This window comes from Vreelandella salicampi (assembly GCF_013415105.1).
GTDB lineage: Bacteria > Pseudomonadota > Gammaproteobacteria > Pseudomonadales > Halomonadaceae > Vreelandella > Vreelandella salicampi.
The window spans coordinates 400,495-458,165 of the sequence record NZ_JACCDF010000002.1; the positions used below are offsets into that span (position 1 = coordinate 400,495).

The window sequence follows — 57,671 nt, forward strand, 5'->3', positions numbered from 1 at the left end:
AGGCCTCCCAAGAGCAGTTCGACAAGATCATGTCCTACATGGATATCGCCCGTGAAGAGGGTGCCGAGTTCCTCGCGGGGGGCGATAAGGAAACCTTGGATGACTCGATCAATAACGGTTACTACATCCAGCCGACGTTGCTCAAGGGTAACAACAAGATGCGGGTGTTCCAGGAAGAGATCTTCGGCCCGGTCGTAGCGGTCACCACGTTCAAGGACGAAGAAGAAGCGTTGGCGATTGCCAACGATACCGAGTTCGGCCTGGGCGCCGGGGTGTGGAGCCGCGATATGAATGTGGCCTTCCGTATGGGACGTGGCATTCAGGCAGGGCGTGTCTGGACCAACTGCTACCACCAGTACCCAGCGCATGCGGCATTCGGGGGCTACAAGAAATCCGGCGTAGGCCGCGAAACCCACAAAGTGGCGCTTGAACATTACCAGCAGACCAAGAATCTGCTGGTCAGCTACGACATCAATCCGCTCGGCTTTTTCTAAGAGCCATTTTTCAGCCCTATTGTCCAGGGTCACTTTTCCATGACCATACCTCCGCTCAGGCCCAGTGCCTGAGCGGAACTTCGCGAATTTTACCCCTGATACCCTCGACAAGAGCAGTGCCCACACTGCCTAACTCTTAGAATTTGGAGAAACTCAGCATGGATAAAACAATGAAAGCCGCTGTGGTACGCCAGTTCGGTCAACCATTAGCAATGGAAGAAGTCGACGTTCCTCGCCCACAGCGCGGTGAGGTCTTGATGAAAGTCGCAGCCTCTGGGGTGTGTCATACCGACCTTCACGCCGCCCATGGCGATTGGCCGGTAAAACCGGAACCACCCTTTATTCCCGGCCATGAAGGGGTCGGGCACGTGGTAGCAGTAGGTGAAGGTGTTAATCACCTGAAGGAAGGCGACCGTATCGGGGTGCCTTGGTTGTATTCGGCCTGTGGCTATTGCGAGCATTGCCTGGGTGGATGGGAAACGCTGTGTGAGTCGCAGCAGAACACCGGCTATTCGGTCAACGGTGGCTTTGCCGATTACACCTTGGCCGATGCGGGTTATGTAGGCCGGCTTCCGGATGAAGTGGATTTCATGGAAATCGCCCCGGTGCTGTGTGCGGGGGTCACGGTCTACAAAGGACTGAAAATGACCGACACCCGCCCTGGCCAGTGGGTGGTGATTTCCGGGATTGGTGGGCTTGGCCACATGGCCGTGCAATACGCCAAAGCCATGGGGTTGAACGTGGCAGCGGTGGATATCGACGACGGCAAGCTGGCTTTGGCTGAGCGTCTGGGTGCCACGGTGACCGTCAACGCCATGAAGACCGATCCCGCAGCGTATCTTAAGAAGCATATTGGCGGTGCGCATGGTGCACTAGTGACTGCGGTATCGCCAAAGGCCTTCGATCAAGCACAGAACATGCTGCGTCGCGGCGGTACACTGGTGCTTAATGGCTTGCCGCCGGGTGACTTCCCCCTGCCGATCTTCAATACGGTACTTAATGGTATTACGGTGCGTGGCTCTATCGTCGGTACACGCATGGACCTTCAGGAAGCGCTCGATTTTGCCGGGGAAGGCAAAGTCAAGGCAACGATTGCCACCGACAAACTGGAAAACATCAATGACATTTTCCAGCGAATGATCGATGGCAAGATAGAAGGCCGCATCGTGCTGGATATGACTCACTGATCGTAGGCTGCTGGTTTTTTTGGTACTTCCACGTAAAGCCTCGCCTCGAAAGGGCGAGGCTTTTTGCTGATTGTCGCTACCTTGACGTCATACAGGCCTTAGGTGGCATCCGTGCAACGCGCAATCTCATTAGCCAGCTGTTCCAGTAGCGCATCGTAAAGGCCAGCATCCAGCGTCAGGCCCACGCCCAAGGGATCCATGACGCCGATATAAGCCGACGTATCGCCAAACACGTTATTGACCATCTGCGGATTGAACTGGGGTTCACTGAACACGCACTGGACATTATTATCGTTCACCAGCGTTTGCAGTTCCTCGATACGCGCCGGGCTGGGTGCCGATGCATCACCGATGGAAATGGCCCCGGCCGCGTGGACGTTAAAGGCATTCTCGAAGTACTGATAAGCATCATGGAAGACAATAAAGCGGGTGTCGGCGCTGTTGGCTAAACGGTCTTGAATATCCTCCTGAAGGCTGGTCAAGTCTTTCTTGCCTTGGGCGGCGTTGTCGCGATAGTACGCGGCGTTGTCAGGGTCGATCTCACTTAACTGCTCGGCGATGGCATCCAGCCAACGGCGGGCATTGGCAGGATCCAGCCAAGCATGGGGATTCATGCCGGTATGGCTGTGATCGTGACCGTGGTGGTCATGATCGTGCCCACTTTCGCTATGGCTGTCTGCATGGCTGTCTTCATGAGGGTGGTGTTCGTGATCGCCATGATCATGCTCATTGTGGTCGTGGTCGTGGTCGTGGTCGTGGTCGTGGTCGTGGTCGTGGTGCTCGTGACCTTGTTCATCCCCATCGTTGAGCGCAAAGATTGCGCCTTCGCGGTATTCCAATGTCGTCGTTCCGGTCACATCCAATAGCTCAAGGTGGCGTGCATCACCCGCCAGGCTGTCGATGGGGCCGGATAGCCAGGGCGTCAGCGCGTCGCTTACCCATACCACCAGATCCGCATCATCGAGGGATTGTGCTTCAGAAGGGCGTAGCGAATAACCATGCGGCGAAGCACCAGGCTGGATAAACAGCTCAGGATCGCCGCGATCCCCCATCACCTTAGCGACAAGCGAATACACTGGCGGAATATCCACCGCCACATGCGGCACTTCTGCGGCGGCAACCAGCGGGAAAGCCGCTAATAGCGGCCAAGACAAACGAGCTAAATGGTTATTCATTAAGGTTGTCCTCATCATCAAATATGACTTTTCTCGGTTCGACCATCGGCATAGACATTCGCCTAGCCTTTAGCAATATGTTATAACATAACAAATGCAGAAAAGACGACCTTCAATTATGCGGTTTAATCAGCCTCCTGATCGCGATGCGATTCTGAACGTTCGCCACTTGAACGTGCGCTTCGGCGGACAGCATATTCTCGAGAACATCAATCTCGATTTGTATCGAGAGCAGGTGGTAACCCTGATTGGCCCCAATGGCTCGGGGAAATCCACACTGGTGAAAACGCTGATCGGTGCGGTAACGCCCACCTCGGGCCAGGTGACCATCGCCCCGCAGCAGCGTATTGGCTATGTGCCCCAGCGGCTCCACTTAGATCCCACCCTGCCCATGACGGTCAAACGTTTTATCAACCTGCCCCGTCGCCACCCCCATTACACTGTGCAAAAGGCGTTGGAAGATGCCGGTGCCGAGGCTTTGATCAAGGCGGCAATGAGCGAGCTGTCGGGGGGCCAGTTCCAACGCGTGCTGTTAGCCCGGGCGCTGCTGACAAGGCCTGACATTCTGATTCTCGATGAAGCGACACAAGGGCTTGACCACCGGGGCACCGCAGAATTCTACCAGCATATCGAAAGCGTGCGCCGCAGCTACGGCTGCGCTGTATTGATGGTCAGTCACGACCTCCACGTCGTGATGCGTACCGCCGATCATGTGCTGTGCCTGAATCGCGTTATCTGTTGCGAGGGCAAACCCGAACAGGTGGCCTCATCGCCGGACTATCAGGCGCTGTTTGGCGATCAGACCGCCCAGACCTTAGCCCTCTACCGCCATCAGCACGAGGAGGCTGCCAATGCTGGATGATTTTATGTGGCGGGCGATGATCGCCGGTGTATTAGTGGCCATGGCCGCCGCCCCGTTGGGATGCTTCGTGGTGTGGCGGCGTATGGCCTACTTCGGCGATGCGACCGCCCACGCCGCCATTCTGGGGGTGGCGTTAGCGCTGCTATTGAACGTCTCTATCTTCTTAGGCGTGCTGACGGTTGCCTTGGTGATGGCGAGCTGTGTGTCAATGCTCAGTGGGCGGGGCTATGCCATGGATACCCTGCTCGGGGTAATGGCGCACTCGGCCCTGGCCATCGGCCTGGTGGCGGTGTCGTTTCTTTCCGGGGTGCGCATCGACCTAAACGCCTATTTGTTTGGCGATATTCTGGCCGTCGGCAAAACCGATATCTGGATCATCGGCGGCGGCGTGGCGCTGGTGCTGGCGCTGCTTTTCTGGCGCTGGTCATCGTTATTGACCGCCACGTTAAGCGACGAGCTTGCCTATGCCAGCGGCATTCAGCCCCGGCGCGAACAGCTGGTGCTCACCTTGGCGCTCGCGGTGGTCGTCGCCGTGGCGCTGAAAGTGGTGGGCGTGCTGCTGATAGCCGCCTTGTTGATCATCCCGGCGGCCACCGCCCGGCCTTTTTGCCGCACGCCGGAAATTATGGCGATTCTGGCCGCCGGTATTGCCATGCTGGCGGTAACGGCAGGGCTTAGAACCGCTTATGTGATGGACACTCCGACCGGCCCGACGATTGTCACCCTGGCCGCGGTGCTGTTCACCCTGGCGACGGTTGTGACGCAATGCTTTCGTTTCTTTCGTCAGCGCATCCAGCCCGCGTTCTTTCATTCAGGTAAATAGCGCGGTGGAGGCAAGGGCCGCATCCTTTTGCCGTTTGGCCACTGATACCCCGTTAGTTTATTAACATCGCTTATGGAGTCATTGATGTCTTCGCTTATGCCTTCAATATCCGCCGCGCAGTCGACGTTGCCAGACCATGCCGCCGGTGATCACGACATTAGCGTGTTGCCGCGCATCTTTGAAGACGCTATCAATATTGCGATCTTCCAGCGCCCGCTGCCCGCCGATATTGCCTTTAGCGCCCAGGCGCAATGCCAAACGGATCGCGCCTGGCAATATAGCTGGCTTGGTCATCCCGATGAAAGCTTCGTCGCCGATTTGCGTCGTCACCTTCCCGACCCGCAGGCGGCGTCCCCGCTGATGGAGGATATGGCGACGATTGCTGAAGCCATCGCCTTCCTGTTTGACACCCAGACCGTCGGCATTCGCCTGCGCCTGCTCACTAGCGCCATGTGCCCGCGTTTTCACTGCGATAACCTCCCCGTGCGCATGGTGACCAGCTATGTCGGCCCGGGCAGCGAATGGCTGCCCGAGCACGCCATTAACCGCGAAGGCCTGGGCGCGCCGCACCCTGATCGCCCCGACATCGTGACGGACACCCGCGCTATTCAACGCCTTTCGCCGGGCGATATAGCGTTAATCAAAGGCAGTGGCTGGGTAGGCTGCGAAGAGCGGGGTTTGGTGCATAGAAGCCCTGCGCTTGAAAGCGGTAGCAAGCGCTTGCTGATGAGTATTGATCCGGCCTAGTTATAGCTATCACGAGCACTGGAAACGATCTCCGACCAGTGTACCTATGTCTTGATCAGATCAATATCGCAACGCCCGCTGGGAGTAAGTCGTTATGCAAGCGCCATCTTTAATCCCGATCAATGTACTGACTGGGTTCCTCGGCAGCGGCAAAGCCACGCTACTCAACCGCTGGGTTCACCAAACTTCCATGACCAATACCCTGGTGGTCATCAACGAGTTCGGCGCCATTGGCTTGGACCACCAGCTGATTACCCAAAGCGATGAGCAGGCGGTGATCGAAATGAGTAGCGGCTGCTTATGCTGCACGCTACGGGGCGACCTTAGCCGCACCCTGCAACAAGCACTGGAGGATCTGGAGGCCCAGGGCAAAGCCCTGCCAGCCCGAGTGGTGATTGAGACCACTGGGCTCGCGGCACCCACGTCGTTGTTGCGACTGTTGATGACCGATCACTGGCTGGCACACCGCTTTAAGCTGGACAGCGTGGTGTGCTGCGTCGATGCGGCGAATGGCATGGCCACCCTGGACGCCCATCAGGAGCCACAACAGCAGGTCGCGGTGGCTGAAAAGCTATTAATCACCAAAACCGACCTGGCAAGCGAAGAGGTGGTGTCCCAGTTGGCGAATCGGCTGGCCAAGCTCAACCCGGCGGCTGAGCAGTGGCAGGTGATCAACGGGGGACTTTCGGTGGACTTGTTAGTGGGGGCAGGGCTGGCCCGCCATGCCCCTTATGCCGACGCGGGCAACGACGCTCACAAGGACTCCCAGGAGTATCAGGTCGAGAAGTGGCTCAAAGCCGGCAGTTACGCCGTGCATCAAGCAGCTCCGTTAACGCCCAGGCTGCTCACCGGCGCGCCGCTCGGTTCTTATCAGCCCGAAGGCACCCCCCACAGCGACAACATTAAGTCGTTCTGTTTTAGTGTTAACGAGCTTATTGAGCCTGAGGTGCTGGAGAATTGGCTGGATATTTTGATGTCGCTAATGGGCGATAAAATGCTGCGTATTAAAGCCATCGTCCATCTTACTAACCGGGATACGCCTCTCGCACTGCATGGCGTGCAACATATTTTTCATCCACCCGCGCCGTTGCCCAAGAACAGTGTGGGAGACCGTGTATCTCGCTTTGTATTTATTACCCAAAACGTGACGCCGGAAACGGTGGCTGAGTTGTACCGCTTTTTTCACACATCCCAAGAGGTGGCCCAATGACTGTTTTAACCCTGCCTGATGTAGCCAGCCAAACCGCCCGCTCTCCGGCCGCTTTGACCTGGGTGGGCATGGAGGGCATCGCACTCCCCGTCCGACTAGGCAGCCGCAGTGTAACGGCCAAGCTCAATGCAGGGGTTGGCCTGGATGACGCTGATGCACGGGGAATCCATATGTCTCGGCTGTATTTGGCGCTGGCACCGCTTGAAGAAGCACCGCTAACACTTCAAGCGGTTAAGGATGTATTGAATGCATTTTTAACCAGCCAAGATGGCTTATCCCAGCATGCTTATCTCAGCATCGAAGGCGAGCTTCCGCTTAAGCGGCAAGCCTTGATCAGCCCTTTAGCCGGGTGGAAAAGTTACCCCTTCACCTTGCGCTGCCAATTAACGCCCGCTGGCTTTCAGGCTGAACTCGACCTTACAGTGGGCTATTCGTCCACCTGCCCCTGCTCGGCGGCACTGGCAAGGCAGCTGATTCAACAGGCCTTTGAGGAAGATTTTGCGGAAATTCCGTTCACCAAATCTGCGGTATCTGCGTGGCTAGGCAGCGAAGAAGGGATACTCGCAACGCCCCATAGTCAGCGCAGCAGTGTCGAATGCCGTTTGCGCTTGACTGACAACGAAAACGGAGAAGTGTCCATCGCGGATTTAATAACACAATGGATTGATCAAATCGAAAACGCGCTAGGCACCGCGCTGCAAACCGCCGTAAAGCGCATCGATGAGCAAGCCTTTGCCCTCGCCAACGGACAAAACCTGATGTTTTGTGAAGACGCCGCCCGGCGGCTGGATAAAACCCTCCGCCAGGCACCGGGCGTGACAGGGTTTCAGCTCAAGGTCGTGCATGCCGAAAGCCTACACGCCCATGACGCGGTAGCGCGTAGTGAGTGGAATGGGTGGTGACGCCTTGAGAGCGTCGCATAACGATGCTCAGCTGACATATGCACAAATAATAAAAAAGCCTCGCCGCAACGGCGAGGCTTTTCGATGACTCTTTGGGGAGACTCTTGAACGGGTTACGACGTTTCGTTACTCCAAAATCACCAAATGATTGGGCAGCTCGTTGCGCTCGTGGGTAGCCGGCACGTGTTCCTTCAGAAGCTTGCCGCAGGCGGCAATGCAGTCAAGAAAACCCTGCCGGGTCTCGCCCTGGTGCACCTTGGCGGTGAAATCCGCCACGATGTCTTCCCACACCTTGTTGTCCAGAACGTCGGCAATGCCCTGATCCACCAGGATCTCCACATAGCGTTCCGCCTCCGAGACAAAGATCAACATACCGGTACCACCGTCGGTATGGTGTAGACGCTGCTCCAGGAACTGCCGCCGCGCCAGGTTGGAGGCGCGCCAGTAACGCACCTGCTGGGGAATCAGGCGGGTGTTGATGTTGGGCATCCGGAACAGCAGGCTGAGCAGGATGAACGTGCCCCACTGCACCAGCAACAGCACGTCGGCGCTGAACCAGTTGCCGACATAATTGGCAATCCCCGGCACCAGCAACGCCAGGATGCCGGCCCAAAGTAGGGGGATATAGCTGTAGTTATCGGACTGAGCCGTCAGCACGGTGACCAGTTCGGCGTCGGTTTCCCGCTCTGCCTCGTTGATAGCAGCGGTAACGGCTTCCTGATCGCTTTTACTTAGTAATGTCATGGTTGTGTGATTCTCATTGTCAGGTGTGAGGATTCAGCGCGTGCGGATAGCCCTGCGGCGTTACCAGCCACCGGAGGCACCGCCACCGCCAAAGCCGCCACCGCCGCCACCAAAACCGCCGCCGCTGCCACCGCCGCCGCCACGACCGCCCATGGCGGCGCCGAGCAGCGCCGCGCCGACGAGAGCCGCGCCCCCGCGACCGCCACGGCCACCACGACTGCCGATAAAGAACACGACGCCCATCATGATGAAGAAGAAGAGCCCCATCAGGCCGGCATTAGGCTTTTCCTGGGCTGAACGGGTCTGCTGACCCTCGGGAACCGCCATTGGCTCGCCACCGAGCACCTGGATCATCGCCGCAGCGCCGTTGACGATACCGGCCTCAAAATCGCCTTGGCGGAAAGCCGGGCTGATCGACTGATTAATGATCACCGAGGACTGGGCATCGGTGAGACGCCCTTCAAGGCCATAGCCCACTTCGATGCGGATGGCCCGCTCTTCCTCTGCCACGATTAGCAGGGCGCCGTTATCTTCGTCCTCCTGGCCAATCCCCCAGTGCCGACCTAGTTGGTAGCCAAAATCTTCTATCGGATACCCCTGCAGGTCTGGCAAGGTGACCACCACCACCTGTTCGGTGCTGGCCTCTTCGTGGGCCTCAAGCATCTGGGTTAGGCGTGTTTCCACTTCGGGGGAGAGCATCTCTGCCTGGTCGACCACCCGACCGCTCAGTTCGGGAAACTCCGGCGTTGACTGTGCCCAGCCGGTGATCGGAAGTAAAAGTAGGAACGTCAGCAGTAAGCTTTTGCGAATCAAGATAGCCATCAGAAGTCCACCGCTGGTGCGTCGTCGGCATTTTCCGTGGTGGCTTCGAAGTTGGCACGGGGCTCCAGATCGCTATACAACAGGCTGTGCCAGATTTTGCCTGGGAAGGTGCGCAGTTCGGTGTTGTAGCGCTCCACTGCCTGAATGAAATCCCGGCGCGCGACGGCAATCCGGTTCTCTGTGCCCTCAAGCTGAGACTGCAAGGCCAGGAAATTCTGGTTCGACTTGAGATCCGGGTAACGTTCGGACACCGCCATCAGACGGCTCAGGGCACTGCTGAGTTCCCCCTGGGCCTGCTGGAATTGCTGCAGTTTTTCGGGGTTTTCAAGAATGCTCTCGTCCACCTGGATCGACGTGGCCTTGGAGCGCGCTTCGATCACTGCGGTTAGCGTTTCCTGCTCTTGGGCGGCGAAACCTTTTACGGTTTCCACCAGGTTGGGAATCAGGTCGGCACGGCGCTGGTACTGGTTTTCTACCTGGGACCAGGCGGCGGTGACCCTCTCATCGTAAGTGGGGATGTTGTTGATCCCACAGCCACTGAGTAGCAAAACCAGCGCCATCACGGACGTCAACTGCCAGATAGCCCGCTGTTGAAACGGTTTGTAAAGGATTCCCATAGTGCTCTGCCCCGGAGATGGATGCATGAAGAGGGGGTGCGTGGTTTGTGAGCCACGCATTGAACCTTCTCTTAGTATGGTGGCAGAGCGAGTGTTTTCAAGGTGGTCAGCTTTCCGTGTGGTTCACGTCATAGAGACATTTTCCCGCCACGAACGTCTGCTGCGGCTGAAGTTGGCTGTCGAGTAGTGTCACATCGGCATCAAAGCCGATCGCCAAGCGTCCTTTGCTTGCGTGTAAACCGAGTACTCGGGCCACGTTTCCCGAAATCAGGCCCAGTGCCTGCTCCAGGGGCAATACCTCCTCGCGTACCAGTCGCTGCCAGTCAGCGATAAGGGTGGTATTGCCCGCCACCCGCATGCCGATATAGGCGCCCCTATCGTCGAATCCGGGCAGGCTGCCGTTGCAATCAGAACTCATGGTGATGCGCTCGACGGGGACACCGCGGCGGAGCAGTCGCGACACTGCTCCGAAGCCACTCAAATCGTCTTCGTCGGCGTCGTCGAAAGCGGTTACATCCACGTTGGCGTCGAAGGTCAGCGCGTAGTCGGCGGCCTCCTCGAGCAGGTCGCGATGGCGGTTCACGTGAGTGGGAATCACTTGCTCGGCGGGAATCTCAGTCTCGGAGAGCAATCGCCGCAGTGGCTCAAGTCCCCGCTTTCCGTCACCCAGGTGAAAGTGGCAAATACCCAGCTTGCCGGCCAGCATGGCGCCCACCCGGGTATCGCTGACGATCCGTTCGATTTCATCCTGGCGCGGCTGGCTCGAACGATGGTCCGAGATGGCGAGTTCGCCCAGGCCGATGACCTCAGGAATCCAGGCCAGGTCGCGCTGAAGGTCGCCGGTCAGCGTGGGCGGCGGGACACGGTAGGCGCCGGTATACATATAGGCTGATATACCCTCGGCCCTGAGCCCGCGTACCTTGGCCAGTAAATCCGCCGGGGAACGGCTGATGCTGTCGGTGCCCAGCACCCCCACCACCGTGCCGATACCCATCGAGGCGATCTCGTAGGCGGTGATTTCCGGACAGCGGGTACCGCAGCCGCCCTCACCCCCACCGCCGGTCACGTGAACGTGCTGATCGATAAAGGCGGGCACGGCGGTGAGATGTCGCGCCTCCACAACCCGCACCGGCCAGCCCGCGGGGATCTCAAGGTCACGCCCCAGGGCGGCGATGCGGCCGTCGGCGATCAGGATATCGTTCGCCTCAAGAGGCTCCGGCGCATAGATGCGGCCGACCCGCAACAGGGTCAGCAGCCGGTCCTCCTGGGGTTCGGCGGGCCTCATGGCAACTCACCGTCTGGCGTCGTGGCGGCAGCTGACCGGAAACGGCGCCCTCTGATACGCTCAATAGCGCCCTCGACGTCGTCGATCAGCAATACCAGTAAATCGCCTTCGCTTGCCTCATCGAAGGCCCGATCCACGGCCTGCTGCTCTTCCATGATGACCTCAACCCGGCAGGCCTCCGATACTGACTCGGCCCCTTCACGCAATAGGCGAGCGGCGTCACCGGGGGTGCGTCCGCGGGCGTCGGTTTCGTAGATGAAAACCACGTCGTGCATCTTGGCAAGCAGGGTTCCCAGCGTGAACAGATCCTCGTCACGGCGGTTGCCTGGGGCACTGGCGACACTGATCCGTCGGCGGGCCGGAATGCAGCCGACCAGTTCGCTTAAGGCCTCAAGCGCCGGCACATTGTGACCGTAATCGATCAACACCTTCATGCCGTCGGCGTCGATGAGGTTGGTGCGGCCAGGGTTCTGCCCTGGCGTGGGGTGGAAAGTCTGTAAGCCCATCTGGATGTCAGCGATCGACAGCCCCAAGGCATAGGCGGCGGCGCTGGCCGCCAGGGCATTGGCCACATTGAAGCGCGCATGGCCTTCGAAGGTGATCGGCACGTCCACCACCGGGATCACTTCGGCCTCAACATGACCCTGGCGCATCACGATGCGCTCGTTGTTGACGGTAAAGGCGACGCCCTGGTCGCAGACATGCTGACGAACGGGGCGGGAGTTGGGGTCCAGGGTAAAGAAAATGATGTCGCCACGGGCCCACTGTTGGCCTTCCAGCACCCGGGGGTCATCGGCATTGAGCACGGCGGTGCCACTCTTGCTCACGGCATCAATGACCACCGTCTTGCAGCGCGCCAGTTCATCCAGCGTATGTATGTCGTGTTCGCCCAAGTGGTCGCTGGCGATGTTGAGCAGCACGCCCACGTCGCACTCATCGAAGCCTAGTCCGCGGCGCATAATGCCACCGCGAGCGACTTCCAGTACGGCGCACTCAACCGTGGGCTCGCGCAACACGATCGCGGCCGCCTGAGGGCCGCTATAGTCACCGCGCATAATCACGTGGTTGTCGACCTCAATGGCCCCAGTGCAAGCCATGCCGACGTTGCGCCCCGCCTGGCGCAGCACGTGCGAGAGCAGGCGCACCGTGGTGGTCTTGCCGTTGGTACCGGTGACCGCCGCGATGGGAATGCGCCCGGTGGTCTCGCCGTCGGGGTACAGCATATCGATCACCGGGCGACCCACATCGCGACCTTCCCCGTGAGTCGGCGAGAGGTGCATACGAAAACCGGGCCCGGCATTGACCTCGACCACGGCAGCCGATTGCTCTTCCAGCGGCCGGGTCAGCGTCTCGGCGAGCAGATCGATGCCGATGATGTCTAACCCCACTAGCCGCGCGATGCGCTCCGCCGCGTAGCGCACCTCCGGATGGACATCGTCGGTGACGTCCGTGGCCGTGCCCCCAGTGCTGAGGTTCGCGGTCGGCTTGAGGAAGACCATCTCGCCGGCCGGAATCACGCTCTGCAGGGTTAGGTTCTGCTGGCCGATCAGCCGGTGCGATTGTTCGTCCAACTGGATCTGGGTCAGCAGGTTCTCGTGGCCGATGCCGCGACGGGGGTCGCGGTTTTCCGCGTCGACCAGCGCCTGCAGCGTTGCTTGCCCATCGCCGACCACATGCGCCGGACGTCGTCTTGCGGCAGCCACAAGCTTGCCATCGATGACCAACAGGCGGTGGTCTTCGCCGCGAATATACTGCTCGACGATCACCGACGGATTGCGATGAGAGGCAATATCGAAGGCATCATTCAGCGCCTGATCGTCCTCGATGTTGGTGCTCACTCCGCGGCCATGGTTGCCGATGACCGGCTTCACCGCGACGGGATAGCCGATATCGCGGGCGGCCTCCAGCGCCTCGTCGAACGAACTGCACGACCATCCTCGGGGTACCGGAATCCCGGCATCGCCGAGTACCTGCTTGGTCCACTCCTTGTCGTCGGCAATGCCGTAGCCGATCAGATCCGTATGGCCGGTCACCGTCGCTTGGATACGCCGCTGAAGATGGCCGTGACCGAACTGGATATAGCTGTTTTCCTCGCTCAAGCGGGTATGGGGAATGCCACGCCGGGTGGCGGCATCGACAATGGCCGCCGTGGAAGGGCCGAGCATATGGGCATCGCGCACCTCCTTGAGGCGGGTGATGATGGATGAGATATCAATCTCGTCGCCATTAAAGAGCCGGACGACGAGGTCGACTGACTCGACACCGGCCGCCAAACCACAGGCTTCGTCCCTGTAACGGTAAACGACGTTGTAGATGCCGGTTTCGTAGGAGTCGACCGTCTTGCCGTAACCCACCGAAAAGCCGATCAAGTTCTGTAGTTCGATCGCGACGTGCTCTACCACGTGGCCGGCCCAGGTGCCGCGCTCAAGCCGTTCCAGAAAGCCGCCGGGGCGACCTACCGAGCAGCGGTGCTCCTGCAGGGTGGGTAGCAGCGTCGTCAGCCGCTCAACGATACCGGGGACGGTATCGCTCGGCCGCTCTTCGAGCTCACCAATGTCCAGCCGCATGTAGATGGCCGGGTAACGGCTGTAATAGTTCGGACCGCGCAGGGCACGATGATCAAGTATGTTCATTACGCATAGCTCCCCGCCAGGATGGCGTTGAGTTCGTCGGTGACGAGATAACGCCGGGCCTCGACATCGTAGCCGTGGCCGCTAACCAGCGCATGGAAGATCATGTGCTCGACGGCCACCGGTTCCCCCATGGCGAGGTCGGCAATATTCGAACTCGCCAGGTCCCGGCTATCGATGAGGATGACATGCCCCGGCCCGATGGCTTCGAGAATGCCGTGAGGATGGATGATCACGCCGGCATCCTCTCCCAAACCCACGCCGAGGTGTTCCGGGTTGCTGGCGCCAACCTCCATCAGCCGTGTAAAGCGCCCGCGCTCAAGGAAGTGGCTATCGATGATGAGGTCATCGATGAAACCCAGGCCGGAAGTCATGTTGACGGCCCCTTTGCGCAGGGCGTCGGCTGCCGAACCGTTGTAGATCATGGTGCTTGGCATAGCCGCCGCGCCCGCACTGGTGCCCGCTACGACGGCGCCGTCCTGCAGGCGTTGGCGGATGGCCGTCAGAACCGGCGAGCCACCCAGCACATTGGTCAGGCGCAGCTGGTCACCGCCGGTGAAGAAGATGATGCCGCTTTGCTCGATCAGTCGCACCGTTTCGGCATCGGCTGCCTGCTGGCGGTCCTGGATATCCAAACAATGGACCTGGCTTGCGCCAAGACGAGAGAAGGCTGCTTCGTATTCAGGTAGGACCTGGTCAGGGATGCCGCTGGCCGTGGCAATCACCGCGACCTCCTGGTTGCCCTCGGGGGCTAAAACGAAGACCTTCTTGAGGATTTCGAGATCAGAGGTTCTGTCCTCGGCACCGCCGATGGCGACGAGGTGGCCGGATACCGAGAAAATGGGTGGGGTCATATTCCTTTCGTCGCCCAGCGACGCTTTTGAGGTACGCTAAACCATTACCGATACCGGCAATGTCGTATCGTGTGATTTTTAACCCACTCTTTCACTTATAACAGCTGAAAACCACCCTAGCCAGATTAATCATGAACCCTCGGCCTGACGAAATCTCTACTGTGGAGCAGGGGCGTTCCTCATATCTTGTGTATTGGCTTTTGTGTATTGCCCAAGCGCAGGAAAGATAACCCGCTATACTGGGTTTGTTGGTCTTGCTAAGCCCTGACCGAACGTCAGGACAGTTAAGCACCATACTCTGTCGGCGTCCCGCTGCGTCTTTGCGGTGAAGACTGCTGACAGCCGAGCTTACACCAGGAGGTGGTCATGAGCGTTCGGAATATCTTTGTCGTCGGGCTGGATGAAACGAATCGTCAACGGCTTGAGCATTTGCGTGGGGCTGAGAATTATCGGTTTCATGGCGTGATCGAGCCTGCCGAAGTCAATGATACGGAAATCTTTCCTATCGAAGACATGCTGTCCCGAGCTGAAGCCCAGCTCAAAGAGTTTAGTGAGCCTATCGATGCCATCGTTGGCTACATGGATTTCCCCGTCTCGACCATGCTGCCGCTGCTCTGCGAGCGATTGGGTACGCCCTCCACCAGTCTCGAAAGCTTGCTTAAATGCGAGCACAAGTATTGGAGCCGGTGCGTTCAGCAGGAGGTCATTGCTGACTATATTCCCCGCTTTACCGCCTTCGATCCCTTCGACCCTCAGGCGCTTCAGCAGATAGGGGAGGCGGGGCTGTATTTTCCGTTCTTCGTCAAACCCATCAAATCCTCAGGCTCGCGGCTGGGCTTTCGCATCGACAGCCCCGAAGATTTTGCCCATGCCGTAGAGCGCTTGTGTGAAGGTATCGGCACGATTTCAGAGCCTTTCAATTACGTGCTTGATCACGCCAATTTGCCTGACGATGTCCGCGCGGTCGATGGTGGCCACTGCATGGCGGAAGAAATTATCGGCGGATGGCAATGTACGGTCGAGGGTTACGTGTTCCAAGGCGACGTTGTCCCTTACGGCATTGTCGATTCGATTCGCTATCCGCAAGTGCTGAGTTTTTTATCTTATCGCTATCCGTCGCAACTCCCCGCTAATATTCAGGAAAAAATGCAAGAGCTGACGCGTACCATCATGGCCCATATTGGCTATGACAATGCGGCGTTCAACATCGAATATTTTTGGGACGAAATACAAGATCGCATCTGGCTACTTGAGATCAATACCCGCGTAGCCCAATCGCATTGCGATATTTTCGAGAAGGTCGATGGGGTCAGTCATCAGCAAATAACGGTGGACTTGGCACTTGGGCAGCTGCCCGACATGCCTTACCGGCAAGGCGCTTTCAAGGTCGCCGCGAAATACTTCTATCGCGTCTTCTTCGCTGATGCTACCGTCAGTCAAGCCCCCAGCGCCGAGGAGATCGAAAAACTGCAGCAAGCCTTCCCCGGCACTGTGATTAAGTTGCAGGTCGATGTCGGTACGCGATTGTCTTCGCTGCCCGAGCAAGACAGTTACAGTTACGCCTTGGCTTACGTGTGGATGGGCGCAGACGACGACGTCACGTTGGAAGATAACTACGCACGCCTTGCCGAGCAGCTAAATTTTGCGTTCGAAGACATCGTCGGCTGATGTATTCGCGTTACGGAAGAGCATCGAGTTACGACATTAAGGAGCAGGACCATGCATATCGTCAGCGATTTCCCCCGCAACGTGCAGGAGGAGGAAGATTGGATCACGCTGGCCGATGGCTGCCGGCTGGCCATACGTATCTGGCGCCCGGTGGATGCCAACAGTGACCCGGTCCCGGCCATCCTTGAGTACCTGCCTTATCGAAAGCGTGATTTGACCGCGATGCGCGACGCTCAAACGCACACTTACTGGGCTGGCCACGGTTACGCCGGGGTGCGCGTCGATATGCGCGGTAGCGGCGAGTCGGATGGCGTGCTGACCGACGAATACTTGCAACAGGAACTCGACGATGGCGTCGAAATTCTGCAATGGCTGGGTCAACAACCCTGGTGCACAGGTGATGTCGGCATGGTCGGCATTTCCTGGGGCGGGTTCAATGGCCTGCAGATTGCAGCACTGCAACCGCCCGAGCTGAAAGCCGTCATCACGCTGTGCTCGACCGATGATCGCTATGCCGATGACGTCCACCACATGGGCGGCTGCCTACTCGGCGACAATCTTTCATGGGCCTCGACCATGTTCGATGGCAACACCTGTCCACCTGACCCGCAGCTGGTCGGTGAGCGCTGGCGGGATATGTGGATGGAGCGCCTGGAGGGAAGCGGACTGTGGCTGGCTACTTGGCTCCAGCATCAGCGCCGTGACGACTATTGGAAGCATGGCTCGGTGTGCGAGGATTTCTCGCGCATTCGCTGCCCCGTCTATGCCGTTAGCGGCTGGGCGGATGGCTACTGCAATGCCGTGTTCCGTTTGCTTGATGGGCTCGACGTGCCACGCAAAGGCTTAGTTGGCCCCTGGTCGCACAAGTACCCCCACCTGGGGGTGCCGGGACCGGCCATCGGCTTTTTACAGGAGTCGCTGCGCTGGTGGGACTATTGGTTGAAGGGCAAGGAAACGGGCATCATGGACGAGCCGATGCTGCGTGTATGGATGCAGGATTCGGTGCCACCGTCGGCCCGCTACGAGGAACGACCGGGGCGTTGGGTGGCCGAACCTAGCTGGCCGTCGCCGCGGATTGAGCCGACGCACTTTCGCCTCACCAGCGGTCACGATCTGACGCCTGCTCCTCAGGGCCCCGAGGCTTTTGAAGCGGACGATGACGATGTGCCTCTTAGCGTGCGTTCGCCGCTGTCGGTCGGGCTGTATGCCGGCAAGTGGTGTTCTTATAACGCGCCGCCGGATTTGCCTCACGATCAACGCGATGAGGATGGCGGCTCGTTGATCTTCCAGACAGCGCGACTCAATCAAGACATCGAGATTTGCGGGCAGCCCGTTGTTGAACTCGACATCGAAGCCGACCAGCCGGTGGCGATGGTGGCGGTAAGGCTCAGCGATATTGCGGAAGACGACAAGGCGACCCGGATTACCTATGGGCTTTTGAACCTGACCCACCGTGACAGTGACGAATTTCCCGAGCCTTTAGAGCCCGGCAAGCGTTATCGCGTGCGCGTACTGCTTAAACATATCGCGCAACACTTTCCTGTGGGTCACGCCATACGGCTTTCGCTCTCGACCAGCTACTGGCCCCTGGCCTGGCCGTCGCCAGAGCCCGTCAAGCTGACCGTGCATCCTGCCAGTTGCCGACTGATCCTGCCGTGTCGCGAACCCCAGCCTCATGAAGAAGCCGCGCTGCCAGCCTTCGGCCCGCCGGAGGCAGCGCCGCCGCTCGCGGTGACCCTGATCCAGCCGAGCCAGGAAGCCTGGCGCGTGATACGTGACCTGGCCAAGGATCAGACCACGCTCGAAGTCATCAACGACGAAGGGACTTTCCGGATCGACGACATTGATCTGGAGTTATCGTCTCGGGTGACCGAGCGCTACACCTACTCCTACGGCAACTACGATAGCCTGAGCGGCTGGACCGAGTGGGAGCGCAGCTTTCGGCGCGGCGACTGGATGGTGCGCAGCGTGACCCGAACCTTAATGACGTCCAACGCCACGAGCTTTCGCTTGCGCGCGACCATGGATGCCTACGAAGGCGAGAGCCGGGTGTTTTCCAAGAGCTGGGACGAGGAAATTCCCCGCGACCTTGTTTGAGTGTTGATGTTTGAGGCCAGTTTTATCAACGTTCAGCTTAAGTGGTTGTCCCAGCTAAGGTTAAGAGCTTCAAGTTGTTGAGGGGCAGAACCGTCACCTGGCACACGGTAAATAGCACCAAGACCTGATGAGACCCAGAAACCGCCTTGTCTATCGGGCAAAGCACCTGCGGCATCACGCAAAGAGTGGCTTGCGACCAAGCGCCCGTCATCAAGATCAAGAAGGAGCGCGCGATGACCGCGTGGTGCCGTTGCTAGGGCGCGATGGGCATCCGGTGCTATGGCGATACTCGCGATATAGTGACGCAGCTCATCGGTCAGTTCGTCGGGTAAAGAAATTTCGTTGTACGTACCCTGTGGGCTACGGAAAGCCAATAAAGGGCGTCTCTCCCAAGCAGGCCCTTGGAATTGGTAGCCCGCGATCACGCTGCCGTCGGGCGCTATGTCCAGGTGCCGGCAGCTTAGCTGATGGTGACTCGGTGCATGGCGTTCTAGAATCGTGCCGCTCCGGCGGTCGACGAGCAACAACGCCGGGGCCATGTCGTCGAGGTTGAGTTTCACCCGGTCGTAATCCGGGTGAGTCCGGATGCCACCCAGGCCGATCGCCAATGTCTCACCATCGGGCATCAGGCGTAATTCATGGGGTCCGATACCGGCGAGATCAATATCGCCATGTAGAGAGTAACCTTGCTCCGCATCGAAGACGCTAATAAGGCCAGCGCCATCATGGATACGATTAGCCGTTGCATAGAGATAACGGCCATCCGGTGAGTATGTGCCATGGCCGTAAAAGTGATACCCGCTTCTGGCTTCGATACGGGTAATTTCCCGGCGTTCGTTTGCATCCAGCACATGAAAGGAACGCCCTGGACGTCGGGCAAACAGCGCTACCTGGGGGTGCCCCGGGCGGCGGCAACCACTGTGGCAGCGTTCTGATACGCCGATTCTAAAGTGCTCACCGGTGGCCGGCTGATAGCCCAGGATCTGGTGGCCTTGGGCGTCGTCTACGGCGCTCCATAGCCAGGAGCTACTGGAGTCAGAATGCGACCAGCCTAGCGGGTGGAGGCTCAGCGTACTGATGCCGGCGAGCGCCGCTTTGATAAAATCGCGTCGCCTTAGCATGTTAGTCTCCGTCGCTTGAGTTGAATCCTCGGGTGAGACCTAGTGCTGTGACGACCTCGCGACTTAGCCTGTTTAACTGTCCCACATTGATATAGAGGCGTTGAAGGTCAGCAAAGGCATCTGGATCCTCTAAAGCGGGGGCTAGTCCTGCACCCATTTGGTTGGCTTGGCGCCGGGCGTCATCCAGTGCCTCGGCAAATGTGTCGGCCAGGCGTTGCTGACCGGCATCGTTCAGCAGGGTACGCAGGCCTGGCAGGAAGATGTCGTCTAAGCCGACGAGGCTGGCCGCGATTAATTTGATCGAACGCTCACTGCGCCAGGCTTCCGCAAGGTAAGCGTTGGCAGCTGAGCCTGCTAGCCCTATCGGCTGCGCAAGGCGTTTGGTTTCCAGGGTGTCTAGCGTCTGAAAGCCAGCCTCCAGTGTCGCGGCCGTATAACTTTGGGTGTCTCGATAGTGCTCCCCGAAGGTTTGCCAGTCGTGTTGCAATGCTTGGGTTGTAGCGGCTAGATGGGTACTAATGGCCAACAAAAGGTCACAGGCCTTGGGCTCAGCTAAGGCGCCAGGCTCGCTCAGACGCTCGTCGAAAAGCAGGTACTCCATTGCGGGGAAGCCCTGAATGGCGACGCTATCATTGGCGATGGCCTCGATACTTGGCGACGTGTCGGCCTTTAGCCAATTCTCTACCTTGCGTCCTACGAGATTCTTGCGGTCAGGCCAGAACTGTATCTGCCAGGCGCGGCTTTGCTGCTCAATCGGACCGAAGTTAACGAAGCGCACCCGCTGCCAGGATTGGTAGGCGTCTAACCAGCTCGCCTCCAACGTCGCGCGGCTTTCGGAACTGGATGTTTCGCAGTAATTAGACGCATGGGTGGCAAGCGCCTGTGTCTCAGTGGCAAGTTGGGAGTAACCTTCTCCAATCGCTTCATGCCAACGATCCCGGGCCGGCGCTTGCTCAGAGGCGGCCACTAAGGGGGCGGTGGCTAAGAGGATGGCCGCTAGGCCAAAACGCCCCAGATGCTGGCTTACAAATGCGTAATTCATTTACAGCGACTCCAGAAAACGGATCAATGCATCACGACGTGTTTGCGGTAACGCTCGATAACCTGCGGTGGCTGTCTCAGCTTCACCCGCGTGCCAAAGAATGGCTTCTTCCAATGTGCGGGCACGACCGTCGTGCAGGAAACCCGCTTGGGGATTGACTGACTGGGCCAGGCCGATGCCCCATAGAGGCGGAGTGCGCCATTCGCGACCGGTGGCTTCAAACTCTGGGCGACCGTCTGCAAGACCCTCGCCCATATCGTGAAGCAGTAGATCGCTATAAGGCCACAGGGTTTGACCTGCAAGGGCTTGGCGTACACCGTCCTTGGCCGTTTGCTGACGTGGTGTATGGCAAGCCGCACAACCAAGGGCATTGAAGGTTTCGGCGCCGGCGCGTACCGCCGGGTCATTCAGATCACGACGCTTAGGTACTGCCAAGCTGGATGCGTAAAACGTCACGAAATCGGCAATCTTGTCGCTAACCTCGGGTGTTCCGCCATTGGGTAGGGCATCGCATTTTTGGCTCGGCATGCAATCGGTGTTTGGTACCAAGTTCGAGGTTAGGCCCATATCGCCAGCGAAGGCACCAAGGCTTTGCTGTTCAATGGTCGGCTTACCGGCTTTCCAGCCGAATCGACCGAGCACGGTTTCCTCGCGGCGTTGATCCCAGACCTGGTTGGTACGCCCGGAGATACCGTCACCATCAGTGTCATCAGGGTCGGCGGCGGCTTCAATGGCAGCGGCCGGAATCGCTTCGAGGAGCCCCAGGCCTATCATCGGCGGCGCCACCCGAGGTGAAGTCAACAAGTTCTCGGGCAGAGGTCCATAGGCGGGGTTGGCAATGTGATAGTCAGGAACGCGTAGCGATACGACCTCACCATCATCAAGGGTTACCTCGCGCTCGGAATAACTTATCTGCAATTCAGCCTCGGCCTCGGAGCCGGTAATCGCGGCAGTCTGCAGTTGACCGCCATAGTTCGGCACGGGGTTTACCCCCATGCGAGACAGCGTTTCGGGGTCGGCATCCTCGGAAGGTAGCGATAAACGCAGAAAGAGGGAAACGGCGCGCTCATCGCCGCTCGGCGGATGTCCACGCCCATCTTTGATATGACAGCCCTGACAGCTGTTGGTGTTCAGCAGGGGGCCGAGACCGTCACGGGCGGCGGTGCTGGCGGGGGCTTCTACCCAAGGATTGCGGAAGAAGCTGTTACCGACGCTGAAGTCCAACCGCTTGGTCATGGCCATATTGCCAAGCGGCAAGGAATAGGCGTTATGGTCGAATTGGGCCACGGAGCCTTGGCCGCCGCTATCAGGGGTGCTCTGAATAGGCGGTGCTGCATTAGCCTGGCTCGATAGGCTAGCGAGCAGTGCGACGGCGATAAGAGAGGTAGTAGTACAAGAAAAACGAATCATCATGAGGCCTTGTGCTTAACGACACAAGCCGCCACCAGCAGAGCTGATGGCGGCCATAGGAGATGCTGGGCCAGATTTAGAAAGCGTGGCCGGCATCGTCTGGCTGAAGCTGGGTCAACCCAAGCGTATCGGCTGCTTGCTCGATAGAGTTAGTCTGAATCACCAGCGCCATAATGGCGTCGTTGATCAGCGAAGCGCCGGTTTCGTTACTTGGTGCGATCATCATATCGAAAGCCATGGGCGAGCTTTCGGCTTCTGCTGCTAGCTTGATATCGTTCAGCTCGGCCATCGAAGCGTTGAGCTGGTTACGTAGAGTGGCGTCGAGTTCAGGGTCTGTTTCGGCCAACAGATCTGAGAGTGAGGGACCCTCAACGACGCTGCCATCTAGCCGCTTGTATTCGCCAAGATAGACGTTCTGGACGCCCATGCCGTTATAGAAGTGGGAGTTGTGGGTATTGTCGCTGAAGCAGTCGTGTTCGTCCTCATAGGAGTTAGCTTCCAGTGCGACCTTCATGCGCTCACCAGCCAATTCTCCTAGCGATAGCGAGCCCATACCGAAGAGCATGCGGCGCAGGCCTTCCTGAGCCGGTTCGGCGAGGAATGCCTGTCGATAGGTTCCTTCCTGAGCGGGAGCCCACTGGGCGACCATCCACTCCAAATCGTAAACCAATAGATCAGAAACGGCGTCTAGATAGTCGCGGCGACGTTCGCAGCTGCCGCCCGTGCACTCTTCTCCCGCCATATAATCTGTGGCAGGGCGCTCACCATTGCCCGCATCAAAACCATTCAGATCCTGGCCCCAGAGTAAGAATTCGATAGCGTGATAGCCAGTGGCCACGTTGGCTTCGGAACCCCCAATCTCGTTCAGATCAGCAAGCAGATTGGGCGTTATGTTACTGACATCCAGCGTTTCGCCGCCGATTTCAATGGCGGTGTTGGCCACGATATTGGCCGTTGCGCCAGCATTGCCAAGCTCATGCTGATAATCGCTGGAGGCGACGTAATCGATCATACCCTCATCTAGAGGCCAAGCGTTGAGTTGCCCTTCCCAGTTGTCGACCACGGAATTACCGAAGCGAAATACCTCACTCTGCTGGTAGGGCACACGTGCCTGAAGCCAAGCTTGCCGGGCAGCGGCAAGGGTCTCGGCGGAAGGCGCCTCAAGCAAGGCGTCAATGCGTGTATTCAGGGTCTGGGCGCTGGTGCGGGCATCCTCAAAGGTTGCGTGGGCAATATCTGCATAGTGGCTCACCACTGACTCGGGCGTTACCGCCGTGTTAGCTAAGGCACTGACTGGCAGGAGTGAGCCTAGAGCAATGGCAAGGTACAGTGGTTTTCGGGTGAGAGGGGCTAGCATTTCGTCATCCTGTGTTTGTTTTTGGCAAATGAAGTCGCCAATTGAGGGGGCGCAGATAAGATTATGTCTATACGGTAATCTAACTTTTTCGTATCTGCAAACAGGAATTAGTTCCATTGGTGGATTTTACAGTGTGATATCAATGGATAGTAGGGGTATGTCTGACAGCGGATTGAAGAAGTCTCAGCTTACTCGTCTTTAACCGAGATCAATCGTGAGCCGGATGAGGAAGTCAGTGCTGGTTGCCGTGTGATTGACTATCTTAGACGCAGCACAAAGGAAAAGGTGAGTGGGCTAACGCACAGACGATATTTTGCCACAAAACTATGTGGACAACGCTTCGTTCGACGGCATGGACTCCAATCCAAGTAAGCAGCCCAACCAACAAACAGTTGCGCTGACTAATCATTGTTGTCAGTCATACCAAAAGGGTGAAAATTTGCTAGAAATCGTAAAGCCAATGGCAGAGTGGGGCGTAGCAACGATGGAGCTACTTGGTATCTTCATTATTATTGGGTTCGCACTCTATGCTTTGATCATTGAGCCGATTATTTTACTCAAGCAGAATAAAAACGAACCAATTTTTTATCAGGTCCGCCAGCGTCTGGGTAGAGGTATTCTGCTCGGCTTGGAATTCCTTGTCGCAGCCGACATCATTCATACTGTCGCCGTTGAATTGACATTCAAAACGGTCGGTATATTAGCCATTGTCGTACTAATACGTACCTTCCTGAGTTTTTCGTTGGAAGCTGAACTGACTGGCCATTGGCCTTGGCAAAAAAAGTAATGGAAGATAGCGGACAACGTGCTCTCAACGGTAGCTTCCACTTACTGGTGACGCCTTGGAAGGCCGCTCTCGGGGCCAGCATTGAAATGCTGACTCCTTCGGGCGCGGTGAAACGTCAACAGGCCCTAGTTTTTTGTAGATTTTTTCTGAAGAAATGGAGGCTGATGTGCTAGAACGGCTGCAACGCCGACTAGGGTTGCAGACTATTCCCGGGGTGTTTTTTACCTCCGCCGGGGTAGCTGCGCTGTTTGTCGCCCTGGCGATCCCGTTTGACCAGGCTGTGGCCGAGTATTTTGGTCGGCTCACTGGTTGGGTGGCGAAAAATCTGGGCTGGTTCTACATTCTTGCGGTTACCTCTCTTCTGGTATTTCTGCTGGCTCTGGCGGTAAGCCGCTATGGCAACATTCGCCTGGGAACCGACGACAGCCGACCCGACTATTCCAATCTGACTTGGTTTACCATGCTGTTTGCTGCCGGCATTGGCACCATTCTGATGTTCTGGGGCGTGGCAGAGCCGGTTTCCCACTTTGCCAATCCGCCTTTTGACGGCGTGAAGCCGGGATCGGAACGGGCCGCCAGCGATGCCATGACCGTGGCGCTTTATCACTTCGGCCTGCATACCTGGACCATCTTTGCCATGCCGGGGCTGGCGATTGGTTACTTTGCTTACCGTCACAACCTGCCTATGCGTATCAGCAGTTTGTTCTACCCAATTCTCGGGAAGCGGGCGTTCGGACCCTGGGGCTGGGCGGTCGATGTGGTGGCGGTTCTCGGCACCCTGTTTGGTGTGGCCACGTCGCTTGGGCTGGGTGCCCTGCAACTGAACAGTGGCCTGAATTATCTGTTTGGTTTGCCCTCGTCAGGCCCGGTTCAGGTTGTGCTTATCGCCATTATTACCTGTATCGCGGCGACCTCTGTGGCTCTCGGGCTGGACAAGGGGGTCCGTCGGCTGTCCCAGGCCAACATTGTGTTGGCCATGGCGCTGCTGGCATTCGTGCTAACCGCCGGACCCACCGTGTTTATTGCTGAGGGAATGGTCCAGAGTGTGGGTGATTACCTTCATGAATTGCCCTGGCTGGCTTTCTGGACGCAAACCTTCAGTGAAACCGACTGGCAGCGGCAGTGGACCCTGTTCTATTGGGCCTGGACCATTTCCTGGGCGCCCTATGTCGGAATCTTTATCGCCCGGATTTCCCGGGGGCGGACCATCCGCGAGTTTATCGCCGGGGTTCTGTTTGCCCCCACGGCCTTCACGCTGGTGTGGTTTGGCATCTTCGGCTTGTCGGCTATCCAGGCCGAGATGAGCACTCAGGCTGAACTGGCAGAACAAGTGCAGCAAGATCCCTCGGTGGCTATTTTCGCTTTCCTCGACACCTTCCCGCTTGCAGACGTGGCATCGGCCTTGAGTGTGGTCATTATCGTTATCTTCTTCACCACGTCGTCTGATTCCGCCTCCCTTGTGATCGATATGTTGACCCGGCGCGATGATCAACCTTCTTTGGTACGCCAACGTATTTTCTGGGCGGCGGCGCAGGGCATTATTGCTGCCACCCTATTGCTGGCCGGAGGGTTGGATGCATTGCAGAACGTGATTACGTCCCTGGGCCTACCTTTCTGTATTCTTCTGATTTTCATGGCGGTAGCTCTTTTCAGGGCATTGAGCGCGGATTATCGGGGCTACAGTGTGGATGAGCTTGTACGGGGGCGGGCCTTCCCAGAAGTAGAGGCCACCTCTGAAACCCAACAGGAGAACGAGCATGTATCGTAAACTGCTGATCGCCATTGATCCGGACAACGACGGCGAGGGAAAGCGTGCCCTGGAGGCTGCCATGGAACTGCTCGACGAGGACGGTGAGCTTCACCTTGCCAGTGCTTATAGCCCGGGTGGGGGAGGGTTCTTCCCGCACGTAACGGAAGAGGCGCCCGAAGAAAAAGAAGCCGAGGTCCGGGAGGTGCTGGATCTTTTGGCGAGAAAATATCTACCGCTGAACCGCAGTGCGATCTTGCACGTGGTGGCTGGAAATGCTGGCCAAAAGCTAGTGGGCCTTGCTGGCCAGCTTTGTGCTGATCTTATGTTACTGGTCTCCCGTGGCAGCAGCGGACACTGGCCCTTGCGCCGGGCGACGGTGGAGTATGTTTCAGTGAATGCCCCTTGCCCGGTTCTTGTGCTGCCATCACTGGAAAAATCCGGGCAGGGGGAAGGTAGCTAGAGTGTCGTCCCCTATAAGAACGTGACTGCTGCGCTGAATGCGCTCGGTTTTAAAAACTGTTTTTCAGAATTATTTTAAAAATTGTTTTCAGAACACCGGCAAGCATTGCCGATCAGAACCGAGTAACGCATGAAAATCGGTTGCTGAAAGCGGCTTACTGAACAAGAAGCCCTGGGCACCATCACACCCTTGTAATTCGAGATGGTCCAACTGTTCCAAGGTCTCGACGCCCTTGGCGCTAACGCGCAAGGATAAATTCTGACCAAAATTGATAAGTGACTTAACCAACAGGGCATCTTCTCGGTTATCGAGCATGCCATGAGTAAAGCAAGGCGCGATATTGACCGTGTCGATGGGAAAACATTGCAAGTGCTTCGGGCAAAGATTCCCTGCACCGAAGTCGTCGATGGCAATGCGTATCCCCATATGATTCAACTCAAGCAGTGTCGATATTGAGGCGTTGGTATAAAGATGCATGAGGCTGCTTTCAGATACCTCCATTTCTAAGAAATGGGGATCTAGTCCAGTCTTGGACAATATCTCTGCAACACGGGCAGGTAATGTCTTGTCGCGCAGTTGCATGGCCGACATGTTCACCGCGATGGGCACGATATCACCGCCCTCACGACGCCATGCCTGTAACCGTCGGCAGGTTTCACCTAGTACCCAGTAACCAATAGGGACCATAAGGCCGCGGGCTTCTGCAACGGGAAGAAATGCCGAGGGCTGCATAAGGCCATGCGTCGGGTTTTGCCAACGCACCAGCGCTTCTGCACTAACTACATCGCCAGTGGCGATATTTATTCTGGGTTGGAAGTTCAGAAACAGATCGTCAGCTTTTAGCGCCATCTGCAGTTGAGACTCTAAATGACTGTTTTGCACTCTCAAGTCATTCATCTCGGCACTGAACAACTGATAATTGTTGCGACCGCTTTTCTTGGCGTGATACATCGCCGTGTCGGCATTATGCAGTAAAGTATGTTCATCAGTGCCATGATCCGGATAGAGACTGACCCCGATACTGATGGTGACGTGAAGCTCGTTACTGCAGATTTGGTAAGGCTCGGCTAGCGTGCTAAGGATTTTCTTCGCAATCCTGACGGCATCTTGTGGCTTTTCAACTTCACTCAGCAGCACCACGAACTCATCGCCCCCTTGGCGGCATACGGTGTCCGTGTCACGAACACTTTCGCTGAGGCGTCCTGCTACCGACTGTAATAAAAAATCGCCTACCGCATGGCCAAGCGAGTCGTTGATGGTTTTAAAATTATCAAGGTCTAAGTAGAGCAAAGCGACTTGATGTGTGTGGCGTTTGGCCAGACCAATGGCCTGAGAAAGGCGTTCTGAGAGCAGAATGCGGTTGGGCAACTCGGTGAGTGCATCATGCTGTGCCTGGTAAGCCAGTTTTGTCGCATGGGTGGGCGAGTGGCAGGCATCATGAAACACGATCACAGCCCCCTTAAGGCAACCTTCTCGATCATGGATAGGCGCGGCCGAGTCCTCTATCTGCAATTGGCTACCATCCTGGCGAATCAATACGCAATCCATGGCGAGGCCGACGGTGCGGTTTTCTTCCATGGCTCGCTGCGCCGGATTGGTGGCCGGCTGGAACGTCTGGCCATGGATGAGCGTCAAGACTTGAGCCAAAGGTTTACCCAACGCATCAGCACTCGACCAACCCGTCAGCGTTTCGGCGACTCGGTTCAAATAGGTGACCCGACACTCAAGGTCAGTCGTCACCACGGCATCGCCGATCGAATTTAGTGTCACTTGGGCCCATTCCGTCGTGGCTTGCAAGGCGGCCTCAGCCTCACGCAACCGCGCGTCAGCATGCTTCTGCTCGGCGGTATCGTCGAACGCACAAATTTGTCCTATCGCTTCCTGTTTCATAAACCTCCCCCCCTTTTTTGAAACGACAGCCACCCTTCGTTGTGAGCCAAAGAAGAACGTAAGGGTCGGCTCTGGAGAAGTTACCGTCGTTTCATCGACCTTAAGGGAGTCACATGCCTCATCTCTGTGCGCTGACGAACATGGGGTGGTGAAATAACCGTGATCGACAGGCCCGGTGAAGCCAAAGCAGCAAACCGTAGCGAAAAAGACATGACTGAGTTGTGTGCGCTAGCGTGCCGACGCCAGTTTTATCCACTGATAACGTGCAGAAGTACCGTCAAATAAACTAATGACGGTGTCTTAACCTGCAGCCGACATCGAAATGATACAAACCCTCATTGTGCCGTTTGCCAGGATCTAATAACCGGAGAGGCACATGACGTCTATTTTGCACGTTCCCGCTGCCAATCAACTACTTGCTGCGCTACCAAGCGTCGAGCGGCAGGCTTTTATGGCTGACTGCGAAACCGTGGAGCTTACTTTTGGCGAAGTACTGTTTCAGCCCGCCGAGACCGTCACCCACGTCTATTTCCCCCTCGATAGCTTCATTTCCCTTATTGTCGTCATTGATGGTGAGAACCGGCTGGAAGTCGCGATGGCGGGACAAGAGGGAATGTTGGGCACCTCCCTGGTGCTGGGCATCGAAGAGGCGCCCTTGCTCGCTTTGGTTCAAGGAGCGGGAACGGCCCTACGCATGACCGCTGCAAACTTTCAGCAGCGACTCTTGGATAGTCCCGTATTACATCAGCGACTGAAGCGGTATCTCTATGTCGTGATGCATCAGCTAGCGAAGTCATCGGCCTGTAACCATTTTCACCAAATTGAGGGGCGCCTCGCCCGATGGTTACTGATGACTCAGGATCGCGCCGGGACGGATCAACTGCAGCTGACACATGAATTTCTGGCCATGATGCTCGGTGTCAGGCGTTCGGGCGTGACGATATCAGCGAGAGCCCTGCAAACGCGTGGCTTGATTCGTTATCACCGTGGCGCCATCGAAGTGCTTGATCGACAGGGGCTGATCGAAGCTTCCTGCGAATGCTATAACGAAGATCGTGAGCTATACGCCAAAGTGTTGTCGGACTTATAAGGCGGCCCTATGCCAAACAACCAGACTGACAAAGAGCGCTATTTCATCAACGTTTGTCTGACTTTTTAATTTTGGGAGGGGTACTGGAGATATCCTTTTCCTTGGTGCGCCACTTAATCTTCACTTCCACTTCCTGCTTATCGCCTTCATCGCTGGCACGCAAGGATACTTGCAGGAGCTGTTGGGGGGAGAGCACTATGTCCTCTTCGCTTTCCTGAAAAGCTAAGTGCCCCTCTTTTATGGCGTTTGCCAGCGTCACCAATAGTTCCTGGGTTGATTCACGGTCCAGCAGCGAATCGTGACTAAATTTTGTTTTAGACTTCATTTAAATTAGCACCCACAAGTTTTCCTTTATGATTGGGTTTAAACACCTTTGCTTTGGGGTAGTCGCAGCTAAGGCCGATAACACCGCGTTTTTTGTCAATTAACGTCACTCCTATACCGTAGCCGTCAAGTCCCTCGTTTTTTCGGGAGTGGGTGTCCAGCGTGATATCCGCTTCAATATGGATAAGCCCGTTTTTTAGCGTTACCCGTTGACCAAAATGCTGATTAATATGCCCGTGAACCAGCACCTGGATGCCCGCTTGCCGTGCAATTTTGGCGCCATATTGAGTTAAAGGAAGGTCGGCCTTACGGTATTTTGTCCTGAAGGTATTGGCGAGAGAACCATAATAGAAACTGAACAGGTTCTGGCTCATCAGGTTTTTTTTGAACGCTTTATTGGCATGTTTCACGCTGTGATTGGCGAGTAGCTCGGCCATATGGTCATCGAGACCGGCATGCAGAAACAAAAATGAACCACGCTTTTTAACCAGCTGCATCTGGCGGAAAAACCAGCCAAATTCCCCCGAATTTTTGAGAAACAGCGAACGACACTTCATTGCGGCGGCGTAAACTTGGGAGAGCGACAGGCCGTTTTTGGCACAGTGCGCCTCAAAGCTCTGTGTCTTGGACGTCATCTTGCTGATTTCACGCTCGATACCCTCAGGGGTGAGAAACCCCGCGGCATAGAAAGGGAAGTTCTCGAACCAATCATCACCCGGAAACAGCGCCTGTCGGCACGCCTCTTCGGACGGTAACCCCTTGTCCCACTGGGTATTGGCCAAGTATTGATCGAATACCTCTTTGAACAGCGGAATCACTTTCTTGCCCATGCGCACAAACAGATGTTGGCTTCCAGCGTCTGTCTCCCGTTCCAGCGATAGCAGGCCCATCAGCAAGCGAAGGTCATGGTTACCGGCCAGAAGAGTGATATCCGCTTTGAGGCGATATAAGTGGGCCAAGCTGCGCAGCATCGTCAGATTGCTGGGCCCTTTATCCAGGCAGTCTCCGCCCACTACGATTTCGGCATTTTTGCCGAATTTGGTCAGCTTATAGGCACATAAATGGGAATCGTCACGTTCGATAACACCAGCAGCAATCAAGGATGCCTCAAATGCCTCGGCATCCGCATGGGGGTCGGAGATGAACACCACTGGCTTTTTGGGCCAGGCGAAGCTCTTTTTCTGCGAGCGCTTAATGAAGGTGCTCAGCGCTGCATCATGATTGACCGAGGTGGGGTCATCGGGCCAGGGGCCCCACTCCGACGGTAAGCGGGCCAAGATGGCATCGTGATACGGTTGCTTACTTACCTTTGGAATAACATTGAACGCGGTCATAGTCGCCATTTTATCCGTCGCTATCGTTTAATCGAGTGGGTCTGTCGATTGGCGCTGTTTCCAGTTTCCGTACAGCCGGCTCCAGCCTTGGTTATGCCGCTCGAAAATGACCGGATGACCGTGATACATACTCAACCGCTTAATATCGTGGAAGTATATGACATTTAAATGATAGCAAGCATGGCGAATAGAGGCGCCGTGGCCCACTACGAGCTGTAGGCGCTTAGCTGTCTCAGGTCGCGGCGGTGTATCTAAAAGTGCTTTTAAATGTATGGCGACTCGTTTGCCAGCTTCTAACAGGGATTCCGCGCCATCGAAGGGCAATCTGAAATCGCTGGCTGATTTCCAGCCCTTGGGCAAGGGCTCAAGGCGAGGGTCGAGGGCAACGATCCGTTCTATTTCCCGAACGCTAAGATTGGCTAGCGCCCCAACGCTGCGTTCGCAAAGCGACGAAAAGCTGCGCGAGCAGGGTGTCTCAGCAAACAGCGGTGCTAGCTCTTCGCGGTAGATTTCGGCCGTTTGCCACGCTCTTAACAGCGTCGAGCAGTGTATTTCGGCATTTAGCTGATAGCCTGACGTGGCTAACCACTCGCCTAATCGCCGTGCCTGCTCTCGCACGTCTGCTGCACCCTTTTCCGTGAGGGGGTAAGGCTGCAAGGCGCTGGGGGTATCCGTCCGTTGTGAATACTCACCGTGCCGAATCAGCGCCAGTGCCACCATCAAAGAATCCCTTTGGCTTGGAGTAGCTCAATGGCACGCTCAAAGTCGACGGCGCCGGTCAGGCGGAGTACTTGAACCCCATTGAGGTTCTCTGCATACATCTCGTTAGATTGAGCCCGCTCGGCGGGAAAGCTGCCGTCCGCGCGCTGAAAAAACGGCCCCGGGCCTTTGCGTAAGCCCTCAAGTGCTTCTGGCGTTGTAGCGATATCCACGCTGCTTAACGCTGTGGGTTCTGCGGCGTCTAATGCCCAGTCCAGCAGTATCAGGTGTTTGAGCGTACCGGATAGGGCAGTTTTATCCTCGCCGTAAGCGCTGGGAATCAGCACATCGTACTTGTGCTCAATATCCCATAGCTGGCTTTTGGGCATGCGCTCAAATCGGTTGCGCTCCTCAGCGGGCAGTATGTCGATCAAGCGCTCAGAGTTGACCAGCGTGCCCGGATTCACGCGGGGGTGCTTGGCGATACCGAGAATGTTTACCTGCCCATTTTCGGGCTTAAATAGAATCCGGTCATTGGAGAGAAAGCGTGCCTCTGTGGTTTCCAAAGCTTTCAGCATCAGGGTAGATTTGCCGCCACCGGAACTAGCAGCAATGGCCGTGGTGTTGCCGTTGATATCAAAGGCCGAGGCGTGGCCGAGCAGGAAGCCGCCGCGTTGATGATGATTGAGAAACTGGTTGTTAATAAAGTTGATGACTTGCGATGGGTGCTTGTTCAATTCGCCCATCGCGAGCGGCTCCGTTAACGACTGAAACAGCACCATCTCCGTGCGTACTTTATGAATCCAGCGCCCTTGAGGCGTATCCACGTAGGCTTCTTTTAAACCCAGAGGAGTGGTTTTGGCCCGCTTAACCGGTGTCCATTCGCGGCCGCTGATATCCGAGTGCTTATTCAGCAACAACACTCGCTGCTCAGGTTGGTCAGTTTTATGGACACCTTTTTTGCTCAGACTTGATACAGTTAAGTCTGAATAGTACGCCTCAAGTTGGTCAAGAATGGCCGGCTGGTCAGCCAGTACGCGCAGTGTTAAACCATTGAAGGTAAGCGGTAGCGCGTAGGTACAAGCGGCTTTGGCCCGCACGATTTGGTCATCGTCAAAAAGGTTGATCATTCACTGGCCTCTGCTGTCTCTGCCGCTAATTGGCTAAGCACATAATCACACAGCTTTTCTGCTGCCTCGATGCCACAGCCTTTTAGTGCGCCGCTGAATCCGCCAAAGGCGGAGACCTCAAAGACCACCGGGCCTTCATCGGTCAATGCGATATCTACCGTGGTGAAGCTTAGATCGAAGCATGACTGGGCGTTCCGGCCAAGCTCAATCAGTTCGGGGCTGGCATCAAAAGCCTGATACTTACCCCCACTGCGTATCGTGGTGTTCCAGGCATTGGCATCGCCAACCCGGGCATAGGTGCACAGGTATTCGCCGCCCAGAAATACCATGCCCAGATCCTGACCGCCCAAGTTGACGAATTTCTGAAGATAAAACAGGCCATGCTCAGACTTAAACGCATTGAGCTTTTGTGTATTAACCGTGTCACCGTCTGTTGCATCCAACACCACCATTCCCCGAGCTTTGGTTGAATAGAGTGGTTTAAGGATCGCTTTGCCAAACGCCTTGATGGCGTTCAATGCCTCATCTGTGTTTTCCGTTACCCGGGTTGGAGGCAGTGGCACACTGCCTGAAGCCAGCGCGGCGGTGCCTTCAAGACGGTTGATCAAGCGGCTTATCTGCGATGGGCTACTGAAGCAGCGCACCCCATCCGCTTCAAGGCTTTGCAGCATACGGAGACGATCATCGGCGGCTGGGGAGTAAGTTTCGCTTATTTTTTTAATGACGACCCCGTCAAGCTCGTTGAGTAACACATCACCATAACGTAATTTGCCTGTTTCTAGTTCCAACACGACGTCAGACATATCGATAACGCAGCGGAAGCCGGTGTGCTGTTCTAAGTGATTCGCCAAGACGTCGGTTGACCATTTGCCAGGTGTGCCGATGACGGCAATCCGCTTATTAATCATTAAAAATATCCTCAAGGGGAAGGGTATACTTCTCAAGCGCTTGGGGTGCCAGAAGCGTTATCGCTTCCAATAGGTAGCTTGCTCTAAGTGCCAGCGCGCGGGCAAAATATTTGTCATAAATAAAGCGTGTGGACGTCGCAAAGGAACGGCCTAATGCAATGGCCAGGCGCGCATCAAAGCTTGCATCTTTAGTGTCTTTGGCGAATCGGCGAGCAAACTGATAGAGCTGGCGAATCAAACACATTAATTCCGCTCTGGGGGCAGCATCCATAATCGGTAACCGATAAACCGACACCATCAGTACGGATAGATCCTGAACATAGTCGGAATAAGAGGCACGGTGCAGATCGATAAAGTAAATGCGATCCTTGATTTCGTCGTAGATCACATTGTCGACGTTAAAATCGCCGTGGATCAGCACTGAAAACGGCGCACGCACCTGTTGCTCAAGGGTGTCGACGCGATCAATGAGTTGATCAAAACTTGGGCGTGCTAGCCCGCAAATCGTCTGCTCCACATTAAAAAGCGTCGGGTGAGTGTGGTGGGTTTCTGGCATCCGTTTACGCAGCTGCTGCATATAACGAGGCTGAGCCGGTTCATTGGTACGTGAACTCTTCCAAATTTTTCTCAGCGTTCTGCATAGTTTATCAACAAGCTGATTGGCTTCTTCCCACTGGCTGTTTAATAGCAGCGATTCGAGCGTCCGTCCGGGAAGATGCTCGATCACCATTGAGCCCAGTTCGACCCCCTTTTCAACATGATGGGAAAGCACGGAGGGGGCCACCTTGGGGTAGACCTGCTGCCATTGATGAACCCCGGAGAGCTCTTCAATGACTTTTGCGCTTTGCCCCTCCTTGTAGACCGCCATGACCTCGCCGGAGGCTGCGTGTTCGGCTTTTAATGTCGCAATGGTGCTGCCGCTTCGGGTGAGGGCGAGGCGCTCAACCGTAAAGCCGCCATCGTGATCTGCCATGGTGTGCGCCGCATTTTTTAACTGCTTGTAGTTCTGCAGCCGCACGGCGGGGCCAAAATTGGCGGCCAGGAGCGCGTCTGCGAGTTCCGACAGCAGATGCACCATCCGATGAACCTGAAAGTCCAAGACGGCGCTGTAGCCGGCGTTAGAGGTATCGGGTAAGCGGGCAAGTATTTTGGGGATCCGGCGCCCTATCTTAAGGCCTTGGCGGGTATTGGAATTGTCCACATTAACAATCACCAGCTTGAGTGATTTGCCGACCGAGCGAAGCAGCTTGGCATATTCCTTGAGGTTCTTGTCCGGCACCTGATCAAGATACTTGATATCGGTAAATTCCAGGCAGGCCTGCCCTAAGTGATCAAGCAAATTGGCTAATCGCTCAATGGATTTGGATTGCTGAAAACCTGCGCCATCAATTTTTCGGCGTTGCACGTCAACCGCGACGGCTAGTTGGACTTTTTCCAGCAAGGTGCTTCTGTAACCCTTACGATTCATCAAGCGTTGCGCAGTAGGCCCTTTTGGCTGAGTCACATAAACTTCAACTAACGCAAAGTGATTTTCGATTTCAAATCGTAGAAAATAGAAATGCTCCAGAATTGATGCGTTGATAGCTTGCCCCCACCGTAGGAAGTGCGATTGGATAGGGGGATACTATAAGCACCCCGGCCGTTTTTTGTGTTACATTTTTCTTAAACTTCAAAGAGTTGCATGAATAGAAAACGCGTTACCCACGCCTATATCGATATGCCGAGAGCGCTTGTCAGGGGGCAGGATCTGCGCCTGGCCAGATACCGTAAAGCACCGGAACTAGGGCCGAAAATTCTTTTTTTTAGTGGTGGCACGGCCCTGAGGCGTTTTTCCGAAGTGCTGGCGAACTACACCCATAACTCCATTCATCTTGTTACCCCTTTCGATTCAGGGGGCAGTTCCGCGGAGCTACGCCGCGCCTTTTCCATGCCAGCGGTTGGAGACCTGCGAGCCCGGTTACTTTCCTTAGCTGACGACTCCGTTACAGGCCACCCAGAAGTTGCCGCCCTTTTTTCACATCGGTTGGCGGCCCCAACTCTTGTGCAAGATCTGAAGGCACTCGTGAGCGCTAGGCATTCACTGCTTAAGGCGATTGCTGAACCCATGCGTTCACTGATCCAAAGTTATATTGCCGCCTTTTACAAACACATGCCGGCAGACTTCGACCTGGCTGGGGCGAGCGTGGGTAATTTGATTTTGACGGGTGGCTATCTTATTCACAACCGCTCTCTTGACCCGATTGCTTTTCTGTTTGGCCAATTGATCAAAACACGCGGTACCGTTCGGACGACGACCGACGCTGACCTGCAGTTGGAGGTATTGTTGAAGAATGGTCGGACGATTACCGGGCAACACCGTTTTACCGGCAAGGAAACGGCAAGTATTGATTCTCCCATCCAGTCGATCAAATTAACGGGTGAAGCAGATGATATCGATACCCGAGATGCATCCAAGGTGTGCAAAGAAACCCGTACGCTAATCGATTCCGCTGAGCTGCTGGTTTTTCCGCCGGGGAGTTTTTACAGCAGCGTTATTGCCAATCTGTTGCCTAATGGAATTACCAAGGCATTGAATAAAAACCCGGTGCCCAAGGTGTACGTGCCAAGTTTGGGCACCGATCTTGAAACGCTAGGTATGAACCTGGTTGACCAGATTCAAGTGCTCAATGCGCATTTATCAGGCAAACCTCAAACAAAAGACTCTGCGCCAAAAACGGCGCGATGTTCCATTGATTTTCTACTGTTTGACTCGCAGTTGCTGAGCGTTTCGACCGAACAGCTTGATAGCATCTGTAACAAAATGGGGGTTCAAATTATCGATATAGATTTGGCCCCCGATAATGCTGATCTCGACCGTTACGATGACGTTAAGTTGGCCGAAGCGCTACTTGGGCTTACCTAATCCTGAACCCGTGCCGCCTACGCTAGCGTTTCTTCTTGGCGGGCGTTTTGTCCGCACTTTTTTCAGACCCATTGGTTTCAGATCCATTGGCTTTACCAGGAAAATGGGCGCGCACCAGCTCCAGCAGGCCTTGCGTCGAGGTGTCAAAGTCGGCGGCGTTGGTATCGATGCGTTCGCTGATTTCACCGGCGATGCGTTTACCCAGCTGTACGCCCCATTGGTCAAAGGAGTTAATGTTCCAGATGACTCCTTGCACGAACACCTTGTGCTCGTAGAGCGCAATCAACGCACCCAGGTTTTTCGGCGTTAACTCGTCAAGCAAAAGGGTGCTGGAAGGGCGGTTGCCGGGGCAGCTGTAGGGGTCGTGCTGGCTGAGTTCTTTGCTGTCTCCCTGGCTGCCTTCCATAAAGGCATTGGCCTGGGCGAGCATATTGGTGAGCAGGGCGAAGTGGTGGTCTTCCACGCCGGGTTCGGGTTTGAGCGAGGCAATAAAGTCGATAGGTACGTAGCGTGTGCCTTGGTGCAGTAGCTGGAAGAAGGCGTGCTGGCCGTTGGAGCCGGTTTGGCCCCAGACTATTGGGCCGGTTTTGTAATTCACCGGGTGGCCGAAAATATCCACCGACTTGCCGTTAGACTCCATATCCAGCTGCTGCAGGAACGAGGGCAGCTGATTAAGTGCCTGATCGTAAGGCACGATAGCCTGGGTTTCGGAGCCGATAAAGTTGATGTACCAAATACCGATCAAGGCCATCAGTACCGGCATGTTTTCCGAGAAGGGCGCTTCGATAAAGTGGCGGTCCATCTCGTGGGCGCCTTCGAGCAGCTCGATAAAACCCTCGAAACCGATGGAAAGTGCAATCGGCAGACCGATGGACGACCACATCGAGTAGCGCCCACCTACCCAGGCCCAGAACTCGAACACGTTCTCTTCGCGAATGCCGAACTCCATCGCCGCTTTGCGGTTGGTGGAGGCGGCAATAAAGTGTGCGCCCACGTCGGCGTCTTCACCGGCGTTTTCCAGAAACCAGCGCCGTGCGGTTTTGGCGTTGAGCAAGGTCTCCTGGGTAGAGAAGGTTTTGGTGGAGACGATAAACAGCGTGGTGGCCGGGTTGAGCCGCGAAAGCACCTTCTGGATATGGGTGCCGTCCACGTTGGAAACGAAGTGGAAGTGCAGCTCCGGGTGGCGGTATTTCAGTAGCGCCCGCACCGCCATATTAGGGCCTAGATCCGAGCCGCCAATGCCAATATTCACCACGTCTTTGATGCGCTGGCCGTTATAGCCTTTCCACTCGCCGCTGCGAACCGCCTCGGAAAACTGCTTGATCTGCTCGCGGGTGCGGGTGATCTCCGGCATCACGTCTTTACCGTCCACGTGTACCGGTTCATCGCCCAAATTGCGCAGCGCAGTATGCAGTACCGGGCGGTTTTCGGTGACGTTGATGATATCGCCCGAGAACATCTGCGCCCGGCGCTGAACCAGCGCGGAGTGGTCGGCTAGCTCAATCAGCTTGGCAAGCACTTCATCGGAGACGTGGTGCTTGGAGTAATCTAAGAACAGACCACCTACCCGTAGACTCATCTTCTCAAAGCGCTGCGGATCATTGGTGAAGTAATCACGAATGCGGTCGTTGGCCGTTTTTTCGCGCAGGCGTTCGAGTGCCTGCCAGGTAACGCTGCGGGTAAGTTGAAACATAGAAGGCGGTCCTGTTGTTTTACCATCGTGGTTAGACTGAAAAGCTTAGCTGGCGATCGCCACTTGGGCAGCATCACGTTTAATGAACGCGTAGCCCAGGCCGGTGATCAGCGAGCCCACGACAATCGCGCCAAGATAAAACAGTGCCGGCGTAATGGCATTGGGGATTAGCAGCACGAAGATACCACCGTGGGGAGCCATCAGCTGGGCGCCGGCCAGCATGGAGAGCGCGCCGGTGACAGCGCCACCGATCATACAGGCGGGAATAACGCGCAGCGGGTCTTTGGCGGCGAAAGGAATCGCGCCTTCACTGATAAAGCAAAAGCCCAGCACAAAAGATGCCTTGCCTGCTTCACGTTCTGGGGCAGAGAACTTATTGCGCGCTACAAAACTGGCGATGCCCATGCCAATGGGCGGTACCATACCCGCTGCCATAATGGCGGCCATCGGGCCATAGGTTTCTGAAGCCAGCAAGCCCACGCCGAAGGTGTAAGCGGCCTTGTTTACCGGCCCGCCTAGGTCGAAGCACATCATCGCGCCCAGCAAAATACCCAACAGCACCGCGTTGGTGGAGCCCATGGATTCCAGGAAACTGGTCAGGGCGTTCAGCAGCGCCGCTACCGGTTCGCCAATCACGTAGATCATGGTCAGGCCGGTGACTAAGCTTGCCACCAGTGGAATAATCAGAATCGGCTTTAAAGATTCAACGCTGGAGGGCAGTTTCACATAGCGAGTCACTGCAAGTGCCACATAGCCAGCTAGGAACCCCGCCAAAATACCACCGATAAACCCGGAGCCGATATTAGCCGCCAGCATGCCGCCAATCATACCGGGTGCGATGCCGGGGCGGTCGGCAATGGAGTAAGCAATATAACCGGCCAATACCGGAATCATCAGGGCAAAAGCCGTGCCGCCGCCAATTTGCATCAGCGCGGCAGCCAAGGTGCCCTCTTGCTCGAAGGCTTCAATACCAAATACGAAGGAAAGCGCAATCAGCAGGCCGCCAGCGACCACCATCGGCAACATAAACGACACGCCGGTCAGCAGGTGCTTATAAACGCCTTTTTCTTTAACGCTTTTCTTCGCAGTTGCGGTGCTGCTATTGCCATCCTCTACATCGGCTTCCTTGAGCGCGGCTTCCAGCGTGGGGCGAGGCTTTTTCAAGGCATTGCCGGTAGAGGTGCGATAAATGCGCTTGCCGGCAAAGCGCGTTGGGTCCACGTCGATATCGCAGGCCAATACCACGATGTCGGCTTCGGCGATCTCTTCTTCGGTGAGCTGGTCCTGGGCACCCACCGAGCCTTGGGTTTCCACGCGAATGGCGTGGCCCATGGCTTTACCGGCCTCGGCCAGCGCTTCTGCCGCCATAAAGGTGTGGGCAACGCCCGTGGGGCAGGCGGTGACGGCAACGATTTTCTTGCCGCCTGCGGCACTGTCGGCAGCCGGGGTAGCGGCCGCTGCCGGGGTCGCAGGAGCGCGGTAAATCGGCGCGTCACGCTTGGCTTGGGTTAAAAAAGCGCTGGGGTCGGGCAGGGCATTGGCAATCGGGGCTTGGAAAAGCCGCTTGCCTTCGAAACGCTCGGGGGCGGGCACATGGTCGGCAGCCACCACAATTAAGTCGGCGTTATCGATTTGCTCGGCGTTGGCGGCCTGCAGCGGCGCAATTTCACCGTGCATTTCGACATGAACGCTCCAGCCCATACGCTCGGCGGCTTGCTCTAAGCGTTTGGCGGCAAGAAACGTGGTGGCCATGCCGCTGGGGCAGGCGGTAATTAGGATCAGGTTCATCGCGTGGCTCCCTCGGTGATGGTGTCATCAAGACGCCGTACCCAAGTCTGTTGTTGGAGTGAGTCAAAGTCGTCGGCGTGGGCACTTCCCACGCCGACATGGCGAACCGCCTCGGCAGAGAGCGCCGTGGCGAAGCGAAGCGTATCTTGCGGCGCTAGATGGCTAAGCAGCCCGTGCAGCATGCCGGCGACAAAGGTGTCACCCGCGCAGACCGTGTTGGTGGCCGTCACACTTGGCGGAGTGGATTGCCAAACGCCTTGGCGGCTAACCCATAAAACGCCTTCAGCCCCGGCAGAAATGAGCGCGTTTTCAATGCCGCTGGCGTGCAGGCGCTCGGCCGCAGTTTGACGTTGTGCGTCGGTTTTAAGCGCGCTGCCTGCCCAATCGGCAAGCTCGGTTTCGTTAGGTTTAACGGCGGCAGGCTTTGCTGCAATAGCGGTGAGTAGCGACGGGCCGCTGGTATCGACCCAAAGCGGTGCGTCGTAGTGTTTAAGCGTGGTTAGCAGCTCGCCAAAGGTGTGTTGGTCAATACCGGGTGGCAGGCTGCCCGCCACGACCACCGCTTGTGGTGGCGTGGCGCTTTGAAACAGGCCATCGAGAGTTTCCAGCAGGGTATTGAGGTGCGTTGATTCAATCGGCATGCCGGGGCCATTGATATCCGTCACCCGGCCACTCTGCTCGGCAAGCTTGGCATTAATGCGCGTATTACCCGGTACCCGCACAAAGGCATCTTTCACGCCGTAGTGGGGGAAAGCTAGGCTAAACGGGGCATCGTTATCCTGACCCAAAAAACCGCTAACCGTGACGTCATGCCCCAGGCTTGCTAATACCCGGGCCACGTTCACGCCTTTCCCGGCCGCTTCCAGTTGGGCGCTGGTCGGGCGATTGACGTGGCCAAGCGAGAGCGCCTCCAAGTTGAAGGCTAAATCCAGCGCAGGGTTTAGCGTAATGCATATCACCCGTGCCATTAGCCTTCCTCCAGGGCGTCGCGCACCTCATCGCTAGTGGCTTTGCTAAGCGCCAGTTGGGCGCTGGCTTGGGCATCGGCAAGGTCGAATTCCCGCAGGCGGGCTTTGACCAGCGGAATTTGCCGTGCACTAACGGAAAGTTCGTCAACACCTAAGCCTACGAGCACTGGGACAGCCATCGCATCGGAGGCTAACTCGCCGCACACGCCTACCCATTTACCGTTGGCGTGGGCGGCATCCACGGTCATTTGGATTAAGCGCAGTACCGCCGGGTGCAGGCCGTCGGCTTGGGCAGAGAGCTCCGGGTGGCCGCGGTCAATGGCCAGGGTGTATTGGGTTAAGTCATTGGTGCCTACCGAGAAGAAGTCCACCTCAGCCGCCAGCGTGGGCGCCAACAGTGCGCTGGAAGGTACTTCGATCATGACGCCAAGCTGTACATCGGTAGCGCGCTCTTGCGGCGCAATCTCGTTGAGTAGGCGGTCGTAAATAGCTTTGGCGGCGCGGAACTCGGCCACGTCCTTGACCATTGGCAGCATGATCCGCAGCGGATGGTCAACGGCCGCCATTAGTAGTGCGCGCAGCTGGGTTTCCAAAACGTGGGGTTGGGTCAGTGCTAAGCGAATACCGCGCAGGCCGAGGAAGGGGTTGTCTTCCTGAGGAACCGGCCAGTATGGCAGCGGCTTGTCACCGCCGACATCCAGAGTGCGCGCCACCAACGGGCGACCATCCAGGGCATCGGTGGCTTCGCGGTATTCGGCAATCTGGGTGCTTAAATCCGGCGCACTTGAGTAGGCCATAAACAGGAACTCGGTGCGCAGCAGGCCAACGCCTTCAGCGCCGCGCTCAACGGCATCGGCAGCGTGGGCCGTGTTGCCTAGGTTGGCAGCCACTTCGACCCGGTGCTCATCGCGGGTCTTGGCTTGTTCAAAGCGAGACTCCCAGGCATCGGCTTCCCGCTGCTGCTGATCAAGTAGCTGCTGTTCGGCGCGCTGCAGGCGCGCTTCAGAAGGCTGCGATGTCACGCGGCCACGCTCGCCGTCCAGAATCATCATGCCACCGTTATGCAGCGCCATGACCGTTTCGCCGGCACCGACCACGGCTGGAATACCCAACGCACGGGCCAGAATGGCGCTGTGAGCGGTGGCGCCACCGCGCACGGTCAGCAGGCCGCGAACGCGGGACGTATCCAGGCGGGCAACATCGGATGGGCCGATATCGTCCATCACCAAAATATACGGATGGTCGGGCGGTTCGGGCAGTTGCACATCGCACAGCACGCCCAATACGCGACGGCCGACATCGCGCAGGTCGGCGGCGCGCTCCGCCAATAGCCGGTCGGCCAGCATTTCCTGGGCATGAGCCGCGGTTTCAATCGCTTCCCACCAGCCTGCTTCCGCCGAGCGGCCTTCATGAATGGCATCAATCGCGGCCTGACGCAGTTCGGGGTCGTCGAGCATCTCTTCGTGCATGGAGAGAATGTCAGCCACCTCGCCGCCGGGGGCGTTATGTACCAACGTTTGCAGCTGGGTCGCTCCCTCTTTTAGCGCTGCGTTCAAACGGCTGATTTCACGCTCGGGGTCGCTTGCGTACTCGGGGTAATCAAACTGCATCGGACGAATGACAAACACCGGCGCGATGGCCAACCCCGGGGAGGCGGCGACGCCTGTGTGGGGCGTGTCGGCGGCCAGCGGTTCCGCCGTCGGTTGGGGTGTGTTGGCAACCTGCACGGTTTCGCGGCCACCGTCAAAGGGCGTCACTTTCTCGCCCAGGCCTGTTTCAATGGCTTCAGCCACTGTTTCTAGCGCGGCACTGGCGTTTTCACCCTCTGCGGAAAGCACTAGCCACTGGCCGCGCCGGGCGCCCAAGCCAATGACTTTGGTCAGGCTCGCGGCAGAAACGGCGGTGGCGCTACCTTCTTCCAGGCGAACGTTGATCGGCATTGCCTGAGCGCGGGCAATTTGTACCAGCTGCTTTACCGGGCGGGCGTGCAACCCGTGGGGATTAAGTACCCGCACTCGGCGAGTTTGCGTGTTGGCGGTTTCGCCAGCCAGGGTGGCTAACAGTTGGGTGCTGTTTTTACCTACCAACTTTTCGCTTTCGCCGTTTTCCAGCACGGCTATTAGCTGATCGAGCAGTGGGCGGTGGGTATCGCCGCTGGCCGCCAGGCAAAACAGCGCGTGTACCGGGTGGCCGCCATGGGCAAGCGTTGTATCGGTGGGGGTGGCAACGCCCAGGGCTGGCTGATTAACCCCCTGAGCGTGGCTGGCGAGCCACAGGCCTTTACCCAGCCACAGCGGCGGTTCGCTGGCAACGGCGCTGATAAAGGTGTTATCAACACAGCCGCTTTGGCGTAAACGGGCTGCCGCAGCGAGCGCCAGTTCTTGCGGGTCACGGGCGGGGAAGTTAACGCACAGCGTGTCGGCGTCCAAGCGCGGCGCCAGCACGGGTTTAGATAATAGGCGGGCGACATCAGCGGCAGAGCTGGCGTTGGCCAGCAAATCAGCGACGCCATCGCGGTCTAGTACGTGGGTCAGCTGGCGCAGAATGTCCAGGTGCTCGTCGTTTTGCGCGGCAATGGTGACTAATACGTGCACTCGCTGGCCGTCGTGCCACTCGACGCCGTTAGGGAATTGCAGCACCCGAACCCCGGTGTGCTTCACATACTGGCGGCTTTCTGGCGTGCCGTGGGGAATGGCGATCGCATTGCCAAGATAGGTTGACGATTGTGCCTCGCGGGCATGAAGGCCTTCACGATACTCGGCCTCAACCAATCCAGCATCTGCAAGGGCATTGGCGGCACTGTCGAGAGCTGCGTGCCAGTTCTCCGCATGGCGGTCGAGCAAGATGTCATCTGGGCCGAGTGTCAACATAGGGGTCTCCTGTAAACGCGGTCAGGCAACGGCAACGTCTGCGATTGGCGGCGCAGGGGGCGCTTAAACGTTAGTCGTAGAGTTGTTGTGGTTAGCTGGATGAATCGTGTCACCTGTGTATAGTTGGCTATGCTGAATCGATTCACTTTGGGACACAAGCGTTGTCTTTTTGAACTTTAGTCTAGGCAAGGTGAGGCGGCTGCTAAACTCCCGCCTTAATCTAAGGAGAAGCCAGCATGACACTTGCCGACATTGCCCGGCTCGCCGGTGTTTCGCGTACCACGGCAAGCTATGTAGTTAATGGCCAAGCCGAACAGCGGCGCATTAGTACGGCGACCATTGAAAAAGTGATGGCTGTCGTTCGTCAGCACCGCTATCACATTGACCCACAGGCGGCAGCGCTTCGCCGCGGTGCGAGTCGGCTGATCGGCTTAATCGTGCCGGACCTTGAAAATATTAGTTACGCGCGCCTGGCCAAGCGCTTAGAGCGTGGTGCACGGGAACGGGGTTATCAACTGTTGGTGGTCAGCTCTGATGACTGTGCTGATAGCGAGCGTACCTTGGCACTGGCGCTGCGTGCTCAGCGCTGCGAAGTGCTGATTACCGCCAGCTGCTTGGCGGAAGACGACACTTTTTATGCCGACTTGGTAGACGAGGGTTGGTGCGTGGTGGGGATGGACCGTGGGCTTGCGCCATATCAGTTTGCCAGCGTGGTAAGTAATGACCAAGAAGCGGCTTATGCGCTGACTCGCTCGGTGATGACGGGCAGGACCCGTCGAGTGGCGTGGTTAGAGGCAATGCCGAGCCTCTCGATCAGCCGCGAGCGGCGGGCGGGCTTTCAGGCGGCGCTGCAAGACACCTCTGTCGAGCCAATTTTGCTTAGCGGTACGCACTATGAGCGTAGCGAAGGCGCACACCTGGCAGCGCAATTGCTGGATGAAAAAGGAGGGGCTGATGCGCTGGTTACCGCGTCTTATGTGCTTCTGGAAGGGGTGTTTGATGTGTTTTTGGAGCGGGGCGGGTTACCCGAGAAGATGCGCTTAGCCACCTTTGGTGATCACCGGCTGCTGGACTTCCTGCCGCAACCGGTGAATTCAGCGCTGCAGGATTATGACCGCATCGCCGAATTGACCCTGAATTGTGCGCTGGATGCCATGAACGGCGATTACCAGTGTGGGCAGCAGGTGGTGGCGCGCCATTTGCGTACCCGCTAGTTTGTTCTTTGCGCTTTAAACCGTTCGGGCTTGAGCCCACGACTCTGCATCGGGAATCGCCATATCGTAGCGTTCGCTTAGGTAGGGCGATGACAGCAGAAAATCAGCGCTGGCCGTGTTGCAGGCCACGGGGACGTTCCATAGTGCCGCCAAGCGCAGTAGGGCTTTAACATCCGGGTCGTGGGGCTGTGGAGCAAACGGGTCCCAGAGGAAAATCAGTACGTCGAGCTGTTGCTCAGCAATACGTGCGCCAATCTGCTGGTCGCCACCTAACGGCCCGCTCATTAAACCTTCTACTTCAAGACCCAGCGCGTTTTTAAGCCGCTTGGACGTGGTGCCTGTGCCAATCAGCGTGTGCTGGCTGAGTGTTTCCTTCCAGCGTGTTGCCCACTCCAACATTTCAGCTTTTTTGCCGTCGTGGGCAATCAGCGCAATGCGCTTGCGCGCCTGCAGCGTGCGAACGGCTTGGCGGGGTGGGCGTGCGTCGGTCATGGCATGGCTCTCCAGGTCACAGTTGCAATTATTCTGCGTCAACGGCGATTACTTTCATGGTGTTGGTGCCGCCGTGAGCGTTCATATGGTCTCCGCGGGTAAGAATGACATGCTCGCCTGGGCGTGCCAATCCGTGGGCTTGCAGCAGCGTTAGGGCTTCTTTATTGAGATCCTTAGGGTCCATGTGGGAAGTGTCGAAGGGTAACGACACGACGCCGCGGTAAAGCGCCATGCGCCGCTGAGCGATAGGGCTGTGGGCGAGGCCGACAATGGGCAGGCCGGAGCGAATGCGCGACGCGATTAGCGGCGTGTAGCCTGTCGAGGTCATGCAGGCGATGGCACGAACGCCGGTCAAGTGGTTAGCGGCGTACATGGCGGACAGTGCAATGGTTTCATCAATACGCTCAAAGCCTTCATGGATACGGTGGCCAGATTCTTGAGCTATGCGTTCCCGCTCAGCACCCATGCACACCCGGTCCATCGCTTCGATGGTTTCTACCGGGTAATCGCCGGCGGCGGTTTCAGCGGAAAGCATGACCGCGTCAGTCGCATCAAGCACAGCGTTAGCCACGTCGAACACTTCGGCGCGGGTAGGTAGCGGCGACTCAATCATCGATTCCATCATTTGAGTTGCGGTAATCACGGCACGGTTCAGCGTGCGCGCATGCTTGATAATCCGCTTTTGGGTGCCGATCAACGCAGCATCGCCAATTTCTACCCCGAGATCACCACGGGCCACCATGACCGCTTCTGAGGCTTCGATAATGCCATCTAGGGTGGCGCCATCGGCAACGGCCTCGGCGCGCTCCAATTTCGCCACTAAGCCAATTTCTTTGCCTACGTCGCCGAGCAATTCGCGGGCTTCTTGCATATCGGCAGCGCTGCGAGGGAAAGAAACGGCTAGATAATCAACGCCGATGTCGACAGCGGTTTTTAAATCGTCTTTATCTTTGTCGGTCAACGCCGGGGCTGAAAGTCCGCCGCCTTGTTTGTTGATGCCTTTATTGTTGGAAAGTTTGCCGCCCACGTGAACGCGCGTGTGAACCTCTTGCCCAACGATTGACGTGACATCCAATACCAGGCGACCGTCATCCAGCAACAAGCGGTCGCCTGCGGCGACGTCATCAACCAATGACTTGTAATCACAACCGACACGCTCTTCGGTGCCGCTGTTGGCATCTAATGCCATATCGAGCACAAAGGCCTGGCCGACCTTCAGATGAACCGCCCCTTCGGCAAAGCGCGAAATACGAATTTTTGGACCTTGAAGGTCACCCAGGGCAGCAACACTTCGGCCAAGGCGTTGGGCAATGTCGCGAACGTCGCTCAAGCGGCGGCGGTGGTCGTCTGCTGCGCCGTGGGAGAAATTGAGCCGCACCACGTCAACGCCCGCTTTTAGCATGGCTTCTAACACTCCGGGGCGGTCGCTGGCGGGGCCAAGTGTGGCGACAATTTTGGTACGGCGAAGGGGAGTGGTGGACGTTGAGGGTGTCATATCGATAACTCCTGATGAGCAGCGTTGGCTGCCCCTTGTGGGTTGTGCAAAGCCATAACGAATGAGTGATTGTATCGGCAATTAAGTGTTGGACTACGATAGCCTTAATATAGTAATTTTACTACATATTGGAGAGATACTAGCCTATAGCGGCGGTTATGGCAGGTTTTAATCGGCCTATTGGTGATTAAATACGTATTTTTAGTAATTTTTTACTGGATACGCCATCTACGACCACTGTTTAAAAGAGGTGCCATCATGACCATAAGAGTTGCCATTAACGGGTTCGGACGGATTGGCCGCAACGTACTGCGCGCGCTATACGAAAACAGCTACCGTGATCGTGTTAAGGTCGTTGCAATTAATGATTTGGGCGACCCTTCTCTTAACTCGCATCTGCTGCGCCACGACACGGTTCATGGTCACTTCCCTTTCAAAGTAGAACACGATGCGAAAAGCATCAGTGTCGATGGTGATCGTATTGCGATCTCATCAGAGCGCGACCCAGCTAAACTGCCCTGGGCGTCCATGAGCATTGATTTGGTTATGGAGTGCACAGGTCTGTTCACCAAGCGCGACGCAGCTGCCAAGCACATTGAAGCGGGCGCTAAGCGTGTGCTGATCTCGGCCCCCAGCCCCGATGCCGACGCAACCATTGTTTATGGCGTTAATGACAACGTGCTGACCGCGGACCACACCGTTGTCTCCAATGCCTCTTGCACGACTAACTGCCTTGCGCCGGTAGCGAAAGCGCTGAATGACGTTGTGGGCATTGAAAACGGCTTAATGACCACCGTTCACGCCTACACCAACGATCAGAACCTGTCGGATGTTTACCATTCTGACCCGTACCGCGCGCGTAGTGCCACGCATTCGATGATTCCGACTAAGACCGGCGCGGCCGCTGCTGTGGGGCTGGTATTGCCGGAGCTAGCGGGCAAGTTTGATGGTTTGGCGATACGCGTACCCGTGATCAACGTTTCTTTAGTGGACCTGACCTTTACCGCTGGGCGTGATACCACTAAAGATGAGATTAACGCGATTGTTGAAAAAGCGGCGGCTAGCTCGCCGGTACTTGCCGTTAACGCCGAACCGCTGGTCTCTATCGACTTTAACCATGATGCGAATTCGTCGACGTTTGATGCCAACCACACTCGAGTGAATGGCCGTCTGGTGAAAATCATGGCGTGGTACGACAATGAGTGGGGCTTCTCCAACCGCATGTTGGATACCGCCGAAGCCATGCATTCGGCAGCCGAGTAACGCCCTCCCTCTTAAGGGCAGGTATCGCCGGGCAGCAGTTCTGTCTTGAGCAACTGCTGCTCGGCGGGCAGGTGACCCAAAATCATCTGCGCGGCGACCCTGCCCTTGCCCACGCTATCCTGGCGCACCGTGGTCAGTCGTGGCGCCCGGTACTGGCCTTCGGCAATGCCATCGAACCCGGTAATGCGTAACTCTTCCGGTACCCGAATACCGCGCTGCTCAGCGAGAGTCAGCGCTGTCAGCGCAATGCGGTCAGACATGCATAGCAGCAGGTCTGGCCGCTGTTCTATGGGCTGGTCGAGAATTTCGGCAATCACCGGCGAGCACACCTCAAAGATATTCTCTTCGATATTCCACAGTGGCACCGCGCCTAGCGTTATGGCGTGTTCTTCCAGCGCCTCATAAAAGCCCGCCAGTCGTGCGCGGCTGATGGTGCTGGTGCTGGGCAGCATGGTATGGGCCGCCGTCACGCGGCCATTGCAGGGCTCGACGGTCAGCCTCAGGTTGATGATCGCCGGGCGCTCAGGGCGTTGCTTGAGCGCATGGCAGGCAATGTGGTAGCTGGCCTCGGTGTCATCAATGTGCACCGTCGGGCAACCCTCCACGTCAAAATCTACCGACACCAGCGGGCGCTGGAACGGCAACCGTTGCAGCAACTGATTGTTGGGCATCAGACCGTAGACGATAAAGCCGTCGGCGATGTTGGCCGAGCCTGCGGGTTGCGAGTCGTGGCCGCGTCCCGGCAGTAACAGGAGCGTATGGCCATGGGCGTCCAGTACTTCGGCGACGCCGGATAAAAACTCGCTGGCAACCGCGTCATTCAGGCTATAGGTGAGGCTTTCCGCCAGCACCACGGCCACGATGCGTGAGCGCCCGGTACGCAGGCTGCGGGCCTTGGCGTCGGGGCCGCTGTAGCCCAGGCGGGCAGCCTCGCTGAGGATGCGTTCGCGAAGCGTGGGGGAGAGCTGGTCCGGCCGGTTGAACGCGTTGGAAATAGTGGCAGTCGAGACGCCGAGTTCACGGGCAAGGTCCTTGAGCGTCATTCGGCGGGGTGGTGTCACGGGGTTTCCTATGCAGGCTAATGTCAGGCGTCCATCCGCAAGAATACCGACCCCCGCAGCCACCCGACAAGCCCTTCATCATACGGCTCGTCGCGATCTGCGCGGGTCAGTGGATAATCGTGGTCAAAGTACGCCAGTCAGGCGGCTTGCCGTTGAGCAGGCAAATCCAGCGCGGCACCGCGGTCGTCGAACAGATGTACGTGTTGCGTGTCCGGTACTAGCGCGACGTGTTGCCCCTCTTCCCATTGACTAGGCGCTTCGCTGCGATGGATTAGCAGTGTATCCCCTTCTTTTGGATCCAGATAAACGTAGACTTCGTTACCCAGGTATTCAACGTTGACGATCTCGAAACGGTTATCTCCAGACGGCTCTGCCAGGCGGAGGTGCTCCGGGCGCACGCCAATATTGAGCACGGCGCTTTGCGGCTGCGCACTTGCATCCTGTGGCAAGGCAAGTTCGCCCACGCCTGGAGCGAGTACCCGGCAGCCATGGTCATCGTTTGCCAGCAGTTGGGCAGGCATGAAATTCATGGTGGGTGAGCCGATAAACCCGGCAACGAACTTGGTGGCAGGGCGCTGATAAAGCTCTTGAGGGCTGCCCACCTGTTCGACATGGCCGCCGTTGAGCACCACGATCTTGTCGGCAAGCGTCATGGCCTCTACCTGATCATGGGTCACGTAGATCATGGTGGAGCCGAGACGATTATGCAGCCGGGCGATTTCGTTGCGCATCTGTACGCGCAGTGAGGCGTCCAGGTTGGAGAGCGGTTCGTCAAACAGCAGAATGCGCGGTTCCCGTGCCATGGCGCGGCCCATGGCCACCCGCTGGCGCTGGCCACCGGAAAGTGCCTTGGGCTTGCGGTGCAGCAACCCTTCCAACTGAAGAATCCTGGCTGTGCTCATCACCCGATCATTGATCGTCTCATCCGACTGTTTGGCCAGCTTAAGACCAAACGCCATGTTGTCGTATACGGTCATGTGCGGGTAGAGCGCATAGGACTGGAACACCATGCCGACACCGCGTTCGCGTGGCGGGAGGTCGTTGACCACAGTGTCATCAATACGCAAATCGCCATCGGTGATGGATTCTAGACCGGCAATCAGGCGTAGCAGGGTCGACTTACCGCAGCCCGATGGGCCGACGAACACCACGAATTGACCATCGCCGATTTCAAGATCGACGTCGTCGATGATGTGGTCGCGGCCAAACACCTTGTTAATTTTTTCAAGCTTGACACTTGCCATGGGTGACTCCTTGCCAGCCTCAGAAGCAAAACCTCTGGACCGGCCTGTTGTTGTATTAAAACGATGCCCCTAAATGCTTAGGCAACGCGCATAAAAGCCGCTTGATAGGCTGGGAGCATTAAGCTGTCGCCATCGCGCTGAAACGTAAAGCCATGGCCGTCCAGGTCGCTGTTGACCGGCACCGGTAGCGCCACCTGATGTTGCTCGTCGGTCAGGTTGAACACACAGAGCAACGTTTCCTCATCGTGCTGACGGGTAAAGCCGAGCAGGTCGTCGCCCACATCCACTAGCGTTAAGTCGCCATCGAACAGCGCGGGGTGCTGGCGACGGAAGGTCAGCATGTTGCGCAGTGCATTTAAGGTTGAGTTGGCATCATCCTGCTGGCGGCTTACCGCTAGGTCGCGGTGACTGGCTTCCATGGGTAACCAAGGCTCAACGCTGGAAAAACCGCCATGTTCGCTGTCGTTCCAGGGCATTGGCGTGCGGCAGCCGTCGCGGCCTTTGAATTCCGGCCACAGGACTTTGCCATAAGGGTCTTGGATGCGTTCAAACGGCACGTCGGCTTCCGGCAGGCCCAGCTCTTCGCCTTGATACAGGCAGACACTACCCCGCAGCGATAGCAGCATGGCTAGGGCGATTTTCGGATAAGCATTGGGATCTTCGTCTGCCCCCCAGCGCGAAGCACTGCGTTCGACATCATGATTCGAAGTGGCCCAGCATGGCCACGCATCTCCTGCCAGCCGCTGGAAGCGCTCAATTACCTCGCGCAAATAAGCAGCGGAGTGCGGCTTGTTCAGCAGGTCGAAGGTGTAAGCCATGTGCAGTTTGTCGCCACCGGCGGTGTACTCGGCCATACGCGCTAGCGGGTTGTCATCGCCAATTTCACCCACCGTGGTGGTTCCTGGGTATTCGTCCATTAGCGCGCGCAGGTCTTTCAGGAAGTCGAGATTTTCCGGGCGGCTAAGGTCGTAGACGTGGCGCTGCCAGGTATAGGGATTGCTATCTGGCGCGCCCAGGGTTTTGGCTTCGCCTTTGGGCACCGGCGGGTTATCGCGCAGCTCGGCATCGTGGAAGTAGAAATTGACGGTATCAAGGCGGAAACCGTCGACGCCCAAGTCGAGCCAGAAGCGCATGTTGTCCAGTTGGGCCTGACGAGCCTCCGGGTGGTGGAAGTTAATATCCGGCTGGCTGGTTAGGAAATTATGCATATAGTACTGCTTGCGGCGGGGTTCAAAGGTCCACGCTGGCCCCCCAAAGATCGACAGCCAGTTATTAGGCGGCGTGCCATCGGGCTTGGGGTCGGCCCATACAAACCAGTCGGCCTTGGGGTTAGTGCGGCTCTGGCGGCTTTCCTGAAACCAGGGGTGCTGATCCGAGGTGTGGCTGATCACCTGGTCGATCATCACTTTCAAACCGAGCTGGTGGGCCTGCGCAAGGAGCGTTTTGAAGTCGTCCAAAGTGCCGAACATCGGGTCGACATCGCAGTAGTCGCTAATGTCGTAGCCGAAATCGAGCATTGGCGAGGTGAAAAACGGCGATAGCCAGATGCCGTCGACGTTGAGCGAGGCTACGTAGTCAAGCTTTTCGGTAATGCCGCGTAAATCGCCGACGCCGTCACCGCGGCTATCCATAAAGCTGCGCGGGTAGATTTGATAGATAACGCCGCCGCGCCACCAAGCTTTCGTGTCGTGCATAGTTAAGTCCGTTGATAACATTTAAAAGTCCTCAGCCTTTAACCGCGCCGGCGGTCAGTCCAGAAACGATGCGGCGTTGGAAGATAATCACCAGCACCACAAGGGGAACGGTGACGATGACCGACGCGGCCATGATCGGCCCCCAAGGAAGCTCGTAGGCGCTACCACCCGATAACAGCGCGATAGCTACCGGTACGGTGCGCTGGGCATCGGTGAGCGTAAACGTGAGCGCGAACAAAAATTCGTTCCACGCAGCGATAAAGGCGAGCAACCCGGTGGTGGCCATGGCAGGCCACATGAGCGGGAGAAATACTTTGGTGATCGTCACCCAGGGTGTGGCGCCGTCCATGATCGCGGCTTCTTCAAGCTCCATCGGCAACTGCTTCATAAAGGTGGTCAAAACCCACACCGTGAAAGGCAGCGTGAAGATGGTGTAGCTTAAAATCAGTCCGGCCGGGTTGTTGTAAAGGTTTAGCGTGCGAATGACCTCAAACAGACCTGAAAGCACCGCTACCTGGGGGAACATCGACACCCCAAGAATTACCAGTAACACCGTCGAGCGGCCACGAAAGCGCACGCGCCCCAGGGCGTAAGACGCGGTAATGCCCAACAGTAGAGCGATGAACACCACGCTAACCGCGACCACAATGGAGTTGAAGATTGCCCGCAAGAAGCTTGCCTGGGTCAAAATCTGCGCGTAGTTGCTCAAATCCCAAGTAGACGGCCATAGCTCCACGCGGAATAGGTCACTGGAAGGCTTGAGCGAGGTGATGACGGCGTAATAAAACGGGAACACCGCGTATACCATGATCAACACGATTAGCGCCCAGAAGCCTACCCGCTTGGCTATTTTGCTTAACTGACGTGCGGTCATGCGTCACCTCCCAATTGAAGCTGCTTGCGCCCGACGTAAAGGTAGGCAACCGTCGCCAAGGCAATAATCAAAAAGAGTAGGGTGGAGGCTGCGCTGCCATAGCCAACGTCCTGGAATTCAACAAGTTGCTGGCGCGCGTATACCGACATCGACATCGTGCTGGTGGAGTTTGAGGTCAATACGTAGATAACATCGAAGACGCGCAGCGCATCGAGCAGGCGGAAAATTACCGCGACCAAGAGGGCGGGAGTGATCAGCGGCAGGGTTACTTTGAAAAACACCCGCACCGGGTGAATGCCGTCGACCTCAGCGGCTTCATAGCAATCCTTGGGCAGCATTTGTAGGGCGGCGAGTACCAGTAGCGCGACAAAGGGAATGGTCTTCCACACGTCGACCATTATGACCGCCCACATTGAATAGGTGGCGCTGGCGGTCCAGGCAATGGGATTGTCGATCACCCCGATCCCCATCAGCATGTGGTTGATAATGCCGAACTGGTCGTTGAGCATCCACGCCCACATCTGCGCCGAAACAATAGTGGGTATGGCCCAGGGAATCAGCACCGCTGCGCGGACAATCGTGCGGCCTTTAAATTCCGCGTTAAGAATCAGCGCCACGATCACCCCGAAAATCACCTCAAGCGATACCGATACCACCGAGAAATACACGGTGTTCCAGACTGATTGCCACCAGGTGGGGTCGGCCATGATGCCGAACCAGCGGCCGTTCTCCTGAACAAGGTAATTTTCGAAGCCGATGAAATTCGCCGCTCCCAGATCGGACAGCGAAGCATCGGTAAAACTTAAAAAAAACGTTCGAAATAAAGGCCAACCGGCCACTAACGTCAGTGCGACCAGCATAGGGGCTAAAAACAACCAAGCCGCTTTGACCCGTTGGCGACGCACCTTGGTGCCGCGAGAGCGTCGCGCCGGTAAAGGGTTGGCACGCGCCCCTTCGGGCGCGCTGTGGTGAGAGGAAGTCGTCATGAAACTCTCCAGTGTTACCAGTTACGACGCTTCAAACGAATAAGCTCGTTTTCAAGGTCTTCAACAGCCTGCGCGCCCTCTAGGGTGCCCGACAGCACATCGTGGGTGGCGCTGAAGAAGGCGTTGCTTACCCGGCCATAGGCATCGCCGGTCGGCGCAGAGGGGCGTGCCACCGCGTTGGTGAAGGTGTCATAAAGCGTGCCGAAGAACGGTACGGCGTCTAACACCTCTTCATCCTGGTAGAGCGAGTCGATGGTGGGATTGTAAGAGGCCTCAATCGCGCGACGCTTTTGCTCTTCTTCGCCGGTGAGGAAGGCCACCAGGTCAGCCGCCAGTTCAGGGTTTTCGCTATAGCGTGATACGGCCAAGTTCCAGCCCCCTAGCCCGGCGGCGCTTTGTCCTTCGTCACCGCCCGCCGGCAACTGAGTCACGCCGACTTTGTCGCGGACATCGCTGTTGTCGCTCTGTGCCAGCGCCCAGGCGTAAGGCCAGTTGCGCATGAAGACCGCGTTACCGCCTTGGAAAACGCCGCGTGCTTCTTCCTCGGTATAGTTCAGCACGCCTTTGGGTGATATATCGCCAATCCACGAGGCGGCTAGGTCAAGCGCTTCGGCAGCCTGTTCGTTGTTAATGGTGATTTCGCCGTTAGCCTCGACGATATTGCCGCCACCGTGGCTCGCCACCCATTCGAGGGCATTTACCGTCAAGCCTTCGTAGGCACGCCCCTGGAAGACATAACCTTGCATGCGATCGTTACCTGCGTCGCGCTCGGCCTGTTTGATCTTCCGGGCGGTCTCGGTCAGTTCTTGCCAGGTGGTCGGCACGTCAAAGCCGTGTTTTTCGAGCAGGTCTTCGCGGTAATACAGCACGCCCGCGTCGGTAAACCACGGCATGGCCACCAGGCGGTCGTCGATAGTGTTGTTGGTCACGATGGTCTCGAAATGGCCCTCGGCGACGTCTTCCCCCAGCACTTCACGCAGGTCGAGTAGGTGATTGGCGAGAAGCCCCGGCCAGACGACGTCAATTTGCATGACGTCGATATCGCCTGAGTTGGCAGACAAAATTTGCTGGTAGAGCGAGAGCCGCTCGGTGGACGAATTAGGTGTCGACACCACATCGACGTCGTGGCCGGTTTTGTCCTCCCAGGCGGCGACACCTTCTTCGCAAAGCGTTAGCTCGGCACCCACGGCACCGCATGAAATGGTTAATTCAGCCGCTTGGGCTTGGCTTATGCCACCGGCAGCGCTGGCGAGGGCGATGGCAGTTGTCAACAGTGTCTTTTTCATGGTGATTCCTCGATGGTTGTTGTTGTCGGGGCAAGCATCGTTGAAGGGCGGAAAAAACGCTCACTTAAACGATTAAGTTCGTGCGCTCAGTTAGCCGCCTCTGGCCGACAAGTTCAATAGCGACTTTTGTCTAATTATTGATTCGGTTTTTGCCAGCGCCACGCTTGGAGTTTAGACAATGGTCGATAATTAGTGATTGTTGGTTGGTTTACTTACCCTTAATCGATTAAGTTTTGCCTATTCCGCTAATCAGGTAAGCAATGTTGGTTGCTTTACCAAACTGCGGAATGAGCACGTTCAACAATAATCGATTCAAGCGCTACCGCTTTCATGCATACCGACTCGACGGCAGTGATAGCAGGGCGTCTAACAACAACAGGGTTTACAACAATGGATAAAATGACTTTCAAGACACCGCTGGCGATTGCCATTGCCGCCGCCAGCCTGGGCGCAAGCGGTGCGGCCATGGCGGATGCGACCATGGAAGAGCGGCTTGCCGAGCTCGAGGCGCGGATTGTAGCGGCCGAGCAGCGCGCCGAGGCCGCTGAACAACGTGCTGCACAGGCCGAGCAGCAGCGTAACGCCACCGCCGATATTGAAAGCGATGCCGAGATCGAAGAGCGTCTGGCCCGCGTCGAGCGCTATGCCGACGGCGAAGAAGGTTTCTCGTTCAACGTCTATGCGCGTTCAGGTCTGTTGATCGGTGAAGACGGTAAAAGCGCCGAAGGCGGCCCCTACGTGACGCCTGCCGGACCGGAAGGCGGTGCCGTGGGTCGTTTGGGTAACGAGCCGGACACCTACGCCGAAGCGATTCTTAACTACCGCATGCGCTTTGATAACGGCGCCAAGGCGCTGTACCGCACCATGATTGCCGATGGCACCACCTCGAGCAACGACTGGACCGGCGGCGAGTCTGATATTAACGTCCGTCAGGTGTTTGCTGAATTCAGCGACCTACCGAGCTTTACCGGCGCGTTTGAAAACGCCTCTATCTGGGCCGGTAAGCGCTTTGACCGCGACAACTTTGATATCCACTGGTTGGACAGCGATGTGGTCTTCCTCGCCGGTACCGGCGGTGGTATCTACGATATGCAGCTGGCCGACAACTGGAAATCTAACCTTTCTATCTACGGGCGTAGTTTCGCCGACTTTGACGTTGTTAGCAGCGAAGACCCAGGCCTTGAAGGCGATACCGATAACTTGATCCTCACCTCCAACAATTACTTCGGTAACTGGCAGTGGATGGTGAACGGCATGTCCGCCGCCGATAATGATGACAGGGTCAATGATTTGGTTCTGGATGATAATGATGATGTAGTACGGACAGGAGAAGCAGGGGCTGATAATGGTTTCCATACCATGGTGGCCTACCACGGCGGCAGCTTCTTCGGCATGGGTGAGGGCAGCTATAAAGCGGCGGTGCTGCACGGCCAGGGCCTGGGTGCCGAGACCAAGAACATCGGCGCCAACGGTAATCTGACCGACGACGCCACTTCAACACGTCTAGCGCTTTACGGTACGACCTATATCGCTCCCAAGTGGCGTGTGGCACCTGCTGTATTGGCGGAAACCAGCGAAGACCGCTTCGCCTCGGGTGATCAATACGACTGGGCAACGCTTAACGTTCGTTTAGCCAACGAACTGACGGAAAACTTTGAGATGCAATACGAAGCCAGCTATCAGATGATCGATATTGATCCTCAGGGCTATTCCGACCGCAACGAGGTAGACGGCGACTATACAAAGTTTACTATCGCGCCTACTTTCAAGCCGGAGGTTGGTGGTTTCTGGCAGCGTCCTGAAATCCGCCTGTTTGCCAGCTGGAGCGATTGGGATGACGAGCTGAACGATTACTCGGCCACCGATTCTTTCGGCGCCGATGAGTTTACCGGCAGCCAGTGGACCTTCGGGGTACAAAGCGAAGTGTGGTTCTAAGCTGAAAGGCCTGCTTAAGGACCAGGCCGCTTGCTGTTTCTGCGTTTCTGCTTGCCCGCGATGCCTCGCGGGCTTTTTTTGTTAGCGGCTTTTGTCATAGAAAGCCAGGGCAAGCATTGTCGCCCTAGGAAGTAGGCTGTCGGTTAATAAAGGCGTAAACCCTGGTTGATGTATTGCCATCATAGTGAATACTTTAATCGTGCTTACCCTCGGCACACCGATACCAATAACGTCAGAGGTATTTTTGTAGTAAAATTACACGTAATATTGCGTATAATGTCCTTTTTCAGATAGATTTTAGGTAATCTAACTACAATAGGAGCTGAGATGAGCCTGTCACCCGCTTCACAAGCTGCCCCGTTGGGCGATCCCAATCACGCGATTGATTTAGCGCTTTTTGGAGCGCTTGGCGATCTTGCCATGCGCAAGCTATTTCCTGCGCTTTATCATCTTGACCGTGAAGGTTTAATGCCTGAAAACACACGGA

General features: G+C 56.8%; 48 protein-coding genes (2 of these 48 only partly in view). 18 read left to right on the forward strand and 30 right to left on the reverse strand.

The features are described from left to right. Together exaC and adhP are read left to right on the forward strand one after the other, a co-directional pair. A protein-coding gene (gene exaC, locus HZS81_RS04660; RefSeq protein WP_179929368.1) for an acetaldehyde dehydrogenase ExaC crosses the window boundary here: on the forward strand, positions 1-494 show its final stretch. The gene continues 1,027 nt to the left of window position 1, outside the view; only the last 494 of its 1,521 coding nucleotides appear in the window; its start codon lies off the left edge, out of view; its stop codon occupies positions 492-494. Between the two features lie 158 nt (positions 495-652). After that, the gene (gene adhP / locus HZS81_RS04665; protein WP_179929369.1) at positions 653-1,681 is read left to right on the forward strand and encodes an alcohol dehydrogenase AdhP; all 1,029 of its coding nucleotides are present in this window, start codon (positions 653-655) and stop codon (positions 1,679-1,681) included. A gap of 98 nt (positions 1,682-1,779) precedes the next feature. Here adhP and HZS81_RS04670 read toward each other — a convergent pair whose 3' ends face one another. After that, complete coding sequence (locus HZS81_RS04670; protein WP_179929370.1) at positions 1,780-2,856, reverse strand: zinc ABC transporter substrate-binding protein; 1,077 nt, start codon at positions 2,854-2,856, stop codon at positions 1,780-1,782. 118 nt (positions 2,857-2,974) lie between these two features. Here HZS81_RS04670 and HZS81_RS04675 point away from each other — a divergent pair, with 118 nt between their 5' ends. From HZS81_RS04675 to folE2, 5 genes are all read left to right on the forward strand, one after another. Then, a complete protein-coding gene (locus HZS81_RS04675) occupies positions 2,975-3,718 on the forward strand; it encodes a metal ABC transporter ATP-binding protein (RefSeq protein ID WP_179929371.1) in 744 nt (247 codons plus the stop codon). Beyond that, positions 3,708-4,541, forward strand: a complete 834-nt coding sequence (locus HZS81_RS04680; protein ID WP_179929372.1) for a metal ABC transporter permease — start codon at positions 3,708-3,710, stop codon at positions 4,539-4,541. The genes HZS81_RS04675 and HZS81_RS04680 overlap by 11 nt, the downstream gene beginning before the upstream one ends. Positions 4,542-4,625: 84 nt before the next feature. After that, positions 4,626-5,288: a DUF1826 domain-containing protein gene (locus HZS81_RS04685; RefSeq protein ID WP_241697364.1), complete on the forward strand. Its 663-nt coding sequence runs from the start codon at positions 4,626-4,628 to the stop codon at positions 5,286-5,288. A 94-nt stretch (positions 5,289-5,382) separates the two neighbouring features. Next, positions 5,383-6,498 (forward strand): CobW family GTP-binding protein, encoded by a 1,116-nt coding sequence (locus HZS81_RS04690; protein ID WP_179929373.1) that lies wholly within the window; start codon positions 5,383-5,385, stop codon positions 6,496-6,498. Beyond that, entirely contained in the window at positions 6,495-7,400 is a 906-nt protein-coding gene (gene folE2 / locus HZS81_RS04695) for a GTP cyclohydrolase FolE2 (protein ID WP_179929374.1), read from the forward strand. Before HZS81_RS04690 ends, folE2 begins: the two co-directional genes overlap by 4 nt. A 126-nt stretch (positions 7,401-7,526) precedes the next feature. On the opposite strand, the gene HZS81_RS04700 is transcribed toward folE2, so the two are convergent. The 6 genes from HZS81_RS04700 to HZS81_RS04725 form a co-directional block, all read right to left on the reverse strand. After that, positions 7,527-8,144, reverse strand: coding sequence for a TPM domain-containing protein (locus tag HZS81_RS04700; RefSeq protein ID WP_179929375.1), 618 nt, complete (start codon positions 8,142-8,144; stop codon positions 7,527-7,529). Positions 8,145-8,204: 60 nt separating this feature from the next. Beyond that, positions 8,205-8,966, reverse strand: a complete 762-nt coding sequence (locus HZS81_RS04705) for a TPM domain-containing protein (RefSeq protein ID WP_179929376.1) — start codon at positions 8,964-8,966, stop codon at positions 8,205-8,207. Further along, positions 8,966-9,526 carry a LemA family protein gene (locus HZS81_RS04710; protein ID WP_422141491.1) on the reverse strand — a complete coding sequence of 187 codons (561 nt, stop codon included), beginning with the start codon at positions 9,524-9,526 and terminating at the stop codon, positions 8,966-8,968. The genes HZS81_RS04705 and HZS81_RS04710 overlap by 1 nt, the downstream gene beginning before the upstream one ends. Before the next feature lie 163 nt (positions 9,527-9,689). Continuing rightward, positions 9,690-10,868, reverse strand: coding sequence for a beta-aspartyl-peptidase (iadA, locus tag HZS81_RS04715; RefSeq protein WP_179929378.1), 1,179 nt, complete (start codon positions 10,866-10,868; stop codon positions 9,690-9,692). Further along, positions 10,865-13,501, reverse strand: a complete 2,637-nt coding sequence (gene cphA, locus HZS81_RS04720; protein ID WP_179929379.1) for a cyanophycin synthetase — start codon at positions 13,499-13,501, stop codon at positions 10,865-10,867. Before cphA ends, iadA begins: the two co-directional genes overlap by 4 nt. Next, positions 13,501-14,352, reverse strand: a complete 852-nt coding sequence (locus HZS81_RS04725; protein ID WP_179929380.1) for a cyanophycinase — start codon at positions 14,350-14,352, stop codon at positions 13,501-13,503. Before HZS81_RS04725 ends, cphA begins: the two co-directional genes overlap by 1 nt. Before the next feature lie 366 nt (positions 14,353-14,718). Here HZS81_RS04725 and HZS81_RS04730 point away from each other — a divergent pair, with 366 nt between their 5' ends. Both HZS81_RS04730 and HZS81_RS04735 read left to right on the forward strand, forming a co-directional pair. Next, a complete protein-coding gene (locus HZS81_RS04730) occupies positions 14,719-16,020 on the forward strand; it encodes an ATP-grasp domain-containing protein (protein ID WP_179929381.1) in 1,302 nt (433 codons plus the stop codon). 51 nt (positions 16,021-16,071) lie between these two features. Continuing rightward, positions 16,072-18,117, forward strand: coding sequence for a CocE/NonD family hydrolase (locus HZS81_RS04735; RefSeq protein WP_179929382.1), 2,046 nt, complete (start codon positions 16,072-16,074; stop codon positions 18,115-18,117). Between the two features lie 32 nt (positions 18,118-18,149). On the opposite strand, the gene HZS81_RS04740 is transcribed toward HZS81_RS04735, so the two are convergent. From HZS81_RS04740 to HZS81_RS04755, 4 genes are all read right to left on the reverse strand, one after another. Continuing rightward, positions 18,150-19,238, reverse strand: a complete 1,089-nt coding sequence (locus HZS81_RS04740; RefSeq protein ID WP_179929383.1) for a DUF1513 domain-containing protein — start codon at positions 19,236-19,238, stop codon at positions 18,150-18,152. A 1-nt stretch (position 19,239) separates the two neighbouring features. Beyond that, entirely contained in the window at positions 19,240-20,280 is a 1,041-nt protein-coding gene (locus HZS81_RS04745; protein ID WP_179929384.1) for an imelysin family protein, read from the reverse strand. Beyond that, complete coding sequence (locus HZS81_RS04750; protein WP_241697365.1) at positions 20,281-21,693, reverse strand: di-heme oxidoreductase family protein; 1,413 nt, start codon at positions 21,691-21,693, stop codon at positions 20,281-20,283. 73 nt (positions 21,694-21,766) lie between these two features. Then, the gene (locus tag HZS81_RS04755; RefSeq protein WP_179929385.1) at positions 21,767-23,047 is read right to left on the reverse strand and encodes an imelysin family protein; all 1,281 of its coding nucleotides are present in this window, start codon (positions 23,045-23,047) and stop codon (positions 21,767-21,769) included. A gap of 313 nt (positions 23,048-23,360) precedes the next feature. Here HZS81_RS04755 and HZS81_RS04760 point away from each other — a divergent pair, with 313 nt between their 5' ends. From HZS81_RS04760 to HZS81_RS04770, 3 genes are all read left to right on the forward strand, one after another. Continuing rightward, a complete protein-coding gene (locus HZS81_RS04760) occupies positions 23,361-23,834 on the forward strand; it encodes a DUF1622 domain-containing protein (RefSeq protein ID WP_241697366.1) in 474 nt (157 codons plus the stop codon). 166 nt (positions 23,835-24,000) lie between these two features. Continuing rightward, on the forward strand, positions 24,001-25,602 hold the full coding sequence (locus tag HZS81_RS04765; RefSeq protein ID WP_179929386.1) for a BCCT family transporter: 1,602 nt from the start codon (positions 24,001-24,003) through the stop codon (positions 25,600-25,602). Then, positions 25,592-26,044, forward strand: coding sequence for a universal stress protein (locus HZS81_RS04770; RefSeq protein ID WP_179929387.1), 453 nt, complete (start codon positions 25,592-25,594; stop codon positions 26,042-26,044). Before HZS81_RS04765 ends, HZS81_RS04770 begins: the two co-directional genes overlap by 11 nt. 87 nt (positions 26,045-26,131) lie before the next feature. On the opposite strand, the gene HZS81_RS04775 is transcribed toward HZS81_RS04770, so the two are convergent. After that, complete coding sequence (locus HZS81_RS04775) at positions 26,132-27,934, reverse strand: putative bifunctional diguanylate cyclase/phosphodiesterase (RefSeq protein ID WP_179929388.1); 1,803 nt, start codon at positions 27,932-27,934, stop codon at positions 26,132-26,134. 376 nt (positions 27,935-28,310) lie between these two features. On the opposite strand from HZS81_RS04775, the gene HZS81_RS04780 reads away from it, so the two are divergent. After that, positions 28,311-29,024 (forward strand): Crp/Fnr family transcriptional regulator, encoded by a 714-nt coding sequence (locus HZS81_RS04780; protein WP_179929389.1) that lies wholly within the window; start codon positions 28,311-28,313, stop codon positions 29,022-29,024. Positions 29,025-29,070: 46 nt separating this feature from the next. On the opposite strand, the gene HZS81_RS04785 is transcribed toward HZS81_RS04780, so the two are convergent. Genes HZS81_RS04785 through HZS81_RS04810 form a run of 6 tightly spaced genes read right to left on the reverse strand, consistent with a single transcriptional unit; the run spans position 29,071 to position 34,860 of the window. Further along, complete coding sequence (locus HZS81_RS04785) at positions 29,071-29,349, reverse strand: amphi-Trp domain-containing protein (RefSeq protein ID WP_179929390.1); 279 nt, start codon at positions 29,347-29,349, stop codon at positions 29,071-29,073. Further along, positions 29,339-30,691 (reverse strand): metallophosphoesterase, encoded by a 1,353-nt coding sequence (locus HZS81_RS04790; RefSeq protein WP_241697367.1) that lies wholly within the window; start codon positions 30,689-30,691, stop codon positions 29,339-29,341. The genes HZS81_RS04785 and HZS81_RS04790 overlap by 11 nt, the downstream gene beginning before the upstream one ends. An 18-nt stretch (positions 30,692-30,709) precedes the next feature. Next, the gene (locus HZS81_RS04795; protein ID WP_179929391.1) at positions 30,710-31,402 is read right to left on the reverse strand and encodes a histidine phosphatase family protein; all 693 of its coding nucleotides are present in this window, start codon (positions 31,400-31,402) and stop codon (positions 30,710-30,712) included. After that, complete coding sequence (locus tag HZS81_RS04800; protein WP_179929392.1) at positions 31,402-32,511, reverse strand: HprK-related kinase B; 1,110 nt, start codon at positions 32,509-32,511, stop codon at positions 31,402-31,404. The genes HZS81_RS04795 and HZS81_RS04800 overlap by 1 nt, the downstream gene beginning before the upstream one ends. Then, complete coding sequence (locus HZS81_RS04805; RefSeq protein ID WP_179929393.1) at positions 32,508-33,419, reverse strand: GAK system ATP-grasp enzyme; 912 nt, start codon at positions 33,417-33,419, stop codon at positions 32,508-32,510. The genes HZS81_RS04800 and HZS81_RS04805 overlap by 4 nt, the downstream gene beginning before the upstream one ends. Next, positions 33,412-34,860 (reverse strand): aminoglycoside phosphotransferase family protein, encoded by a 1,449-nt coding sequence (locus HZS81_RS04810; protein ID WP_179929394.1) that lies wholly within the window; start codon positions 34,858-34,860, stop codon positions 33,412-33,414. Before HZS81_RS04810 ends, HZS81_RS04805 begins: the two co-directional genes overlap by 8 nt. Positions 34,861-35,100: 240 nt before the next feature. Between HZS81_RS04810 and HZS81_RS04815 the strand changes: the two genes are divergently transcribed. Next, positions 35,101-36,321 carry a GAK system CofD-like protein gene (locus tag HZS81_RS04815; RefSeq protein WP_241697368.1) on the forward strand — a complete coding sequence of 407 codons (1,221 nt, stop codon included), beginning with the start codon at positions 35,101-35,103 and terminating at the stop codon, positions 36,319-36,321. Positions 36,322-36,343: 22 nt separating this feature from the next. Here the strand turns inward: HZS81_RS04815 and pgi are convergent, their stop codons facing one another. From pgi to ptsP, 4 genes are read right to left on the reverse strand one after another with little or no spacing between them, the layout of a single operon-like run. Further along, positions 36,344-38,014, reverse strand: a complete 1,671-nt coding sequence (gene pgi, locus HZS81_RS04820; protein WP_179929395.1) for a glucose-6-phosphate isomerase — start codon at positions 38,012-38,014, stop codon at positions 36,344-36,346. A gap of 45 nt (positions 38,015-38,059) precedes the next feature. Further along, positions 38,060-39,802, reverse strand: a complete 1,743-nt coding sequence (locus HZS81_RS04825) for a PTS fructose-like transporter subunit IIB (protein ID WP_179929396.1) — start codon at positions 39,800-39,802, stop codon at positions 38,060-38,062. Further along, complete coding sequence (gene pfkB, locus HZS81_RS04830) at positions 39,799-40,770, reverse strand: 1-phosphofructokinase (protein WP_179929397.1); 972 nt, start codon at positions 40,768-40,770, stop codon at positions 39,799-39,801. Before pfkB ends, HZS81_RS04825 begins: the two co-directional genes overlap by 4 nt. Beyond that, a complete protein-coding gene (gene ptsP / locus HZS81_RS04835; RefSeq protein ID WP_179929398.1) occupies positions 40,770-43,640 on the reverse strand; it encodes a phosphoenolpyruvate--protein phosphotransferase in 2,871 nt (956 codons plus the stop codon). The genes pfkB and ptsP overlap by 1 nt, the downstream gene beginning before the upstream one ends. Positions 43,641-43,876: 236 nt before the next feature. Here ptsP and cra point away from each other — a divergent pair, with 236 nt between their 5' ends. Further along, a complete protein-coding gene (gene cra / locus HZS81_RS04840; RefSeq protein ID WP_179929399.1) occupies positions 43,877-44,854 on the forward strand; it encodes a catabolite repressor/activator in 978 nt (325 codons plus the stop codon). Positions 44,855-44,869: 15 nt separating this feature from the next. Here cra and HZS81_RS04845 read toward each other — a convergent pair whose 3' ends face one another. Together HZS81_RS04845 and pyk are read right to left on the reverse strand one after the other, a co-directional pair. Further along, a complete protein-coding gene (locus HZS81_RS04845) occupies positions 44,870-45,346 on the reverse strand; it encodes a methylglyoxal synthase (protein ID WP_179929400.1) in 477 nt (158 codons plus the stop codon). A 28-nt stretch (positions 45,347-45,374) separates the two neighbouring features. Continuing rightward, positions 45,375-46,841 carry a pyruvate kinase gene (gene pyk / locus HZS81_RS04850; RefSeq protein WP_179929401.1) on the reverse strand — a complete coding sequence of 489 codons (1,467 nt, stop codon included), beginning with the start codon at positions 46,839-46,841 and terminating at the stop codon, positions 45,375-45,377. Positions 46,842-47,099: 258 nt separating this feature from the next. Here pyk and gap point away from each other — a divergent pair, with 258 nt between their 5' ends. Beyond that, positions 47,100-48,104 (forward strand): type I glyceraldehyde-3-phosphate dehydrogenase, encoded by a 1,005-nt coding sequence (gene gap / locus HZS81_RS04855; RefSeq protein WP_179929402.1) that lies wholly within the window; start codon positions 47,100-47,102, stop codon positions 48,102-48,104. A gap of 11 nt (positions 48,105-48,115) precedes the next feature. Here the strand turns inward: gap and HZS81_RS04860 are convergent, their stop codons facing one another. The 6 genes from HZS81_RS04860 to HZS81_RS04885 form a co-directional block, all read right to left on the reverse strand. Beyond that, the gene (locus HZS81_RS04860; protein ID WP_338401810.1) at positions 48,116-49,165 is read right to left on the reverse strand and encodes a LacI family DNA-binding transcriptional regulator; all 1,050 of its coding nucleotides are present in this window, start codon (positions 49,163-49,165) and stop codon (positions 48,116-48,118) included. A gap of 137 nt (positions 49,166-49,302) precedes the next feature. Then, entirely contained in the window at positions 49,303-50,409 is a 1,107-nt protein-coding gene (locus HZS81_RS04865; RefSeq protein ID WP_179929403.1) for an ABC transporter ATP-binding protein, read from the reverse strand. A gap of 77 nt (positions 50,410-50,486) precedes the next feature. Next, positions 50,487-52,103 (reverse strand): alpha-glucosidase family protein, encoded by a 1,617-nt coding sequence (locus HZS81_RS04870; protein ID WP_179929404.1) that lies wholly within the window; start codon positions 52,101-52,103, stop codon positions 50,487-50,489. 31 nt (positions 52,104-52,134) lie between these two features. Next, the gene (locus tag HZS81_RS04875) at positions 52,135-52,977 is read right to left on the reverse strand and encodes a carbohydrate ABC transporter permease (RefSeq protein ID WP_089707238.1); all 843 of its coding nucleotides are present in this window, start codon (positions 52,975-52,977) and stop codon (positions 52,135-52,137) included. Next, positions 52,974-53,963 carry a carbohydrate ABC transporter permease gene (locus HZS81_RS04880; RefSeq protein WP_179929405.1) on the reverse strand — a complete coding sequence of 330 codons (990 nt, stop codon included), beginning with the start codon at positions 53,961-53,963 and terminating at the stop codon, positions 52,974-52,976. The genes HZS81_RS04875 and HZS81_RS04880 overlap by 4 nt, the downstream gene beginning before the upstream one ends. 14 nt (positions 53,964-53,977) lie before the next feature. Beyond that, a complete protein-coding gene (locus HZS81_RS04885; protein WP_179929406.1) occupies positions 53,978-55,249 on the reverse strand; it encodes an ABC transporter substrate-binding protein in 1,272 nt (423 codons plus the stop codon). Between the two features lie 390 nt (positions 55,250-55,639). Between HZS81_RS04885 and HZS81_RS04890 the strand changes: the two genes are divergently transcribed. Both HZS81_RS04890 and zwf read left to right on the forward strand, forming a co-directional pair. After that, a complete protein-coding gene (locus tag HZS81_RS04890; protein ID WP_179929407.1) occupies positions 55,640-57,184 on the forward strand; it encodes a carbohydrate porin in 1,545 nt (514 codons plus the stop codon). A 327-nt stretch (positions 57,185-57,511) separates the two neighbouring features. Next, positions 57,512-57,671 carry the 5' end (the start) of a glucose-6-phosphate dehydrogenase gene (gene zwf, locus HZS81_RS04895; protein WP_179929408.1) on the forward strand. It continues 1,346 nt past the right edge of the window, so 160 of the gene's 1,506 nt are visible here — the first part of the coding sequence; the start codon lies at positions 57,512-57,514; its stop codon lies off the right edge, out of view.

Excerpts from the sequence above, each read along its gene's own strand:
- adhP (WP_179929369.1), top strand. The coding sequence starts at position 653 with ATGGATAAAACAATGAAAGCCGCTGTGGTACGCCAGTTCGGTCAACCA.
- HZS81_RS04670 (WP_179929370.1), bottom strand. The coding sequence starts at position 2,856 with ATGAATAACCATTTAGCTCGTTTGTCTTGGCCGCTATTAGCGGCTTTC.
- HZS81_RS04675 (WP_179929371.1), top strand. The coding sequence starts at position 2,975 with ATGCGGTTTAATCAGCCTCCTGATCGCGATGCGATTCTGAACGTTCGC.
- HZS81_RS04680 (WP_179929372.1), top strand. The coding sequence starts at position 3,708 with ATGCTGGATGATTTTATGTGGCGGGCGATGATCGCCGGTGTATTAGTG.
- HZS81_RS04685 (WP_241697364.1), top strand. The coding sequence starts at position 4,626 with ATGTCTTCGCTTATGCCTTCAATATCCGCCGCGCAGTCGACGTTGCCA.
- HZS81_RS04690 (WP_179929373.1), top strand. The coding sequence starts at position 5,383 with ATGCAAGCGCCATCTTTAATCCCGATCAATGTACTGACTGGGTTCCTC.
- folE2 (WP_179929374.1), top strand. The coding sequence starts at position 6,495 with ATGACTGTTTTAACCCTGCCTGATGTAGCCAGCCAAACCGCCCGCTCT.
- HZS81_RS04700 (WP_179929375.1), bottom strand. The coding sequence starts at position 8,144 with ATGACATTACTAAGTAAAAGCGATCAGGAAGCCGTTACCGCTGCTATC.
- HZS81_RS04705 (WP_179929376.1), bottom strand. The coding sequence starts at position 8,966 with ATGGCTATCTTGATTCGCAAAAGCTTACTGCTGACGTTCCTACTTTTA.
- HZS81_RS04710 (WP_422141491.1), bottom strand. The coding sequence starts at position 9,526 with ATGGCGCTGGTTTTGCTACTCAGTGGCTGTGGGATCAACAACATCCCC.
- iadA (WP_179929378.1), bottom strand. The coding sequence starts at position 10,868 with ATGAGGCCCGCCGAACCCCAGGAGGACCGGCTGCTGACCCTGTTGCGG.
- cphA (WP_179929379.1), bottom strand. The coding sequence starts at position 13,501 with ATGAACATACTTGATCATCGTGCCCTGCGCGGTCCGAACTATTACAGC.
- HZS81_RS04725 (WP_179929380.1), bottom strand. The coding sequence starts at position 14,352 with ATGACCCCACCCATTTTCTCGGTATCCGGCCACCTCGTCGCCATCGGC.
- HZS81_RS04730 (WP_179929381.1), top strand. The coding sequence starts at position 14,719 with ATGAGCGTTCGGAATATCTTTGTCGTCGGGCTGGATGAAACGAATCGT.
- HZS81_RS04735 (WP_179929382.1), top strand. The coding sequence starts at position 16,072 with ATGCATATCGTCAGCGATTTCCCCCGCAACGTGCAGGAGGAGGAAGAT.
- HZS81_RS04740 (WP_179929383.1), bottom strand. The coding sequence starts at position 19,238 with ATGCTAAGGCGACGCGATTTTATCAAAGCGGCGCTCGCCGGCATCAGT.
- HZS81_RS04745 (WP_179929384.1), bottom strand. The coding sequence starts at position 20,280 with ATGAATTACGCATTTGTAAGCCAGCATCTGGGGCGTTTTGGCCTAGCG.
- HZS81_RS04750 (WP_241697365.1), bottom strand. The coding sequence starts at position 21,693 with ATGATGATTCGTTTTTCTTGTACTACTACCTCTCTTATCGCCGTCGCA.
- HZS81_RS04755 (WP_179929385.1), bottom strand. The coding sequence starts at position 23,047 with ATGCTAGCCCCTCTCACCCGAAAACCACTGTACCTTGCCATTGCTCTA.
- HZS81_RS04770 (WP_179929387.1), top strand. The coding sequence starts at position 25,592 with ATGTATCGTAAACTGCTGATCGCCATTGATCCGGACAACGACGGCGAG.
- HZS81_RS04775 (WP_179929388.1), bottom strand. The coding sequence starts at position 27,934 with ATGAAACAGGAAGCGATAGGACAAATTTGTGCGTTCGACGATACCGCC.
- HZS81_RS04780 (WP_179929389.1), top strand. The coding sequence starts at position 28,311 with ATGACGTCTATTTTGCACGTTCCCGCTGCCAATCAACTACTTGCTGCG.
- HZS81_RS04785 (WP_179929390.1), bottom strand. The coding sequence starts at position 29,349 with ATGAAGTCTAAAACAAAATTTAGTCACGATTCGCTGCTGGACCGTGAA.
- HZS81_RS04790 (WP_241697367.1), bottom strand. The coding sequence starts at position 30,691 with ATGGCGACTATGACCGCGTTCAATGTTATTCCAAAGGTAAGTAAGCAA.
- HZS81_RS04795 (WP_179929391.1), bottom strand. The coding sequence starts at position 31,402 with ATGGTGGCACTGGCGCTGATTCGGCACGGTGAGTATTCACAACGGACG.
- HZS81_RS04800 (WP_179929392.1), bottom strand. The coding sequence starts at position 32,511 with ATGATCAACCTTTTTGACGATGACCAAATCGTGCGGGCCAAAGCCGCT.
- HZS81_RS04805 (WP_179929393.1), bottom strand. The coding sequence starts at position 33,419 with ATGATTAATAAGCGGATTGCCGTCATCGGCACACCTGGCAAATGGTCA.
- HZS81_RS04815 (WP_241697368.1), top strand. The coding sequence starts at position 35,101 with ATGAATAGAAAACGCGTTACCCACGCCTATATCGATATGCCGAGAGCG.
- pgi (WP_179929395.1), bottom strand. The coding sequence starts at position 38,014 with ATGTTTCAACTTACCCGCAGCGTTACCTGGCAGGCACTCGAACGCCTG.
- HZS81_RS04825 (WP_179929396.1), bottom strand. The coding sequence starts at position 39,802 with ATGAACCTGATCCTAATTACCGCCTGCCCCAGCGGCATGGCCACCACG.
- pfkB (WP_179929397.1), bottom strand. The coding sequence starts at position 40,770 with ATGGCACGGGTGATATGCATTACGCTAAACCCTGCGCTGGATTTAGCC.
- ptsP (WP_179929398.1), bottom strand. The coding sequence starts at position 43,640 with ATGTTGACACTCGGCCCAGATGACATCTTGCTCGACCGCCATGCGGAG.
- cra (WP_179929399.1), top strand. The coding sequence starts at position 43,877 with ATGACACTTGCCGACATTGCCCGGCTCGCCGGTGTTTCGCGTACCACG.
- HZS81_RS04845 (WP_179929400.1), bottom strand. The coding sequence starts at position 45,346 with ATGACCGACGCACGCCCACCCCGCCAAGCCGTTCGCACGCTGCAGGCG.
- pyk (WP_179929401.1), bottom strand. The coding sequence starts at position 46,841 with ATGACACCCTCAACGTCCACCACTCCCCTTCGCCGTACCAAAATTGTC.
- gap (WP_179929402.1), top strand. The coding sequence starts at position 47,100 with ATGACCATAAGAGTTGCCATTAACGGGTTCGGACGGATTGGCCGCAAC.
- HZS81_RS04865 (WP_179929403.1), bottom strand. The coding sequence starts at position 50,409 with ATGGCAAGTGTCAAGCTTGAAAAAATTAACAAGGTGTTTGGCCGCGAC.
- HZS81_RS04870 (WP_179929404.1), bottom strand. The coding sequence starts at position 52,103 with ATGCACGACACGAAAGCTTGGTGGCGCGGCGGCGTTATCTATCAAATC.
- HZS81_RS04875 (WP_089707238.1), bottom strand. The coding sequence starts at position 52,977 with ATGACCGCACGTCAGTTAAGCAAAATAGCCAAGCGGGTAGGCTTCTGG.
- HZS81_RS04880 (WP_179929405.1), bottom strand. The coding sequence starts at position 53,963 with ATGACGACTTCCTCTCACCACAGCGCGCCCGAAGGGGCGCGTGCCAAC.
- HZS81_RS04885 (WP_179929406.1), bottom strand. The coding sequence starts at position 55,249 with ATGAAAAAGACACTGTTGACAACTGCCATCGCCCTCGCCAGCGCTGCC.
- HZS81_RS04890 (WP_179929407.1), top strand. The coding sequence starts at position 55,640 with ATGGATAAAATGACTTTCAAGACACCGCTGGCGATTGCCATTGCCGCC.